Here is a 57671-nt window from a genome sequence, read left to right on the forward strand (position 1 = left end):
GTCAACACCATCAAGCAGGTGCACGCCAACCTGAATCGCGATCTCAAGGTGATCGGCCTGTTGCGCGTGATGTTCGACCCGCGCGTGACGCTGCAGCAGCAGGTATCGGCGCAGCTCGAATCGCATTTCGGCGACAAGGTGTTCAAGACAGTCATTCCGCGCAACGTGCGTCTGGCCGAAGCGCCGTCGTACGGCATGCCGGGCGTGGCATTTGACGTGGCATCGAAAGGTGCGAAGGCCTATCTGGATTTCGGCGCCGAGATGATCGCGCGCGTGCGGCAGATGGCCGACACGCCGGCCTGAGCAGCACGAGGAACAACATGAGCACGATGAAGAAAAAGGGACTGGGCCGAGGCCTCGAAGCGCTGCTCGGCAGTCCGGCCGAGATTGTCGAAGCCGCCAAGCAAGAGGGCGCGCCGACGGTGCTGAAGCTCGAACAGATGCAGCCCGGCAAATATCAGCCGCGCACGCGCATGGACGAAGGCGCGCTGCAGGAGCTTGCCGCGAGCATCCGCGCCCAAGGCCTGATGCAGCCGATTCTGGTGCGCAAGGTCGAGTCCGACGGTGCCAAGCCGAAGTACGAAATCATTGCGGGTGAACGCCGCTTCCGCGCATCACGCCTTGCCGGCCTGACCGAAGTGCCCGTCCTCGTGAAGGACGTGCCGGATGAATCGGCCGCCGCCATGGCGCTGATCGAAAACATCCAGCGCGAAGACCTCAATCCGCTGGAAGAGGCGCAGGGCATCGCGCGCCTGGTGCGTGAATTCCAGTTCACACATGAGCAGGCGGCGGAATCGGTGGGGCGTTCGCGCAGCGCGGTGTCCAACCTGCTGCGTCTGCTCAATCTCGCCCAGCCTGTGCAGACCATGCTGATGGCCGGCGACCTGGATATGGGGCACGCCCGTGCGCTGCTCGCTGTCGATGGTGCCACGCAGATCACCTTGGCCAATCAGATCGTCAACAAGCGCCTGTCGGTCCGCGAGACGGAAAAACTGGTGGCCCTGACGCTAAAGCCATTCGAGCTGAAGTCACTCAAGCAGAAGGGCGGGCATCAGGGTGGCCGTGATGTTGCGCGTCTGGAAGAGGAACTTGCGGACGAACTCGGCTTGGGGGTGCAGATCAAGCTGGCGGCAAAGGGCCGTGGCCAGCTGACCGTGCAATTCAGCAGTCTCGATGAGTTCGATGGCTTGTTGGCGCGTCTGCGTCCTGACGGCGACGAAGAAGCTGCCTGAGTTCCGTCTGCGACAGTTTGACGCACAGGTTGTCGCCAGCGTCTTTGCGCCATTTGGGGGCCGTCAGTTGGCACGGAATTGGTGCGATTACCTCCCGCGTCATCGACGCGGAGCGTTGCCAACACCATCATGAAATCAACGGGGTGCCGCTCCATCAGGCGGATTCGGTACCCCGGCAGCAGCAACGCATTGCGCACGCGGAATGGAACGCAGCCGCACAGAGTGCTGTCGAAGGCGCCCGCACGAGCGTTCGCTTGCGCGTTGACTGGTGAACGCCATGTCCCGTAAAATCGTGCGGTTTTAAATCCGCCTGACCCAAAGCGGTGCGGCATGATGAAAGCACATTCTTCCATGCAGCCAGCCGACCGGCAACGGCCCGATTCTTACGCTTCGTTGAACGCCGCCCGACCTCAGTCGGTGCAGGATCCGAAGCACGATGGTTGGGACGATGAGGAGCAGGCGGAGCCGCCGGTGCATGTGCTTTCACATGACGAAGCGGTCGCCCTGTTCGGCGAGCAGGCTCTGCAGGCCTCGCGCATCACGCCTTTTTCCATCGTGCTCGGCCAGGTGGCCATCACACTGTTGTGTGCGCTCGGTTGGTATGTCGGCAGTTGGTTCGCGGGCACGGGCGCTGCGTCAGCGGGCGAGGCCGCGCTTTCTGCTCTGCTGGGCGGTGGCGTGTGCGTGGTGCCTTCGGCATGGTTCGCGATGCGGCTGTCGACGGCCAAGGGGTTCGAATCCATCGCCCGTCTGGTGGTGGGCGAAGCGATCAAGGTGCTCGGCACGGTCGCGCTGCTGGTGATCGTGGTGGTTGTCTTCAAGGGCCTGCATTGGCCGCCCTTGCTGATCACCCTGATCCTGGCGCTCAAGATGTATTGGGTCGGTCTCGCGCTGCGATAGCGCGTTGAGTCGGCTCCAGCCCACCGCGACATGGCGGGCACACTGGACGTGTTGGCACGTGGCAGGAACCTGTGAGGCAGGAGAAGCCCCCGGTTCATTGCGCTGACACTCCGAAAGAATAAGGTGGCGCGTTCCAGCCGCGTGCAGTCCGCGATCCCCGGGGGAAACCTGGCTGAATCGGGCGCAAGTCGGAATGGGTCACGAAGAATGTTTCGCAATATTGGACTGAATCATCATGGCAACTGAAGTCGCAGAAGCCGCCGGCCACGCCGCCGAGCACGCTCTCACGCCTTCCGCGTATATCGCGGAGCATTTGCAGAATTTCAATAGCATCGGCGGCAAGCAGGCCTCTGTTGTCGACTTCTCCGTCATCAACTGGGACACGATGTTCTGGTCCGTGTTGATGGGTCTGATCGGCATCATCTTCCTGGGCATTGCCGCACGTCGCGTCACCTCCGGCGTTCCGGGCCGCTTCCAGGCCTTCGTTGAACTCGTCGTCGAGATGGTCGATGACCAGGCCAAGGGCATCATCCACGGCGATCGTTCCTGGATTGCTCCGCTGGCGCTGATGGTCTTCGTGTGGGTCACGCTGATGAACGCGGTCGACTTGATCCCGGTGGACTGGGTCACGGGCGTCAACCACCTCCTCGGTACGTTTGGCGTGCACGTGCCGCACCACCGCGCAGTGGCCACGGCTGACCTGAACGGCACGTTCGGCATGTCGTTCGCTGTGCTGATCCTGATGATCTACTACAGCTTCAAGATCAAGGGCGCTGGCGGCTTCGCGCACGAGCTGCTGTCGGCACCGTTCGGCGCCAAGTGGTACCTCGCGCCGTTCAACCTGATCCTCAACATCATCGAATTCCTCGCCAAGGCTGTGTCGCTGGGCATGCGGTTGTTCGGCAACATGTACGCGGGCGAGCTGGTGTTCCTGCTGATCGCGCTGCTTGGCTCGGTCTGGACGTTCGGTGCCGACGCGTCGGCGCTGGGTTTCGTGGGTCACGTGGTGGCTGGCGCAGTGTGGGCGATCTTCCACATCCTGATCGTGCTGCTGCAAGCCTTCATCTTCATGATGCTGACGCTGGTGTATATCGGCCAGGCACATGAACACCACTAAGTAGTTGCGGTTCAGGTTCTCCGGTTCCGTTTGATTTTTCCAAGTTCTCAAGTTCTTAGTCTTTCACGTAAAAGGGAGTCATCATGCAAGCATTTCTCGCCAACATCCAAGGTCTGACCGCCATCGGTATCGGCATCATCATTGGCCTGGGTGCTATCGGCGCCTGCCTGGGCATCGCACTGATGGGCGGCAAGTACATCGAAGCCTGCGCACGTCAGCCTGAACTGATGAACCCGCTGCAAACCAAGATGTTCCTGCTGGCTGGCCTGATCGACGCGGCATTCCTGATCGGCGTTGGTGTGGCCATGCTGTTCGCGTTTGCCAACCCGCTGCTGTCGGTCATCAAGTAATTCTTTTCGGTCTGCATGATGCCGGAGGCGGCCTGGGTGAACGCAGCGCGTGACCCTCGCCGCTTCGTGCATTGATCCGTAGTCTCAATACCGAAAGGAACACACCATGAACCTGAACGCCACACTCGTCGCGCAGATGGTCGTGTTCTTCATCCTGTGGTGGGTTGTTGCCAAATTCATTTGGCCGCCCCTGGTGAAGGCGCTCGACGAACGCGCGAAGAAAATCGCCGATGGCCTGGCCGCTGCCGATAAGGGCAAGGCCGAGCTGGAGCTGGCCAACAAGCGGGTCGACCAGGCACTGACCGAAGCGCGCAATGAAGGCGCGCAACGCATCGCGGACGCTGAAAAGCGCGCCCAGATGAGCGCCGATGAGATCAAGCAAAACGCCCAGGCCGAAGCCGCGCGCATCATCGCGCAAGCCAAGGCAGAAGCCGAGCAGCAAACCGTGCGCGCGCGTGAATCGCTGCGTGACCAGGTTGCTGTGCTGGCCGTCAAGGGTGCCGAGCAGATCCTCAAGCGTGAAGTCAATGCGCAGGTCCACGCCGATCTGCTCAATCAACTCAAGGCTGAGCTGTAATCATGGCAGAACTCGCAACCGTTGCCCGTCCGTACGCAGAGGCGCTGTTCCGCGTGGCGAAGGCCGGCAATCTGGGTGCATGGTCTGAGCTCGTGTCGGAAATGGGGCAAATTGCCGCCGTGCCCGACATGAAGGCAGTCGCCGATGATCCGAAGCTCTCCAAAGCCGATGTGGCGGGGATCTTCCTGTCGGCGCTGAAATCTCCGGTATCGCATGAAGCAAAGGAACTGGTTGGCCTGCTGGTGGCCAACAAGCGCCTGTCGTTGCTGCCGGAAATTGCCGCGCAATTCCATGTGCTGCGGAATGCCAGCGAAGGCGCCGCCGACGTCGAGATCACCAGTGCGTTCCCGCTTGAGGGCGCGCCCCTGACCGAACTGGTCGCCACGCTCGAACGCAAGTTCGGCAAGAAGCTGCAGGCTCACGTGAGCGTCGATCCTTCGTTGATCGGCGGCGTGCGTGTGCAGATTGGCGACGAAGTGCTCGACACCTCGGTGCGCGCGCGCCTGACGCAGATGCAGTCTGCGCTGACCGCCGCGTAATGCTGTTTTGCGAGGCGCCGATGCCATCGACGATATCGCGCCCGCAGACAGATTGAAGAATTAGGAGCATTCGATGCAACTGAACCCCTCCGAGATCAGCGACCTGATCAAGACCCGTATCGAGGGCTTGAAGGCTGGCGCTGACGCAAAGAACACCGGCACGGTCATTTCCGTGACGGACGGTATCTGCCGCATTCATGGCCTGTCGGGCGTGATGCAAGGCGAAATGCTGGAATTCCCGGGCAACACGTTCGGCCTCGCGCTGAACCTCGAGCGCGACTCTGTCGGCGCTGTGGTGCTGGGTGAGTACGAGCACATTTCCGAAGGCGACGAAGTCAAGTGCACGGGCCGCATTCTGGAAGTGCCGGTTGGTCCGGAACTGCTGGGCCGCGTGGTCAACGCACTGGGCCAGCCGATCGACGGCAAGGGCCCGATCAACGCCAAGAAGACGGACGTGATCGAAAAGGTCGCTCCGGGCGTGATCGCACGTCAATCGGTGAGCCAGCCGGTGCAGACCGGTCTGAAGTCGATCGACGCAATGGTGCCGATCGGCCGTGGCCAGCGTGAGCTGATCATTGGCGACCGTCAGACCGGCAAGACCGCTGTGGCCGTCGACGCCATCATCAACCAAAAGGGCAAGGGCATCTTCTGCGTGTACGTGGCAATCGGCCAGAAGGCTTCGACGATCGCCAACGTGGTGCGCAAGCTCGAAGAGCACGGCGCGCTGGACTACACGATCGTGGTGGCGGCTGCCGCTTCCGACTCGGCTGCCATGCAGTACCTGTCGGCCTACGCCGGCTGCACGATGGGCGAATACTTCCGCGACCGTGGCGAAGACGCCCTCATCGTGTATGACGATCTGACCAAGCAAGCTTGGGCGTACCGTCAGGTTTCGCTGCTGCTGCGCCGTCCGCCTGGCCGAGAAGCGTACCCCGGCGACGTGTTCTATCTGCACTCGCGTCTGCTGGAGCGTGCTGCACGTGTGAACGCCGAGCACATCGAGAAGATCACCAACGGTGAAGTCAAGGGCAAGACCGGTTCGCTGACGGCACTCCCCGTGATCGAAACGCAGGCCGGTGACGTGTCCGCGTTCGTTCCGACCAACGTGATCTCGATCACCGACGGTCAGATCTTCCTGGAAACCGACCTGTTCAACGCAGGTGTGCGTCCCGCAATCAACGCCGGTATTTCGGTGTCGCGTGTGGGCGGTGCTGCTCAGACCAAGGTCATCAAGAAGCTGTCCGGCGGTATCCGTACCGACTTGGCTCAGTATCGTGAACTGGCTGCGTTCGCGCAGTTTGCTTCCGACCTGGACGAAGCGACCCGCAAGCAGCTCGAGCGCGGCCGCCGCGTGACCGAACTGCTCAAGCAGCCGCAATACCAGCCGCTGCAAGTGTGGCAGCTGGCCGCGTCGCTGTACGCAGCCAACAACGGCTTCCTCGACAACGTGGACGTGAAGGACATCCTGGCTTTTGAAAAGGGCCTGCACGACACGCTGAAGACGAAGTACGCCGATCTCATCAACCGCATCGAAGATACGAAGGATCTTTCGAAGGACGATGAGGCCGCCCTGCGTGCCGCGATCGAGGATTTCAAGAAGTCCGCCGCGTTCTAACCGCGTCATTCCCGAAACTGGTCGCGCGTAGCCAGCGTGACCAGGTTTGAACGGAGAGGAAGAAATGGCCGGAACAAAAGAAATCCGCACCAAGATCAAGAGCGTGCAAAACACGCGCAAGATCACCAAGGCGATGGAAATGGTCGCCGCATCCAAGATGCGCAAGGCGCAGGAACGGATGCGTGCTGCCCGCCCGTATGCCGAGAAGATCCGCAACGTGGCTGCGCACATGGCACTGGCCAATCCGGAGTACAAGCACCCGTTCATGGTTGCGCGCGACATCAAGCGTGCCGGCCTGATCGTGGTGACGACGGACAAGGGCCTGTGCGGTGGCTTGAACACCAACGTGCTGCGTGCCGTCACCACCCAACTGCGCGATCTGCAGAACAAGGGCGTTGAGACGCAAACCACTGCCATCGGTACCAAGGGCATGCAGTTCCTGGGCCGCGTCGGTGCGAAGGTGGTCTCGAACGTCGTGCATCTGGGCGACACGCCGCATCTGGAAAAGCTGATCGGCGCAATCAAGGTGCAACTGGACGCGTTCAACGCTGGGCAGATCGATGCTGTGTACCTCGCGTACACCCGCTTCATCAACACGATGAAGCAGGAGCCGGTGGTCGAGCAGCTGCTGCCGCTGACCGCCGACAAGCTCGCGCAGAGCGACGCCGAGAAGCAGGCCTACTCGTGGGATTACATCTACGAGCCGGACGCACAGACGGTGGTCGACGAGCTGCTGATCCGCTACGTCGAGGCGCTGGTGTACCAGGCGGTGGCCGAGAACATGGCGTCCGAGCAATCGGCCCGAATGGTGGCGATGAAGGCGGCTTCGGACAACGCAAAGAACGTGATCGGCGAACTGCAACTGGTCTACAACAAGACCCGTCAGGCAGCGATCACGAAGGAACTGTCCGAGATCGTCAGCGGCGCAGCGGCAGTCTGATAGCCACGGCAAAGAATCAAGTTATTGGAGATACAAATGAGTATCGCAAACGGAAATATCGTGCAGTGCATCGGCGCCGTGGTGGACATTCAGTTCCCGCGCGACGCGATGCCGAAGGTCTACGACGCGCTGGTGCTGGATGACAGCAACGACGCTTCGTTCGCCGAGAAGGGCCTGACCTTCGAAGTGCAACAACAGCTGGGCGACGGCGTGGTGCGTACCATTGCGCTGGGTTCGTCCGACGGTCTGCGTCGCGGCATGCGCGTGGCGACCACCGGCGCGCCGATCTCGGTGCCGGTTGGTCACGGCACGCTGGGCCGCATCATGGACGTGCTGGGTCGCCCGATTGACGAAGCCGGCCCGATCGCCTGCGACGAAAAGCGCGCGATTCACCAGAAGGCCCCGAAGTTCGACGAGCTGTCGCCGTCAGTGGACCTGCTGGAAACCGGCATCAAGGTGATCGACCTGGTCTGCCCGTTCGCCAAGGGCGGTAAGGTGGGTCTGTTCGGTGGCGCCGGCGTCGGCAAGACCGTGAACATGATGGAGCTGATCAACAACATCGCCAAGCAGCACTCGGGCTTGTCGGTGTTTGCTGGCGTGGGCGAGCGTACCCGTGAGGGCAACGACTTCTACCACGAAATGAAGGACTCCAACGTGCTCGACAAGGTGGCCATGGTGTTCGGCCAGATGAACGAGCCGCCGGGCAACCGTCTGCGCGTGGCGCTGACCGGCCTGACGATGGCCGAGCGCTTCCGTGACGAAGGCCGTGACATCCTGTTCTTCGTCGACAACATCTACCGCTACACGCTGGCCGGTACCGAAGTGTCGGCACTGCTGGGCCGTATGCCTTCCGCCGTGGGCTATCAGCCGACGCTGGCTGAAGAAATGGGCAAGCTGCAGGAACGTATCACGTCGACCAAGACCGGCTCGATCACGTCGATCCAGGCCGTGTACGTGCCTGCCGATGACTTGACCGACCCGTCGCCGGCAACGACCTTCCTGCACCTTGACTCGACCGTCGTGCTCTCGCGTGACATCGCTGCACTGGGTATCTACCCCGCAGTGGATCCGCTCGACTCGACGTCGCGCCAGCTCGACCCGCAAGTGGTTGGCCAGGAGCACTACGAAGTCGCCGACCGCGTGAAGAAGACGCTGCAGCGCTACAAGGAACTGCGCGACATCATCGCGATTCTGGGCATGGACGAACTGTCGCCGGAAGACAAGCTGGCTGTGGGCCGTGCCCGTAAGATCCAGCGTTTCCTGTCGCAGCCGTTCCACGTTGCAGAAGTGTTCACGGGTTCGCCGGGCAAGTACGTGCCGCTGAAGGAAACCATCCGCGGCTTCAAGATGCTGGTGGACGGCGAGTGCGATCACCTGCCGGAACAGGCGTTCTACATGGTCGGCTCGATCGACGAAGCCTTCGAGAAGGCCAAGAAGCTCCAGTAAGAGCAACGTCTGGCACCGCGCGTAAGCCGGGGCCAGTACTGGCTTCCTGAAGCCCATTCAGGAAGCCGCTTTTCTGAGCAAAGGAATCGAGATGGCAACCATTCATGTAGACGTCGTCAGCGCTGAGCACGAGATCTTCTCCGGCAATGCCAAGTTTGTGGCACTGCCCGGCGAAGCCGGCGAGCTGGGCATTCTGCCCGGTCACACGCCGCTGATCACGCGCATCAAGCCGGGCGCCGTGCGCATCGAGAAGGAAGACGGCGGCGAAGAGTTCGTGTTCGTTGCTGGTGGCATTCTCGAAGTGCAGCCGAAGAAGGTGACCGTGCTGGCCGATACCGCAATCCGCGGTCACGACCTGGACGAAGCCAAGGCGAACGAAGCCAAGCGTGCGGCCGAAGAGGCGCTGCAGAATCAAAGCAGTGACCTGGATCTGGCCCGTGCGCAAAGTGAACTGGCCGTGGCCGCTGCGCAGCTTGCAGCGATCGCCCGCCTGCGTCGCAAGCGCTAAGGCATTGTGTACCGGCCGGTGTCATCGGTCGGCGCAGACGAAAAAGCAGCCCCGAAGGGCTGCTTTTTTTTTGCCTGCGAACTGGCGCGGCACCTGCGCTCAGCGGTGCTCGCCTTCGCGCTTTTCATCACCGCGATTGCCTTGCGGATGCGGTTGGGCTTGTTGGTGTTCCTGCCGAGGCGGTTGAGCCTGCGGCGGACGGGCTTCGGGCGGACGCGGTTGGGCCTGCGGTTGCTGCTGACGCATCCCAACATGCGGTTGCGGTGCGGGGCGCGGGGCTTCCATGTGCGGTTCCGGCCGGCGCTGTTCAGGCTCCGGGCGTGTGCGCATCTGCGGCGGCTCGTTGTGCGGACGCTCCTGCATGGCCGGGGCAGGATTGCCATTGAAGCGATTCGGCTCCTGGCCACCGCGCTGTGGTTGCGGTTGAAGATGCGGCGCTTGAGGGCCGGTCTGCGGCAGTTGCGGACGCGGCTCGAAGGCGCGGCGCTCGTCGCGCGGTGTGCCGGGTGCGCCGTCGCGCTGCGGCGGACGTGTCGTCATGCCGGCCGGGCCTTGCGGCGCAGGCGCAGCCTGCGGTTGCCCCGGCCGCTCTTGCGGCGTGGCGGCACCCGGCAAGGGACGTGGGCGGTTGATCGAGTCCGGGGCCATGAGGGCCCGCGGCGCCGGTCCCGGCTGGGCGCCATGCGGCATCGGCGTGCCCTGCGGGTTCGGGGAGCCCATCAATCCTTGCGGACCATTCGGACCGCGTTGTTCCACCGGTCGGCCGGGCTCGGCGTGTGCAGACCCGTTCGGTGCGGCGCGACTCAACCGTAGACCCGCTGCCTGCGCAGCCGCTGGCGCGGTCGGCATCTCCAAATTGGCGTGACCCCGCACCGGCGCAACGCGGGTGCCCGCGTTGCCACCTGTCCACGCAGGGCCAGCGCCCGAGAGCGCTCCGCCTTGAGAGCGGAAGCGTTCTGCCAACGCATCGTGTCCGCCTGCCGGCGTGGCGGGAGCGTGCACTGCAATCGCCTGACGTGCGAACGCCTGCGGCGGCGGCAACTGATGCGGCCCGCCGTTGGCCGCCGCGCCTACCAGGCTGGCACGCACGGGTGCCAGCGCCGGCGTCGACACAAACTGCGCGTGCGCCATCTGCGCGCGCAGCTGTTCAGGCCGCAGATGCGTCATGGCGGGGCCGACCGGTTGGCCGTTCACGAACGTCTTGGCCGGCACTGCCGTCAGGGCGGCGGGGTTGTTTGCGTTGACATATGTGACCCGGTTCACGTTTCGAACGTTGGTCACGTTGGTGGTGTTGTTGATAATGGTCTTGTTGACCGTGACATTGTTCACCACCACGGTGCGGTTGATGTTCGTCACGTACGTCGGGCTGGCCGCATACACGGGGCGATATGCCTCGCCCGGCGCTAGCGGGAACCACGCCACACCCGGCGAGCCGATCGAGATGTTGATCCCCCAGCTCACCCCGCCTCCGCCACCGCCGCCCACGAAACCGACGAGTGCCGGCGCATAGACCGGACGCGGCACCACCGGCCCGGGCACCCAGCACCAGGTGGAGCCGACATACGCCCAACGGCCATAGTGGAAAGGTGCGAAGCCCCACGGCGCGTCATCGACCCACGTCCAGCCCCAGGGCGCCACCCACGCCCAATGGCCCGTGCGATACGGGGCCCAGCCGACCGGCACCGCGCGCGGTACCCACACGGCGCCATAGCCGTCTTCTTCACGCCATGTGCCGTTGTCGTCGAGGGCTTCATAGCCGGTCATTTCACGACCGACGTAGCGGGCAGACACAGATGCGTCTTCGCGGGCATCGCGCGATTCCGCCCAGCGGTCGAAGGCGTCGCGCCCGGGGTTGTCGGTGCCGCCGGCCTCGGCGAGGTCGGTGCCGCCAAAGCGGATTTGCTGGCCCGCGCCCAGCGGAGTAGAGCGGTCATCGCCGTAGGCCGTGCCCTGACCGTGCCAGACGGTGACGGTCGTGCTGGAGCCATCGGGTGCGACGTCGAGACGGTATTCGCCCGGTGCTTGCGGCGTGAACGCGAGGTTGGGCGTATCGATCTCGATGGTCTGGTCGGCGGGCAGCGAACGCACGCGAACCGACAGGGCGCCTTGGGTGAGTTTCACCTGTGTGTTCCGGTCGTCCAGGTCGACGAGCGTGGCGCCGGTGTTTTGCCCGAGCCGCAGCGCCGTGGACCCGACGTGCAGCTCGCTGTGGCTGCCCTGGTCCGACCACAGGCGGTCGCCCGTGGTGAGCGGGCGGTTGAGCGAGGCCCCGGCCCAGTCATCGGAGCCGGCGGGTGCGAAGCTCACCGTGCCTGAAAAGTCCGACAGGCGCGCCACCCGCGAAGCCGGATCGGCGGCCATTGCAGCCTGCGCACCGCAGACAAGCAATACGGCGGCAACACCCACCGCGCGCAGCACATGCGGCAGCCGGACACCGGAGAGAGGAGAACGACGGGAAACATTGGACATGGTGAGCCCTCGTTTTTATGGCGGCCTGTGCCGCGTGGATGTCTCCATTTAACGCGGCAGGCGTCGAGGGGCCGACTTGGCTTTGTAAGAGCGTGTTTCCTAGCGCGGGAAGCCGATAGACGGATCTGCCGTATCCAGGGCGCTCGGGAAAGCCGGGAAGCTGGCGGGCAGGCGCGCGAATTGCGCGCACAAAAAAAAAAGCGCGCGGGCCGGGGAGCACCGCGCGGACGGGAAATCCCTTCGAGGGGTCAATTCGAAAGGAGGGGGTAACCTTGCACCGTGGACTGTGTCGTCGCCATCGAGTCGGAGGAATGACCGTCCGGGGCCCGATATGGCGCACAACAATTGGACACAAACGCTGAGGTGCGAAGGCATTGTGGGTGACGGGGTGGCCCTGAGGCGTAACAAAGTGTGTCGGATTGCAATCGAATGCAAGCGCTGTAAAAGTCGCTTGGAGTGCATGCAAAAGCGCCTGGAGGGCCTGCTCAGGGAACGCCTGCTGCACCCGCACAGTCCCAGCACTTTGCCGCTTAGGCAGACGGGGCTTGGCAAAAGGCGAACCAGCGGGGTGTGTCCGAGTCTGGGGTGTGGGTTTCATAGGAGGGAGGCATGCACAGGCATGCGATGCACCATGTGTTGCAGAAGTCGGTGGGCGTGGGCGTTTTTGTTACCTTGATGGGGGCACTAGGCGCGGCAGCGGGCGCACAGGCTGGCCCCGAAGCGGCCTCAGCTCCGCCTGCAACGCCGGCGAGTGCGCCGCCCGCCTCCGCACCTGTTGCTTCTGCGCCAACTGTCCCTCTTGCAAAAACGAAAGAGCAGTCCGAGAGTCTGGCCGGCAGTTTCTGGCAGGGCGCGGTGGGAAAGGGCGCCGACAGCCCCGGCTGGAACGTGTGGTTGAACGTGTACGACCCCCCACCCAAAGCGCAGGACAAAGACAAGGATCCGGTGGCCGACACACTAACCGGCGAAGCCTACGATGACCGCCCCCAGGGCCGCGCCTTCTGGACCATCGAAGGCCGTAATGCGCCCGAGCACCGCTTCGTGTGGCGCGAACGTGCAGAAGCGCTCGATGCGGCCGGCCAGTCCGTCGTGCGCGAGGGCGGCACGCTCTCCGGTGCGTTTTCCGCCGACGGCGCCACCGCTACTGGCACCTGGAGCGACGGTGGCCGCAGCCAGCCCTTCACGCTGAAGCGCGTGGCGCGCTATCAGGAGGCTACGGGCACCTCCGGCCAGGCCAAGCTGATCGAGCGCTACCCGGTGACGGGCGATGCCGCCATCGATGCGCTGATCCAATCACTGCGCGTGCGCAAGTGCGACCAATACGACACCGAATGCGTCATCCGCATCAGCGCCGTCGGCCTCGGCGACACCGTCAGCCTCTTGCGCATGGTGTGGGCCTACAGCGGCGGCGCGCATGGCAACTACAGCTTCACAGCCGGCAACTGGCGCCGCGGTGCGCAGGGCTTTCAGCCAATTGCCTTGGCCGATGTGCTGAACCCCACATCCACGTGCCTGCAGAACCTCAATACGCAGATCGTCGATGCGCTCAAGCGCGAAGGGGCGCCCGAGGCGCCGCGCGGTGCGCTCAAGGAGCGCGATCTGCGTAACGCCGCGTTTCCGTTTACGCTGCAAGGAGACCGCATCGTCGTGCACTACGGGCCGTATGAGGTCGGCCCGTATTCGTCGGGCGCCTTCCGAGCCGCCGTGCGCTTCGATGACCTGGGCGCCGCATGCAAGCGGCCCACAACCTGATTGCCTCTGCATCGCCAACCATGTCCGCCAATCCTTCCTACGCCGACGAGCAAGACACCATGCGCCGGCTGCTGTCCGGCAAGACCATCGCCGTGGTCGGCCTGTCGCCACGCCCCACGCGGCCTAGCTACGACGTGGCGCGCTATCTGCAGCAGGCCGGCTATCGCATCGTGCCCGTCAACCCCCAGCACGCGGGCGAAGACGTGCTCGGTGAGCCCTGCTATGCCTCGCTCACCGAAGCGGCGACAACCCTTGCCGCCGCCGGCCAGCGCATCGATCTGGTCGATATTTTCCGTCGCTCGGAACAAGTCCTGCCTGTCGTGCAGGAAGCCGTGACCCTGGGCGTGGGCGGCATCTGGGTGCAGCTTGGGATCGTGAATGACGAGGCAATGGCCGTCGCGCGCAACGCAGGCATTCCGGCCGTGCAAGACCGCTGCACGAAGATCGAGCACTGGCGACTCGGTGTCGCCGAGCAAAAATAAGCGCTGGCCCCCCGGCCTTTTGACCGATGCGGCGGCGCACCGGACTGACGCTTCCCCACCGCTCGCGTGGGTTGGGTCCGGGCCCATCTGAAGGTTCAAGCCGACCCGGCGCGCTACACTCTGGCGGTCATCGCATCCTGCTTACATCATGGCCGTCGATCCGCAAATCCTGCAGTTCTATCAACGCCTTGCCGAACAGTTCGGCGCCTTGCCTCCGCCTGAAGACGCCGCCGCGCAACGCGCGCGCTTCGAGGCGATTGCTGCGGTATCCGACCGCCCCGATCCTGATGGCGTTGACGTTTCGGACCTCAGCCTGCCGCTTGCGGGGCGCACGCTCGACGCCATCGTCTTTCGTCCAAAAGGCGTGACAACGCCCCGCCTGCTGGTGTGGTTCCACGGTGGTGGCTGGGTGGTTGGCGCGCCGCGCACAACGCATCGCATGCTGGCCGCGTTGGTCGCGCAAGACACCGGCTGCGCCGTGGTGAGTGTCGATTACCGCCTCGCGCCCGAGCATGCGTTTCCCACGCCGGCGGACGATGCACGCGACGCGCTCGCGTACTTGGCCGAGCAGCGCGCGGACCTCGACCTTGATCCGGACTTCCTGGCCGTGGGCGGCGACAGCGCGGGCGGCCATCTTGCGGTGCAGGCCGCGCAGGGCATGCGCCCCGGCCTCGTGAATGCGCAGCTGCTGCTGTACCCCGTCACCACGCCGGCCTTCGGCAGCGAAAGCTACAACGCGTTTGCACAGGGCCCCGGCCTCACGCGCGATGAAATGCGCTGGTACTGGGAGAAATACATCGGTGCCGAAGCACTCGCCAAGCCCCTCGCCGAGCACGACCCCCGCATTTTCCTGATGGCGCGCGCGCCGGCCTATACGCCGCCCGACACCGTTGTCATCGTGGCCGCGCACGACGTGCTGCGCGACGACGGCCTGCAATACGCCGACTACCTCGTGCAGCACGGCGCGCAGGTCATCACCATCGAAGCCTCCGGCATGACGCACGCCTTTGCGCGCATCCAGTTCGAGGCCGAGCGCGCACGCGAATGGATGCGCCGCGCAGCGCACGCATTCGTCGGAATGATCAGCGAGGAATAGCGAGGAATAAGCAGGGCCGGGCTAACGCGTCGGCGTGCGGCGCGGGCGGAATGCGGCAAGCACCCGGCGTGTGACAAACAGCGAGAGATAGTCGTGCACGCTGGCGTCGGCCGCCAATGTGCGCATTGTCTGCATGTACTGCTCGCGGACGACATCGGCCGGTACGCCGGTGTCCTGTGCGATCTGGTGGATCTGCTCGTCCTGGTCTGCGATGGCGGTGCCCATGTTTGCTTCCCGTCCTTGCTTTGGCAATGACGCGCGGGGCTGCTTGCGCGGCGAGTGACCACTATAGGAAACGCATCGGAACAATCCAGCCTTGTTGCAAAGCTTTCGGCGGGGTGCCCGTGCGGCATCAAAACGGTGCGGTTGCCGGCACAGACACCGCGCCGGCAAGGATCATTTGCTCCAGTTCGCGGGCATGCTCTGCAGGCCGATGGCGACGCCCGACGCATCCGTCACGCGCGCCAGCTCACGATACGCAATCGCCTGCACGCGCTCGGGCAGCGGCACGAACTTCGCACGCGCGGCCAGCTCGTCGCCGTGGAAGTAACCCCACGTCAGGAACTTCAGCGCGGCCAGCGTGCGCGGGCCCGATGCACTGACCGCCGGCACGACGATGAAGGTGCCCATGGTGATCGGCCATGTCTCCGCACCCGGCAGGTTGACCAGCGGCGCGGTGAAATCGCCCTTGCGGTTCCACGCGCTCTGCATCACCGCTTCGCGAAAGCCGCTCACCTGCGCGCTGACAAAGCGGCCCGCCAGGTTGCGCAACTGCACGCCGCTCAGGTCGTTGTCGAGGATGTAGTTGTAGTCGACATAGCCGATGGCGCCGGACGTGGCCTGCACCGCCTTGACCACATCGCCGCTGCCCTTTGCGGCGGTGAAGCCTGCCGGCCAGTTGATGGTCGACTTGGTGCCGTAAGTGCGTTTCCAGTCGGCACTGACGGCACTCAGGTAGTCGGTGAAGTGGTACGTCGTGCCTGAGCCATCGGAGCGCACGACGGGATGGATCTTCAGCTTGGGCAGGGTCACGCCCGGGTTCAGCGCACGCAGTTCAGGCGCATCCCAGCTCTCGACCTTGCCGAGGAAGATCTGCGCCAGCAGTTCACCCGTCAGTTTGAGTTGTCCGCGCGGCACACCTGGCACGTTCACGAACGGCACCGCACCCGTCACCACCGAAGGCACGCAGACGAGGCCGGCCTTGGCAGCCTCTGCGCTGGAGAGCGGCACGTCAGACGCACCGAAATCCACCGCGCCCGCGCGGATGCGCTTCAGGCCTTCACCTGAGCCCACCGCGTCATAGCTGAGCGTCACGCCCGACGATGCGGCATACCCCTCCGACCAGACGCGATAGACCGGCGCAGCGGCGGTCGAACCTGCACCGCGCACATCTGCGCGAGCGAGGAGGGGCAAGCCGGCAGCCGCAACGGCCACGGCGAGAACAATGTGCTTGAACATGGGAGAGCTGCGGACTGCAGAAGACGCAAAGCGTGCGATTGTAGCGACGCACCTGTGACAGCACGGCGTGCAGCCCGGATAGAGCCCATCTACAACATGGAGATGTGTTGTAAGACGTTCCGCAAACGTTAGGCGGAGTAGGGGGTGGGATCGGCGGTTTTGTTTAGGACCGCCGATCCGGGCGATCGGTCAGGCGACGGCGCTGGCCTTGACCAGGCCCTCGGCCGTCAAGGCTTCAACCACCTGCGGCCGGGCACCCACCCGCGCCATATACGCCTGCACGTTCGGATACGCGCCCATCGGAAGCGAGAGGAAGTTCGCCCAGTTCAGCACCGCAAAGGCATAGGCGTCGGCCACGCTGTAGGTGTCGGCCAGGTACGGCTGCGTGGCAAGGCGGGCGTCGAGTTCGGCAAAGCGCTTGGCCAGCTTGTCCTTGGCGCCCTGACGGGTGGCTTCCGGCGTTTCCTTGTACCAGAGCGGGCCGAAGCCTTTGTGCAGCTCGGTGCTGACAAACGTGAGCCATTCGATCACGGCCAGGCGGTGCGCACTGCCCGGCTTGCCGATCAGTGCTTGCGCCGGGTCGAGGTCGGCCACGTATTGCAGCAGCGCCGCGGCTTCGGTGTGGCGCGAGCCATCGGCCAGCTCCAGCAGCGGCACGTAACCGCGCGGCGAGATCGTGTAGAAATCTGTGCCGTCGGCGGTGAGGTGCTTGGCAAGGTCGACAGCGGTGAGGTCAAACTTCGCGCCCACTTCGCGCAGGGCGATATGCACGGCCAGCGAGCAGGCGCCGGCGGAGTAATAGAGCTTCATGGTCTTGGTCTCGTGAACGGTTGGGAAAGCCGCCAACGGCGGCGGTGACGACACTGTAGGATTGCGCCGTTGCCAATGAAATAGGCGGAACAGCAAATCATGCTTGCGCAGACGCAATACCGGCTGAGCGCAGCCGACCTTGAGATCGTGCTGGCGATGGTGCGCACGGGCACGCTGGCGGCAGCCGGCGAACGGCTTGGCGTGGATGCGTCCACCGTGTTCCGTTCGTTGCAGCGCATCGAGCGCGGCCTGGGCGCCACGCTATTTGCGCGCTCCCGCACGGGCTATCTGGCGGGCGACCTGGCGCACGCGCTGGCGGAACAAGCCGAGCAGGTGGAGTCGGCGCTCGAGGTTGCGCGATCGGCGGTGCATGCGGTGCCGGATCAGGTATCCGGCACCGTGCGCATCACCACCACGGACACGATCCTGGTCGGCATGGTCGCGCCCGCGTTAAAGGCGCTGCAAGCCGAACATCCGAACCTGAGCTACGACCTTCGTGTGAGCAACGAGCTGGCCAGCCTGACCCGGCGCGATGCCGACATTGCCGTGCGGGCCACGCGGCGCCCGCCGCAGCATCTGGTGGGCAAACACATCGGGTCGATTCGCGTGGGGCTATACGCCGGGCGCGCAAGCGGCATCACCTACGCCGATGTCGAAGCGGGCCGCACGCCGTGGCTCGCCATTGACGATGCAATTCCGGATCACCCGTCAGTCAGTTGGCGCAAACGGCATTTCCCCAAGGTCATACCCACGTACTTCGTCAACAGCCTGCAGATTGCGGCCGAGATGGTCGGCATGGGCATGGGCGTCGGGATTCTGCCCGTGGTGATGGCGCAGGAGCGCAGCGATCTGGTCGCGCTGCGCGATCTGCAAGACGCCAATCAGTCGGAGCTGTGGCTGCTGACGCATCCGGAATCGCGCCACCTGCGGCGGATTGCCGTGGTGTATGGGCACCTGGCGCAGACGTTGCGTTTGCCCTGATTCAGTTGGCTGCAACGGCCGGGGCGATTGGCTGCTCTTCGGGAATGAGCGCGGCGCGGCGGCGCAAATCCTCCGTCGTGTCGCCATTGCCATCGGGCCGCCAGCCCGGTGGGCGGAACAGGTAGCCCAGCACTTCGCTGGCCGAGCGTGCGGTCTTCAGGTCTTGCCAGAGCGCGCGCCAATGTGCGAATTCGATCACCAGCAGGTTGTATGTGCGCATCGGGTGCACGAGGCCGTAGCGGCAGGGCACGTCCTTGCGCTCGGGGATGTAGGTGCCGAACAGCCGGTCGAACACGATCAGCACGCCGCCGTAGTTGCCGTCGAGGTATTCGAGGTTGGACGCGTGATGCACGCGATGTGCCGAGGGCGTGTTCAGCACCCATTCCAGGGGCCCCAGGCGGGGGATCCACGTGGCGTGAATCCAGAACTGGTACAGCAGATTGAGCGACAGCAGCATCAGCACGATGCGCGGCGGCATGCCCAGCAGCGGTGCCAGCGCAAAGAAGGCGAGCGTGCCGGTCAACCGTCCTGTCCAGCCGAAGCGGTAGGCCGCCGACAGGTTCAGGTCATTGGGCGAATGGTGGATGGCATGCGTACACCAGAACCAGCGCACGCGGTGCGCGGCACGGTGGTACCAGTAGTAGCAGAACTCCTGGCCAAGAAAGCACGCAACCCAGCCCGTCCAGTGGTCCATCGGCAGCGTCCAGAGACGATGCTGGTAGACCCATTCCAGACCTTGCATCCAGAACGCCAGCGGCAGCAGCCAGCGCAGTGGGTACTCGCGTACCAGGAAATCCACCACCGACAGGCCAGCGGCCTTCCAGTCGTAGTTGGCCCAGCCTTTTCTCAATGACAGCACGACGGCCTCGGCCAGTGACGACACCAGCACGAGCACGACGGCAATCTTCAGGATGGTGAACAGCACGGCCATGGCGCAGGGCTCCCGGCTCCGTAGGAATGCCAGCGACGGTACTGCAAACGATACCGGAGCGGCAATTGGGGCCGACGCCGGGGCGTCTTACAACATATTCAACGCGCCCAGGTGTTGTTGCGGTTGTGCAGAAAGATGTGCACGCCGCCGCTCTTGTCTTGCGCCACGCCGGCACTGCCCCAGGAGTAGCGGGTCAGGCCACCCGGGTCTTGGCCGAGTTTGCCGGCAATCCAGCGGCGGTGGCGTTGTTCCACCACGTCGATGTCGTCGTACGAGACCGGCTGCGCCAGCTCGACGAATACGCTGACGAGCGCATCGGCTTCAAACCGCAGGCTGACGGTCACGGGCGTGGCGTCGTCCAGCGCAGCCACTGTCGCGAATTGGCAGGGGACGTCTCTGCCTTCGACGCTCACGGACCGTACAGGCCCGACTGTAAAGCGCGCGGGCAGGGCATCCGCTTTTGTCTGCGGTGTGATGCGGATGTCGGCAAGCCGGATGTCACCGGTGGCGGGGTCGATGTGGACGGCGTCGTGCATGGGCTTCAGTTTGAGGGGAGTGAATTGCCTGGGCAATCATGCGGGGCGCTTCCTTTTATAGCAGTCATCCCTTCGTGGGGGAGGGTTTCGCCGCCTCAAGTTCGCTTGCGCGGTGCCGTAGCAGCTTGAAGTGGCCCCCGACAGCCGGCAGTCGGATCTGGAGGGCGCTGCGGCAAATACCGTACGCAGTCAGATTCATGGAAAACGTTTGGCCTAGAAGAAACATGATCTCCTCTCTCCGCACCCGAATTCTCCTCATCTCATCGGCCACCGTGGTCGGTGCCCTGGCGCTGTCCGGCGCCGCCACGTATTCCATCGTGCGTTCGAACACGATGGAATCGATCGATCAGAATCTTGCCGCCATCACCAGCGCCAACACGCTCGTCATCGACAAATGGGTGGCGGCCAAAGCGCGTGCTGTAAAGACGACGGCGGACGTCGTCGAACATGGCGATCCGCGCGGCCTGGTCAAGCACATGGGCGATGCGGACGGCTTTCCCATCACCACCATTGGTTGGACCGACAAATCGTTCCTGTCCACCAGCAGCACCACCCCCAAGGACTACGACCCCACCGTCCGCCCTTGGTACAAGGAAGCCATTGCCGCTGGCAAGCTGCTCGTCACGAAGCCCTACGGTGATGTGTCTACGGGCGTGAAGTACGTCTCGTTCTCTGCCCCGCTGATGCGCAATGGCGAAGCCACCGGCGCTGTGAGCGGCGCCGTGCCGCTGGACCGTGTACGCGACGTGGTGGCCGCCGTGCACCCGACCCCGTCGAGCCTGGCGTTTGTCGTGGCCAAGGACGGGCAAGTCATCGCCCACCCCGACGCCAAGCTGATGCTCAAGCCGGTGTCAGATGTGTCGGCGGCGCTCAATGCCGATGTGCTGGCATCGCTTGCCAAAGCCAATGCTCCGCTGGAAGTGGAGCTTGCAGGCGCGCCGAAGCTGCTGAAGGCCCAGGCCGTGCAGGGCACCGACTGGAGCCTGGTGATCGCGCTGGACAAAGCCGAGGCCACCGCGGGTTTGCGCAGTGTCGTACGTGCCCTGGCCGTCGCCATCGTGCTGCTGACGCTGGCGGCGCTGGGCATTGCCGCATTCTTCACGTCGCAGTCGTTCCGCCGCCTGTCGCAGGTGCGTGATGCGATGGACACCATCGGCTCCGGCGGCGGCGACCTGACGCACCGTCTGCCTGTGGTCGGTAACGATGAAGTCGCGCAGATCAGCGCGTCGTTCAACACGTTCATCGACAAGATCGGCGAAGTGCTGCTGGACGTGCGCGCCAGCGTCGACAGCATGAAATCCGCCACCGGCGAGATCGAAGCGGGCAACCGTGATCTGTCCAACCGCACCGAGGTCTCCGCCAGCAACCTGCAGGAAACCTCTGCCGCGTTGACCGAACTGACGACCAGCGTGAAGAACTCCGCCGATGCGGCCGTGCAGGCCACGCGGCTGGCCAGCGATGCAAGCGATGCCGCCACGCGCGGCGGCGAGGTGGTCTCCAGCGCCGTCAGCACGATGGACGAGATCGCCAAGTCGTCGGCGCGTATCACCGAGATCATCGGCGTGATCGACAGCATCGCGTTCCAGACCAACATCCTCGCGCTGAACGCCGCAGTGGAAGCCGCTCGGGCCGGCGAGAACGGCCGCGGCTTTGCCGTGGTGGCCGGCGAGGTGCGCACGCTGGCGCAACGCAGCGCCACGGCCGCCCGCGAGATCAAAGACCTGATCCAGGCATCGGAAGCCAGCGTGAAGACCGGCGCGCAACGCGTGCAGGCCGCCGGCGCCACGATGCAGGAGATCGTGCAGGGCATCGAGCGTGTCGCGCGCATCATCGGCGAGATCGACGGCGCGATGCACGAGCAGAGCACCGGTATCAGCCAGATCGATCGCAGCGTGGCCGAGATGGACCAGGCCACGCAGCAGAACGCCGCACTGGTGGAGCAGTCGACGGCCGCATCGTCGATGCTTAACGAGCAAGCGCAGGGGCTGGCACGCACAGTGGGCCTGTTCAAGCTGCGCGGCGTCTGACGCACCGTACCCCTCTTCAACGCGCCCGGGCCGGGTGCCCCTTTGCCTAGAATGGAGCCCCGGCAACTTCCCCGCGCCCCTCGCTTTCGGCGGACGTTGCCTGACCTCAACGCTCCGCCTGCATGCCCAATGTGCTGATCCTTGGTGGCCGCGCGCCGGTGGCGCTCGACCACGCCCGCCGCTTTGCCCACCAGGGGTGGACGGTCTGCATTGCCGACAGCATTCCGTGCCAGATCAGCGGCGCTTCCAAGGCGGTTTCGGCCAGCTTTCGCATTGCATCGCCGCGCCATGCGCCCGCGCAGTTTGCGGCCGACCTCGCACGCATCGTGCACGAACGTTCCATCGATCTGCTGGTGCCGACGTGCGAAGAAGTGTTCTTCGTATCGCGCTACCGGCATCACTTGCCGACCCACGTGCGGGTGCTGGCCGAAGACTTCGACAAGCTGCGCGCGGTGCACAGCAAATGGACGTTCCTTGAACTCGCGCAGGATTGCGGGGCCGATGTACCGGTCTCCGCGCGGGTGCGTACGTTGGACGAAGCGCGCGCCTGGGCAGCCGGCCGCGCGGTTGTGCTCAAGCCCGAGTTCTCGCGCTTTGGCGTGCATGTGCGCCTGTACCGCGACGGCATCCCCGATGATGCGCCGCCGCTGGCCGACCTCGGCGCCTGGGTGGTGCAGACGTTGGTGGCGGGCCAGGAGTTCTGCTCGTATAGCGTGGCCGATCGCGGTCGGCTCGTGGCTCATGCGCTGTATCGCCCCGACTGGCGCATGTCGACCAGCGCGAGCTTCTACTTCGCGCCCGCACGCATCGACGCGGTGCGCCACTTCGTTGCCAACTTCGCGCGCAAGCTCGACTTCACAGGGCAGCTCTCGTTTGACTGGATCCAGCAGGCCGATGGCCGTGTGAGCCCGCTCGAATGCAATCCGCGCGCGACCAGCGGCTGCCACCTGTTCGGCCTGGACGATGCGTTGCCCGCCGTGCTGGCCGGCACGCTCGACGGCTGCGTCGAACCGTCGCTGGGTGTGCCGCGCATGGCGGCTGCGGTGATGGCATCGGCAGGGCTGTTCGATGCGTTGCGCCACGGCACGCTGCGCCAATGGCGCCACGACTGGCGCGCCGCCACCGACGTCATCGCCACGCCGGGCGATCGCGGCCCGCTGTGGGGCGGCGTGTGCGATCTCGCCGCTTATGCGCGCATGGCCATCGCCCAGCGTTGCAACATGCGCGAAGCCGCCACGCAAGACATCGAGTGGGACGGTCAGGAGTTGCCCGAGGTATGAATGCGCCCGGCGCCGTGCCCCATGCGTGCTTTGCCGACAAGGCCGGCGCGTTCCTGAACGTGCATCGCGGGCAGGCGTCGGTGCCGTTCGTTGCCAATCTGGTGACGCAGGTCGATGTGGTCGAGGCTGGTGGTCTGCCGCTGCCCGTGACCATTAACGGCAGTGAGGATCGCGCCGGCCATGGCGAGAACGCCTGGGTCTGCTCGCCCATCACGACGTACGGCCGCTATGCGGCGGAAGAATCCGAGCGTCTGATGCCGCGCATGGTGCGGCCGCTGCTGCGTGGCGCCATCGGCTTGGCCGATGCGTGGATGCGGCATGCGCAGCTCGATCGCGCGGTGGCCGTCAACAACTGGCTCGTCAGTACGAACCTGTATCCATCGGCAGCGGGCTTCGATCTGGATGCGCTGGCGCGCACGTGCCGCGAGCGTTGGCCGGACCGCGCGATCTGGCTGCGTTCACTCAATACGATCCAGCACGCCGATTGGCTACGCGCTGCCACCGCTGCCGGCTTCGATTTGATCCCCACGCGGCAGGTCTATCTGTTTCGGCACCTGCAGCGCGCTTCGCGCACGTCGGAGCTGCGTCGCGATCTGCGGCGGGATCTCAAGCTGCTCGACGCGACCCCGCTGACGTTCGTGCCGCACGACGGCTTTACCGATGCCGATTTCGCCCAGGGCGAGCGGCTGTATGCGCAGCTCTATCTCGACAAGTATTCCGCGCTGAACCCACGCTATACGGCAGCGTTTCTTCGCGCGTGGCATGCCGCGGGGCTGCTCGAATGCGCGGGCTTTCGCGATGCGCACGGCGTGCTGCGCGCGGTGGTTGGCGTGTTTGGGCAAGGGCCGTTGCTGACTGCACCCATCGTCGGCTACGACACGACGTGGCCCCAGCAAGCAGGGCTGTATCGCCTGCTGATGGCGCACGTGCTGCGGTTGACCATCACACGCGATGCCGAGCTGAACCTGAGCGCCGGCGCCGCGCACTTCAAGCGCCTGCGCGGCGGCGTGCCGGCCATTGAAATGAGCGCCGTCTATTGCAGGCACCTGCCAACCGCCACGCGCCGTGCCATCGCCGTGCTGCGTGCTCTCACCACCCGGATCGGCGTGCCGATCATGCAACGCTTTCAGTTATGACCGCCTGGAACGCCACGCTGCTGCGCGGTTGGCACCCCGTCGCCGAGGCGCATCGCCTGCGCGACAGGCCGATGCGCGTGACCATATTCGGCCGCGCAGTGGTGCTTGCGCGTTTGCCCTCGGGCGGACTGCTTGCGCTCGATGACCGCTGCCCGCATCGGCATGTGCCGTTGTCCGACGGCCAGCTCGTTGGCGAAACACTGCAGTGCAAGTACCACGGCTGGACGTTCGGCGCCGATGGCCGTTGCACGGCCATGCCGGGCATGTGCCCAGGCGCCGCCGTGCCCGCCGTGCAAGTGAATGCCTGGCAGGCGTTCGAGCACGACGGGCTGATCTGGATGAGCGCGCGGGCGCCGAGTGAGGCTGCGCCTGCTGCCTTGCCCGTATTCCTGAATCGGTTACCGGCGGGGAGCCGCCGCTTTCTTTGGAGCACGCTGTGGCAGGCGCGCCCGGCCGATGCGCTGGAGAATTTTCTTGATCCGCTGCACACGCATCTCGTGCATCCGGGCCTCGTGCGCAACCACGGCGCGCGCCAGCCGATAACGGTGACCGTCACTCAATCGGCAGATGGCCTGCAGGTCGACTACGCCGGCCAGGCGCAGCAAAGCGGCTTGCTGTACCGCCTGTTCGAATCGCCGCGCACGATGGAGCGTGCACATTTCGCTATCGCCGCCCCGGCGACCGCCCAGCTCGAATACCGCTACGCCAACGGCAGTGCGCTGTATTTCACGCTGCACTTCACGCCCGAAGACGAGATGCGCACGCGCCTGTTCGCCACGCTGCATGTGGAAAACCGCTGGGCGCCGGCCTGGGCCGTGCGCTGGTTCGTCTGGCCGTTCCTGTATCGCGTGGCGGAGCAGGACCGTCGCATTGTTGAAGCGCAGGCTGCCAACAGCGTGCGCTTTGGCCGGCAGGACGGCATTTCCACCGAACTCGATCTCGTGCGGCCGATGCTGGATGCGGTGTGGATGCCGGGCGGCAACCCCGTCGAGGCGGGCGAGCGGGTGATACAGATGTGGCTGTAGCGCACGGCGCCGCTACATCGACCGCCCGTCAAACTGGGTGACCGGCACGCTGGCCAGATCGATGTCTTCCAGACAGCGCACGTTGATGGCAATCATCGGCGTGCCGTCGGGCATGACGCCCTCGGCATACGGATGGATGCCGCAGGTCGGGCAGAAGCGGTGTTTGATCACGTGCTTGCGAAAGAGATAGGTGCTTGCGTTGTCTTCGGGCGTCAGCAGCCGAACCTTGTCGCGCGCCACGAACCACAGCAGCGAGCCCTTGCGCTGGCAGATCGAGCAGTTGCATGCCATCGCGCTTTCCGGATGGCCTTCGACTTCGAACGCGACGTTGCCGCAGTGGCAGCTTCCTTTGTGTGTCATGCCGGTCTCCTGTGATGTGCGTTTTGTGGCGGGCTTGGCGCCGTCCACTATAGGCGAGCCGGTTTGGGGCCGGCGCCCCGGATTCTCGGGAATCGCCCTAGGTCTACGCCTGCGCGTGCCGATGCGACAATCGCCGCGAGCGCGCCAAACGAATGAGCCAACCAGCGCGCCGCTGACCGCCGCGCCTTGACGGCGACCGCGTCATGAGGAGCCCAACCATGCATCGCCATCGTCCTGTTGCTGTGATCCGGGCGGTTTCTGCCGCCGCCATCTTTGCCTGCTGCGCCGGCGCGTTTGCGCAAGCGTCCCAACCGGCTGCGGCAGCGGCTCCAGCCTCGGCGCCGACGCTTACGGCGCAGATCGTCAACATGGGCAGCATGACCCCGGACGAGATCGGCCCCGTCATCGCCGAGATGGGCACGCTGCGCACGAAAACACTGGTGACGGCGGCCAACGGCACGGTGGGCATCCAGGTGGGGACCGTGGCCAGGCACACGCATACGTACTCCGACGAGATCCAGTACGTGATGTCCGGCACGGCCACCGTCTGGCTCGACAGCGCGCCGCGCGAGGTCCGGGCGGGCGATCTGATCGTGATTCCGCGTGGTGTGGTGCACGGAACGCTGACCACCAGCACGGATTTCAAGGCGATGGCGATCAAGCTGCCGCCACAGCGCGCGGGCGATACGCACAAGGTGCCGTGATATCTGCGCCCGTGACCTGCGACATGTTGGCCTGGGTCAGGGCGGGATAAAAACACCATCCCTTACAATGGCGCCCTCCTCAAGAGTCCATCGCCATGTCCGCCCCGCTCGCCAACGACACCTTCCTGCGCGCCCTGCGCCGCCAGCCGACCGACTACACGCCGCTGTGGCTGATGCGCCAGGCGGGCCGCTATCTGCCCGAGTACAACGCCACGCGTGCGCGCGCCGGCAGCTTTCTCGGCCTGGCCAAGTCGCCGGCGTATGCGACGGAAGTGACGCTGCAGCCGCTGGATCGCTACCCGCTAGACGCGGCGATTCTGTTCTCCGACATCCTGACCGTGCCCGACGCCATGGGCCTGGGCCTGTCGTTCGCGCAGGGCGAGGGCCCGCGCTTTGCCAAGCCGGTGCGCACGGAAGCCGACGTGGCGGCGCTGTCGGTGCCCGACATGTCGTCGCTGCAATACGTGTTCGATGCCGTGGCAGAAATCCGCCGTGCGCTCGTGCAGGACGGCCGCCAGCGCGTGCCGCTCATCGGCTTCTCGGGCAGCCCGTGGACGCTCGCCTGCTACATGGTGGAAGGCGGCGGTTCGGACGACTTCCGCACCGTCAAGTCGATGCTCTATGCGCGTCCGGACCTGATGCACCGCATCCTGGAGATCAACGCGCAAGCCGTGATCGACTATCTGAACGCCCAGATCGAGGCGGGTGCCCAGGCTGTGCAGGTGTTCGATACCTGGGGCGGGGCGCTTGCCGATGGCATCTACCAGGAGTTTTCGCTGGCCTACATGGCACGCGTGGTGAAAGGCATCCGCCCCGGGGCCGACGGCCAGCGCGTGCCGGTCATCCTGTTCACCAAGGGCGGTGGCCTGTGGCTTGAAGCCATGGCCGAGACCGGTGCCGACGCGCTGGGCGTGGACTGGACCGTCAACCTGCAGCTCGCCCGCCAGCGAACGGCAGGGCGCGTCGCCCTGCAGGGCAACCTGGACCCGACGGTGCTGTTTGCCGAACCCGACGCCATTCGCGCCCAAGTGCGCCGCGTGCTGGAAGACTACGCCGCCAGCGGCGACAGCGACGGCCACATCTTCAACCTCGGCCACGGCATCTCGCAGTTCACGCCACCCGAGGCCGTGACGGTGCTGGTGGACGAAGTGCACAGCTTCAGCCGCGCGCTTCGCACGAAAGCGAAATAACACGATTGAGATCAATGTTGCGGTGCGATAGCGTTTGAATTGGGCCGCAGTTGTGCGTGAAGCCAGGGGCACGGGTGGAATCTTCGCCGCTTTGGTGCAGTCGGGGTGAGTGACTACTCGCGTGCTGGTGGCCCCATCTGGCCCGGAAGGGGTGTCAAGCGATTTATTTCGCGTTTTCTGGTGCGTAAGCCGGCTGTCAAGACTTGACTTATGCACAAAGCTGTCGCGGCTGGTTCTTTCCGCGGCGCAACAGGGCGGTCTGTGTGCATCCAACGCATAAGTGTTTGATTTTTATAAAAGAAAGCCGCGTGCGCGTAAATCGTGCAAGCTAGAAAAACGGTGAATCCATTGGCCTTCACGGGCGCGGCAGGCGACTTTTCAACAAAGTTATCCACAGGTCGTGTGGATAGCCGGGAAAACGGTCGCCGATCAGGGCGCCAAGGCACAAACCTCAAGTAATACTTGAACATTGAGCCGACCATGGCAATGGCTGTGAAGGCAAGGTGAGATGGGCAAGACGCATTTCCCAGGTGCAGGATCCGCCGCTGCATCGCAACAATCCCTTTGCAATTCAACCGTTTGCGCTTTGCATGACCACCACCCAAGTCGACGCTGCGTTTTCTGATGCCAAGGCGTCGGCCGCCATCGTGCGGGTGGTGATCGATACGCCACTGGATGCCGTGTTCGACTACCGGTGTGCGCGGCCTGTCCTGCCGGGGCAGTTGGTTGTGGTGCCCTTTGGCAACCGGCGCGTGGTGGCGTTGGTGGTCGACACTGCCGCGACCACCGATGTGCCCCAAGAGAAGCTGCGCGATGTCGAGCGCGTGCTCGACTGGGTACCGCCGCTCGATAGTGAATGGCGTGCCTTGGCCGAATTTGCTGCCGGCTACTACCACCGTGCACTGGGCGAGGTGACGTTGCCGGCGCTGCCGCCGTTGTGGCGCACGCCCGGAAGCTGGGTCAATCTTGCCCGACAGGCCAACGAAACCGTCTATGTGATGTTCGAACCGGCCCGGGCCGCGTTGCTGGACAGCATTCCGAAACGTGCGTCCGGCGCCATGCGCCTGGCCGAAGCGCTCACCGGCGATGGTGAGTTGAGCACCAGCGCGGCGGTCGAGCTGCACGGGCAAGCCGTTGCCAAGCTGCGGGATTGGGCGACGGTCGGATGGCTGCGCGCAGAACTGCGGCCGAAGGCGCTGTTGCCGCAACCGCTCGAATTGCCTGCGCCTTCGGTCGCACCCGCCCTGAACGACGAACAGGCTGCCGCCGTGGCCGCCATTGCCCAAGCTGGCGCGGCTGGCACATTCAGCCCGTTCCTTCTGTACGGCGTCACCGGCAGCGGCAAGACCGAGGTCTACCTGCACGCCATCGCCGATGCCCTGGCGCGCGACCCGGCCGCACAGGTTCTGATGCTGGTGCCCGAGATCAACCTGACGCCGCAACTGGAAGCGCGCATCGCCGCACGTTTTCCCGGCGTGCCGATGGCGGCGCTGCACAGCGGCCTGGCCGAGCAGCCGCGTGCGCTGAACTGGCTGGCCGCGCATCGCGGCGAGGCCCGCATCGTGCTCGGTACGCGGCTGGCGATGCTGGCGTCGCTGCCCAACCTCGCGCTTATCCTCGTCGACGAAGAACACGACACGTCGTACAAGCAGCAGGAGGGCCTGCGCTATTCCGCACGCGACCTGGCGCTATGGCGTGCCAAGCAGCGGAACATCCCCGTGGTGCTGGGCTCCGCCACGCCGTCGCTGGAAACCTGGTGGCGCGCCGAGCAGACCGCCACCACGCGTCTGACGCTCTCGCAACGCGCGCAGGCTGAAGCCGTGCTGCCGCGCGTGTCGCTCATCGATTTGAACCTCGAGCGCCGCGCCGGGCGCCAGATTCGCGATGGGCTGTCCAAACCGCTTGTGGATGCGATTGCCGATCGTCTGGCGCGTGGCGAACAAAGCCTGCTGTTCCTCAACCGCCGCGGCTACGCGCCCGTGCTGTCCTGCGACGCATGCGGCTGGCTCTCGGGCTGCCCGCGTTGCTCCGCGTACCTGGTGCTGCACAAGCCGGAGCGGCGCCTGCGCTGTCACCACTGCGGGTATGAATCGCGCATTCCGCATCACTGCCCCGACTGCGGCAACGTTGATATCGCCCCGCTCGGGCGCGGCACCCAGCGCATCGAAGAGACGCTTGGCGAACTGTTTCCGCAAGCCCGCGTCGCCCGCATCGATGCCGATTCCACCCGCCGCAAGGGCAGCGCCGAAGCGCTGTTCGACACCGTGCACGAAGGCAGCGTCGATATCCTGATCGGCACGCAGATGGTCGCCAAGGGGCATGACTTTCAGCGCGTGACGTTGGTGGGCGTGGTGGCGCCGGACCCCTCCCTCTTCAGCCATGACTTTCGCGCCGGCGAGCACCTATTTGCCTCGCTGATGCAGGTGGCGGGCCGTGCCGGCCGTGCAGGGCTGGCCGGCGAGGTGCTGATCCAGACGCGGTATCCGGATGCGCCGGCGCTGCAGGCGCTGGTCCGGCACGACTATGCCGGGTTCGCGCGCCAGCTTCTGCGTGAGCGCAAGCAGGCCGGGCTGCCGCCGTTTGCGTATCAGGCGTTGCTGACGGCTGAACACAAAGAGGTCGCGCGGGCGTTGGAATTTCTCGGCGCCGCGCGGGAGGCTGGCGAAGCGCTGGCGGCCGAGCTGGGGGCGCCCGTTTTCCTGCATGACGCGGTGCCGATGACCATGGTGCGGCTGGCCAACCGGGAGCGCGCGCAACTGTTGGTGGAAAGTGCCTCGCGCGCGGCCCTGCAAAAGCTGCTATCCGCCTGGACGGACGGGTTTGCCGGCATCAGCAAGACCGTGAAAGGCGTGCGCTGGCAGTTGGAGATCGATCCACTGCGGATCTGATCCCGGGGTCGGAACACGGGCGGTGGACCCCACACCGCGAAACGCGAGGGTCAAACCGCGATGCTCCATTGTCCGAGCTCTAAAATCTCGACCTAAAACTGTGGCACGTCAGCTTTCAAGCGTGGAGCGCGACCCTGAAACCGCGGAGCGCGACGGTCCGAGGCCTGCGCATGGGCCGAAAACCATGAACTCAACGAATCTCCGAGGCTGGGGCGCGACCCGAAAAGACTGAAGCGCCACGGTCCAGGGTCGGAACATGAGCCTCGGACCGTGGCGATCGACCATCCAAGCCTCGAACGCCACGATAAAACCCTGGAGCGCGACCGTCCGAGCATCATGCATGAGCCTGAAACGGTGAAATGCGAGGCTCAGACCGTGGAACGCCACAAGAAAACGCTCGAGCACGAGGCTCGGAGGCTGAACGGTCAGCGTTCAACCGTGGCGCGCCTGGGTCTCCTTCACTTTCCCCCCGAAGGTGCGCATTTCCCCACCTTGGCCCATGTGCGGTTGCACCAAATCTAGCCCTTTTGAAGCAAGGGGTTCTACTAGGTTGCACCTTCCGAGTTGCCGGGCGTATGATCCGCTCCGATTTGCCGGCCACAAGCTTTGGCAATGGCAGCTAAGGATAGGAACCCACATGGCTACAACCACCCTCGGGGTCAAGCTGGACGATGCTTCGCGTGAACGCCTCAAGCGCGTTGCGCAGTCCATTGACCGCACGCCGCACTGGCTGATCAAGCAGGCGATCTTCACGTATCTGGACCAAGTGGAGCGGGGGCAGCTGCCAACTGATGCAAACGGCCCGGTGGCGGATGGCCTCCCGTCCGCCGCCGCAGCCGTCTCGGACATGCACGAGGGTGATGAACCTGCGGTGCAACCGTTCCTCGAATTCGCACAGAGCGTGCAACCGCAGTCGGTCTTGCGCGCTGCCATCACGGCCGCCTACCGCCGGCCCGAAACCGAAGCCATTCCGATGCTGCTGGAGCAGGCTCGCCTGCCGGGCGCGCTCGCCTCGGAAGCCAAGCAGCTCGCCCGCGATCTGGCCGGCAAGCTGCGCACGCAAAAGGTCGGCACCGGCCGCGAAGGCCTGGTGCAGGGCCTGATCCAAGAATTTTCCTTGTCGAGCCAGGAAGGCGTGGCGCTGATGTGCCTGGCCGAGGCACTGCTGCGCATTCCCGACAAGGCCACGCGCGACGCGCTCATCCGCGACAAGATCAGCAACGGCAACTGGTATTCGCATGTCGGCCAGAGCCCGTCGCTGTTCGTGAACGCTGCCACCTGGGGCCTGCTGCTCACGGGCAAGCTGGTTGCCACGCACAACGAAGCAGGGCTGTCGAAGGCGCTCACGCGCATCATCGGGAAGAGCGGTGAGCCGCTCATCCGCAAGGGCGTGGACATGGCGATGCGCCTGATGGGCGAGCAGTTCGTCACCGGCGAAACCATTTCCGAAGCGCTGGCCAACGCGCGCAAGTTCGAGGCCGAAGGCTTCCGCTATTCCTACGACATGCTCGGCGAGGCCGCGATGACGGAGGAAGACGCCCAGCGCTATCTCGCGTCGTACGAGCAGGCCATCCGCGCGATCGGGCAGGCTTCGGGCGGGCGCGGCATCTACGAAGGGCCGGGCATCTCGATCAAGCTGTCGGCGCTGCATCCGCGCTACAGCCGCGCGCAGTACGACCGCACGATCAACGAGCTGTATCCGCGCGTGAAGGCGCTGGCGATGCTGGCGCGTGAATACGACATCGGCATTAACATCGATGCGGAAGAAGCCGACCGCCTGGAGCTGTCGCTCGACCTGCTGGAGCGCCTGTGCTTTGCGCCTGAGCTTGCCGGCTGGAACGGCATCGGCTTCGTGGTGCAGGGCTACCAGAAGCGCTGCCCGTTCGTGCTGGACTACATCATCGATCTGGCCCGCCGCAGCAAGCACCGCCTGATGATCCGTCTCGTGAAGGGCGCGTACTGGGACAGCGAGGTCAAGCGCGCCCAGGTCGACGGCCTGGAGGGCTATCCGGTCTACACGCGCAAGGTCTACACCGACGTGTCGTACCTGGCCTGCGCCCGCAAGCTGCTGGCCGCGCCGGAAGCGATCTTCCCGCAGTTCGCCACGCACAATGCACACACACTGGCGGCCATTTATCACATGGCCGGCCAGAACTATTACCCCGGCCAGTACGAATTCCAGTGCCTGCACGGCATGGGTGAACCGCTGTACGAGCAAGTGGTCGGCAACAAGCCGGGCAAGCTGAACCGCCCGTGCCGCATCTACGCGCCGGTCGGTACGCACGAAACGCTGCTGGCCTACCTCGTGCGCCGCCTGCTGGAAAACGGCGCCAATACCTCGTTCGTGAACCGCATTGCGGACGAGTCGATTCCGCTGGATGAACTCGTCGCCGACCCTGTGGCGGTGGTGGAAAAGATGCACGCCGATGAAGGGACGCTCGGCCTGCCGCATCCGAAGATTCCGCTGCCGCGCCACCTCTACGGTGACGTGCGCGCCAACTCGTCGGGCATCGACCTGGCGAACGAGCAGCGCCTGGCGTCGTTGTCGTCCGCGCTTCTTGCGGGCACGAGCACGGTCTGGAACGCCGAGCCGACCATTGGCGATGCGCCGTACGTGGGCGGCACGGCACAGCCGGTACGCAATCCGTCCGACCTGCGCGATATCGTCGGCCATGTGACGGAAGCCACCGAAGCCGACGTGGATGCCGCCCTGTCGGCCGCCGCCGCCGCCGCCCCGATCTGGCAAGCCACGCCGCCGGAAGCGCGCGCCGCGTTGCTCGATCGCGCCGCCGACCTGATGGAAGGCGAGATGCAGCACCTGATGGGGCTGATCATCCGCGAGGCGGGCAAGACGCTGTCCAACGCCATCGCCGAGGTGCGCGAGGCCGTCGACTTCCTGCGCTACTACGCGGCGCAGGTGCGCGGCGGGTTCTCCAACGACACGCACCGTCCGCTGGGCCCGGTGGTCTGCATCAGCCCGTGGAACTTCCCGCTGGCGATCTTTACCGGCCAGGTCAGCGCCGCGCTGGCCGCCGGCAACCCGGTGTTGGCCAAGCCCGCTGAACAGACACCGCTGATTGCCGCGCAGGCCGTGCGCATCCTGCGCGAAGCCGGCGTGCCGGCCGGTGCCGTGCAACTGCTGCCGGGCCGCGGCGAGACCGTCGGCGCGGCGCTGGTGAAGGACACGCGCACCAAGGGCGTGATGTTCACCGGCTCGACCGAAGTCGCGCGCATTCTGCAGCGCACGCTGGCCGGCCGCCTGGATGCCAACGGCGCGCCGATCCCCCTGATTGCCGAGACTGGCGGTCAGAACGCGATGATTGTCGATTCGTCCGCGCTGGCCGAGCAGGTGGTGGCGGATGTGCTGTCGTCTGCGTTTGATTCGGCAGGGCAGCGTTGCTCGGCGCTGCGCGTGCTGTGCCTGCAGGATGACGTTGCCGACCGCGTGCTCGCGATGCTCAAGGGCGGCATGGCCGAGCTGGCGATGGGCAATCCGGATCGACTCGCCACGGACGTTGGCCCGGTGATCGACGCCGAAGCCCGCGACAACATCGTCGGCCACATCGAAGCGATGCGTGCCAAGGGCCGCCGCGTGCATCAGGCGCCTGTGCCGGCTGCGTGCGCACACGGCACCTTCGTGCCGCCAACGGTGATCGAACTCGACGGCCTGTCGGACCTGACGCGCGAGATCTTCGGCCCCGTGCTGCACGTGGTGCGCTGGAAGCGCTCGGGTGACAACGCGGGCCTCACCAAGCTGATCGAGCAGATCAACGGCACGGGCTACGGCCTGACGCTGGGCATCCACACGCGAATCGACGAGACCATCGCGCACGTGGTCGACCGCGCGCACGTCGGCAACCTGTATGTGAACCGCAATATCGTCGGCGCGGTGGTGGGCGTGCAGCCGTTCGGCGGCGAAGGGCTGTCGGGCACGGGCCCGAAGGCTGGCGGCCCGCTGTATCTGCTGCGTTTGCTCTCGACGTGCCCGCAGGACGGCATGCGCACCGCGCTGCAACTGACCGCAGGTGCCGGTACGGACATCGATACCGATGCGCGCCGCGCGCTGCTGGCGCCGTTCGATGCACTGACGGACTGGGCGCGCAAGCAGGCGCCTGAGCTGGCATCGCTGTGCGAACGCCTGGCTGCGGCGTCTGCCACGGGCGCCACGGCCACGCTGCCGGGCCCGACGGGCGAGCGCAACACCTACACGCTGCTGCCGCGCGAAGCGGTGCTGTGCGTGGCGGCCGATCCGGCGGACTGGCTGCGCCAGTTGGCGGCGATTCTGGCCGTTGGCAGCGTGGCCGTTGTGCAGGAAAACCCTGCCATCGAAGCGGTACTTCGGGGCTTGCCGGCGGCAGTACAATCGCGCGTCCGCGTGGTCGGGTCGACCGACGAAGCGGCGTTTGATGCGGTGCTGCACCACGGCGATTCGGACCATCTGCGCGCCATTTGCGAAGGACTGGCACGACGTGCCGGCCCCATCGTGGGCGTGCAAGGCCTGCCGCATGGCGGGGAGGGGCTGGCGCTGGAGCGCCTGCTGATCGAGCGTTCGCTGTCGGTCAATACGGCCGCGGCGGGTGGCAACGCCAGCCTGATGACCATCGGCTGACGGGGAGCACGAGCAGGATTCGCAGCGCCATCCGCACGACGGGTGCGGATGGAGCGCGAAGCGGGAGGAGGGCGACGGTGATCCCGTCGCGCTATTGATCCAAATTGCGTTTGAACTAGGAGACGCACAAATGAAATTGAAGCAACTGTGTCTGGCCGCCGCCCTGTGCGCGCTGGCGGGTGGGGCATCGGCCCAGGAAGTCATCAAGCTGGGCTACGCCGGCCCGATGACCGGTCCTCAAGCCCAGTACGGCAAGGACATGCAGAACGGCCTGACGCTGGCGGTCGAGGAGTTCAACGCCACGCATCCGAAGATCGCCGGCAAGGAAGTCAAGTTCCAGCTGATCTCGGAAGACGACCAAGCTGACCCGAAGACCGGCACCACCGTCGCACAGAAGCTTGTGGACAGCGGCATCAAGGGCATGCTGGGCCACTTCAACTCGGGTACGACCATCCCGGCCTCGCGCATTTACAACAATGCGGGCATCGCAGAAATCGCGATGGCAACGGCACCGGAATACACCAAGCAAGGCTACAAGACGACGTTCCGCATGATGACCTCCGACACCCAGCAGGGTTCGGTGGTCGGCACGTACGCCGTCAAGAAGCTGGGCTACAAGAACATCGCCATCGTTGATGACCGCACGGCTTACGGCCAAGGTCTGGCAGACGAATTCGAGAAGGCCGCCAAGGCTGCCGGCGCCACCATCGTGCGTCGCGAGTTCACCAACGACAAGGCCAGCGACTTCAAGTCGATCCTCACGCAGATCAAGTCCAAGAAGCCTGACGCCGTGTTCTACGGCGGCGCGGAAGGCCAATCGGCTCCGCTGGTCAAGCAGATGCGCGAACTGGGCATGAAGTCGACGCTGATGTCGGGCGAAATGTCCAAGACCGACGACTTCATCAAGCTGGCTGGCGCGCAATCGGCCGAAGGCGTGGTGTGCTCGCTGGCTGGTCTGCCGCTGGAGCAGATGCCGGGCGGCGCCGCCTACAAGGCCCGCTATGAGAAGCGCTTCGGCACGCCGGTGCAGACGTACTCGCCGTACGCCTACGACGGCGCAATGGCCCTGATGCAAGCCATGGTCAAGGCCGGCTCGTCGGATCCGAGCAAGTACCTGCCGATCCTGGCCGCGACCAACATGCAAGGCGTGACCGCCAAGCACTACGCCTATGACGAGAAGGGCGACCTGAAGGACGGCGGCATCACCGTCTACAAGGTCACCGGTGGCAAGTGGACGCCGCTGGAGAGCGTGGGCGGCAAGTAATCCGACCGGCTCTCAGCCATTCGCAGTATGAAAACCGCCCTCCGGGGCGGTTTTTCTTTGCCGGTAGCGAATGACTCCAAACGCAGAGTTGTCGCTTTCTGCGCCGAAAATCATCTATCCATTGTTAAATAGCGCGTAACACGGGTCTAACGCGTGTCAGTGCTTGGCTGACTTTTCCGATCGGGTGCTTCGGGTACCATGTCGGCCATGACAGGACTTCACGATCTCTTCCCTTCGTGGCCGCCCGCACCTGGCGGTCTCTTCTGGATCGGGCTGGCGCTGGTCGGCGCGGCGTTGTGCGGCGAGTTCGCGCGCGCCGCGCTCAAGCTGCCCCGCATCGTCGGCTATGCGGCGGCGGGGCTGGTGGCCGGCGTGCTCGGCCGCCCGCTCATCGACGCCGACATGCTCGACCAGACCCACATCCTGATCGAGATGGCGCTGGCGTTGGCGCTGTTCGAACTGGGGCACCGGCTGTCATTCGAGTGGCTGCGTGCCAATCGTTGGCTCTTGCTCACCAGCGGCTTCGAGAGCCTGCTGACCTGGGGCCTCGTCACCTGGGTGCTGCAGTTGTTTGGCGTGGCGGCGCCGGTGGCGGTAGCTGCGGGCGCCATCGCGGTGGCCACGTCCCCCACGGTGCTGCTGCAACTCAAGAACGAACTGCGCGCCGAAGGCCAGGTGACGGAGCGGTTGCTCTCGTTGGGCGCGCTCAACAGCATCTACGCAAGCGTGCTGGCGCCGCTCACGGCCGGGTGGCTGCACAGCGAATACGGCCATTGGGCGGCGGCGCTGTTCCATCCCCTGTATCTGCTGGCAGGCTCCGTGCTTCTAGCCTGGGTGGTCGGCAAGGTAGGCCACGCGCTGTATCACCGCATGGCAGGTGACGATCACTACGCGTTCCTGGTGCTGGTGGGTCTGGTGCTGTTTGCGCTGGCGATGGCCAAGCTGCTCAAGCTGTCGGTGCCGCTCACGCTGCTGCTGGCAGGCGTGGTGTTCAAGCACCAGGACGATCATCCGCGTGTGTGGCCGTCGCATTTCGGCAGCGCGGGCAGCATCCTGATTGTGGTGATGATCGTGTCGCTCGGTCTGCCGCTCAAGGCGTCGGACTGGGCGATCGGCGGTGTGGCGGCGGTGGCGTTGGTGCTCTCGCGCTTCATCGCCAAACTGGCGGCCACGACGGCGCTGGGCTCGTTCTCGGGGCTGTCGATGCGGCAGAGCATTGCGCTCGGCCTGGCGCTCGGCCCCATGTCGGGATTGTCATGGTTGCTGATGCACGATACGGCGGCACTGTATCCACAAACCGGCGGACCGCTGGCGGCCATCATCCTGTGCACGCTGGCGATCCAACAGATTGCCGCGCCGATCCTGACCGCGCGTTCGCTGCGCTGGGCAGGTGAGGTGCGACAAGAAGAAGGGAGGCACTGAGCCCCATGTCCCTCGAACCGTTCTCGAAATCCGAAGCCCTGACGTTTGGCGTCGAGCTGGAATTGCAGCTCGTCAATCGCCATGACTACGACCTCGCTTCGGCGTCGCCCGACCTGCTGCGCATGCTCAAGGGCAAGGAATACCCCGGCGACATCAAGCCGGAGATCACCGATTCGATGATCGAGATCTCCACCGGCATCTGCCACAGCCACGATGAAGCGCTCTGGCAGTTGCGCGAGATGCGCGACCGCATGGCCGAAGCCGCCACGGCGCTGAACATCGGCATCTGCGGCGGCGGCACGCATCCGTTCCAGCAGTGGAGCCAGCGCCAGATTTCGCAATCGCCGCGCTATCAGTACATCTCGGATCTATACGGTTACCTCGCCAAGCAGTTCACGGTATTCGGCCAGCACGTGCACATTGGCTGCCCGAATCCCGACGATGCGCTGTACCTGCTGCACGCCATGTCGCGCTACGTGCCGCACTTCATTGCGCTGGCGGCGTCGTCGCCGTTCGTGCAGGGCGTGGATACGGGCTTTGCCTCCGCTCGCATGAATTCGGTCAGCGCCTTCCCGATGTCGGGCCGCGCGCCGTTCGTGCTTACGTGGGATGCCTTCATCGCGTACTTCGACAAGATGCATGCCACCGGCGTGATCGAAAGCATGAAGGACTTCTACTGGGACATCCGCCCCAAGCCCGAATTCGGCACGATCGAAGTCCGCGTGATGGACACCCCGCTGACCGTCGAACGCGCCGCCGCCATCGCCGCCTACATTCAGGCGCTGGGCCGCTGGCTGCTGCTCGACCGCCCGTTCATGCCCGTGGAAGACGATTACCTCGTCTACACCTTCAACCGCTTCCAGGCGTGCCGCTTCGGGCTGGCAGGCGAATACGTCGACCCGGCCACGGGCAACCGTGGGGCGCTGGCCGATCACATCCTGGAGACGAGCAAGGTGCTGTCGGCACACGCCGAAGCGCTGTCGTCCGAAGGCGCGCTCGACATGGTGCGGGAGGTGGTGGAGGCGCGCGATGCGGATGCCGAGTGGATCCGCGCGGCGCAACGTGAAACCCGCAACCTGCACGAGACCGTGCGACGCGGTTGCGGGCGCTGGACGCAGGCGGCAACGCAGCCCGCCTGATGCATCCCGGAACGGTCAGCCGTTGCGGACCGTTCCGGGCGCTTCCAGCCAGCGCTGCATGAACACGAGGTCGAGCCACTGGCCGTGCTTGATGGCGGCCTCGGGCATGCGGCCCACTTCTTTGAAGCCGAGCTTTTCGTGCAGGCGGATCGAGCCTGCATTGGCACCGTCGATGGCGCCCACCATCAGGTGCTTGCCCAGTGCCGCGGCACGCTCGCAGAGCGCCTCGACCAGCAGGCTGCCCAGTCCCTTGCCGCGCCAGTCGCGGTGAATGTGCACCGAGTGCTCGACGGTGGTGCGAAAGCCCGGGTACGGCCGGAAATCCCCAAACGATGCAACGCCTGCGACTTGCCCGTCATCGTCAGCCACCAGCACCGGATACCCCTGCGTGGCGCGCAAGGCCAGCCATGCGGTGCGGTCTTCCAGCGTGACCGGTGTTTCGGTGTAGATCGCGTTGGAGTTGGCAATCACATCGTTGTAGATGTCGACGATGGCCGGCAGGTCGGCCTGCGTTGCGTCTCGGAGCAGCATGGTGCGTGGCGGGGTCAATGAGTCGGACGCACCGCCAGAACGCGGCGCGCAAACGCCCAGCATACCAAGGCGAAGACGATCAGCCCGAGCCATTGCGCCGTGCCTTCAAACGAGGCGCCCACGATCGCCAGCGGAGCATCCTTGCCGGTGGCCCCGATGACGGCTGCCATCAGCACGCCCACCAGGCTTTCACCCACGATCAGGCCCGACGCCAGCAGCACGCCGTGGCGGTTCGGCACCTCGGCATAGCGCGCGTACGGCACACCGGCCGCCTGCGCGCGCTTGGCGAGAATCTTCTCGATGACCCACGCCAGCACCGCGCCGGTGACCAGGACCGTGCTGATCGTCGGCGGCAGGTAGATGCCGATGCCGACCGCCAGCACCGGCAGCCGCGCAACACCGCCACGCTGTTTGAGCGCCCAGTCGACGGCGATCAGCAGCATGCCGATGACGATGCCGGCAATCACCATGTTCCATTCCAACTGGTGCGTGAAGATGCCGGTGGCAATGGCCGTCATGAGCGTCGCCTGCGGTGCGGACAGCGCTTGCGCCGCGTCCATGCCGGCACGCGGCAGCGCGCCCGGAAAGCCATACGCGTTGTACAGCAGCTCCAGCACCGGCGAGATGACCGCCGCGCCCGCCACGCAGCCGATCAGCAGCGCCACCTGCTGGCGCCACGGCGTGGCTCCGACCAGCCAGCCGGTCTTCAAGTCTTGCAGGTTGTCGTTGGAGATGGTCGCCACGGCCACCACGGCCGACGTTGTGAAAATGGCCAGCGCAATGCCCAGCTTGCTCGCTTCGGGCGAACCGACGATGCCGTTGTCCGCGCCGATAGCCAACAGCAGCAGCGACACCAACGTAATAGCGATGATGCCGATGCCAGAAATCGGGCTCGACGACGAACCGATCAGCCCGGCCATGTAGCCGCACGCCGCCGCCACCAGGAAGCCGAACACCACCGCAAAGATCACCGCGCAGGTGATCAGCGTCCAGCGCGAGCCGGCCGACAGCATGGTCGGCGCCAGGAACGCGGCAAACGTGATCACCAGCACCACGACCATGGCCAGTGTCACCAGCAGAATCCAGCGCGGCGCCATGTCCTGCTCGGTACGCAGCGCGCCATCGGCTTTCGGGCGCAAGCTACCGAACGAGCGCTTCACGCCGTGCACCACCGGGCCGATCAGCGTGCCCAGCGTCCACACGGCCGCCACTGCAATCACGCCGGCACCGATAAAGCGCACCTGCGTGCGCCACACATCCGTGCCGAACGCCGAGAGCGCCTTGCCCGCCGGCATCGGCGTGATGGACGTCAGATACGGCACGGCGATACCCCAGGCGATCACCAGGCCCACCAGCATGGCCAGCCCGGCCACCAGCCCGATCAGGTAGCCCGCGCCCAGCAGTGCCGTTGAAAAGCCCAGCGGCAAGCGCACCACTGCGGCCCCCGCCGCGAACCACCAGCTTGCCCCTTCGCCCAGCAGGCGCAGGCCGCTCGTTGCAAACGCCACGATGGCCGCGACAATGCCGCCCGCGGCCAGGTCGCGCATGCCGGTGGCGGCCGGCACCGCGTCGTCATCGGCCGCGTCTTCACCGTCCGCCGACTGGCCGCTACCTACACGCAGAATTTCTGCTGCCGCCACGCCTTCGGGATAAGGCAGGTCGCTCTGCACCACCATGGCGTGGCGCAGCGGAATCGTGAACACCACGCCCAGCATGCCGCCCGCCATGCACACACCAAACGTTTGCCAAAACGGGAAACCTTGCCAGTGCCCAATCATCACCAGGCCGGGCAGGATGAAGATGATGGAAGACAGCGTCCCGGCCGCGGACGCCTGCGTCTGCACCATGTTGTTCTCAAGGATGTTCGTGCCGCCGAGCATGCGCAGCACCGCCATCGAAATGACCGCTGCCGGAATCGCCGATGAGAACGTCAGGCCGACCTTCAGGCCGAGGTACACGTTTGAAGCGGTAAAAATTACGGTGATGATGGCACCGAGGATCATGCCGCGTAGCGTCAGCTCCGGCAGGGTCGCTGCCGGAATGTGCTTGGGAGGATGGAGGGATTGCATCCTGCGGGTCTCCAAAGAGGGTTCTTGTGGCGCGGATTATAGGAGTGGATGGGGCGGGGGCTTGTGCGTTTTTTTTGGGGTGTCCTCTAGATTTGTTGTTTGTGGTCCATCCCCTTTTCGTACCCTGCCGGGCACGACTCACTTTTCTTTGTCTTGCCAAAGAAAAGTAAGCAAAAGAAAGGCGCGCCCGAGATGGCGACTTCCCCTTGAATTTGTGTGACCGTGCGGGGAAGGAGGCAAACTCGCTGCGCTCAGACAGGCCTCCCTCTTTTTTCCGCCCGCTCACAAAAATTCAAGGCGCCATCAAGGGCTCAACGTCAAAAGCAAAAGGCCAACCCGTCGTGAGGTTGGCCTTGTCGTTTGGGCTGGCGCCCAGAGGGTGTGGCTGTTGTCCTTTGACTTTCCTGCCCTAGATGGCGCCTTGAATTTCTGTTGCAGGGAGGAAAAAGGAAGGGAAACTGTCTGAGCGAAGCGAGTTTTTCCCTTCCCCTCCCTGCGACATAAATTCAAGGAGTCTTTCGCCATCTCGGGCGCGCATTTCTTTGCTTACTTTCTTTGGGCAAGACCAAAGAAAGTGAGTCAGCCCCGGCAGGAGATGAAACAAGGGATGCACCAACAGCCCAAAATCCAAACCAAAAATCAACACTCCACAATATTCACCGCCAACCCACCCCGCGCCGTCTCCTTGTACTTCGTCTTCATATCCGCGCCAGTCTCGCGCATCGTCTTGATGACCGAATCCAGCGAAACATAATGCGTGCCATCCCCACGCAACGCCATACGCGCCGCATTCACCGCCTTCACCGACGCCATCGCATTGCGCTCGATACACGGAATCTGCACCAGCCCGCCAACCGGGTCGCACGTCAGCCCGAGGTTGTGCTCCATGCCAATCTCCGCGGCGTTTTCGACTTGCGCAGGCGTGCCGCCCAGCACAGCAGCCAGCGCGCCCGCCGCCATCGAACACGCCACGCCGACTTCGCCCTGGCACCCGACTTCCGCACCGGAGATCGATGCATTCATCTTGTAAAGCATGCCGATCGCGCCGGCGGTGAGCAGGAAATCCACCACGCCGTTGTCGTTCGCGCCGGGGACGAACCGGTCGTAGTAATGCATCACCGCCGGGATGATCCCCGCTGCGCCGTTGGTCGGTGCCGTGACAACGCGCCCGCCTGCGGCGTTCTCTTCGTTGACGGCAATCGCATACAGATTCACCCAGTCGATGACCGACAGCGGGTCGGACAGCGTGCGTTCGGCCTGCACCGTAAGCCGTGAATACAACTCCGCCGCGCGGCGACGCACGTGGAACGGCCCCGGCAGCTCGCCTTCCGTGCGGCAACCGCGCGCCACGCACGCCTGCATCACGTGCCAGATGTTGAGCAGACCAGCACGCACTTCGGCCTCGGTGCGCCACGTCAGTTCGTTTTCGAGCATCAGCCGGGCAATGGATTTGCCCGTCGATTCGCACATCGCCAGCAGCTCTTTGCCGCTGCGGAACGGATGCGGCAACTGGTCGTGCGCCGCCAGCACCTGCGTGTTGGGTGCACCAGCCGTAACGACAAAGCCACCGCCCACCGACAGGTAGCGCGCCTCGCGTAGCCGTTCTCCGGCCGCATCGAAGGCGTGGAACTTCATGCCGTTCGGATGCTCGGCCATCGCCTCGCGGCGGTAGAAGGCGATGTGTTCCTTTTCGGTAAAGCGCATCGCGTGACGGCCCAGCAGCGACAGCGACTGCGATGCACGCAGCTCCGCCAGCTTGGCATCGATGGTGTCGGGGTCGATGGTGTCCGGCGCCTCGCCCATCAGGCCGAGGATGACGCCGCGGTCCGTGCCGTGGCCTTTGCCGGTGGCACCGAGCGAGCCGTACAGCTCGACACGCACGCTGGCGACTTGCGACATCAGCCCATCGGCTTCGAGGCCGGAGGCGAACATGAGCGCGGCGCGCATCGGCCCGACAGTGTGCGAGCTGGACGGGCCAATGCCGATCTTGAAGAGGTCGAAAACAGAAACAGCCATGGGTGAGGCTCCGGGGGCGTTAAAGGGTGCAAGCGGCTTGTGGCCACTTGCGCCAGGTTGTTGTATGCGCGCTGTCAGCGCGTCGCTTCGCCAGTCAACGGGCTGCGCACAGCGCCAGCCAGTCGGGCGCAGTCGCGGCGAGCCGTTCGGCCAGCGTGCGGTATTTCGGGTTCAGCCGCGCGGCTTGCCAATACAGTGTGGAGGCGCTTTTCGGCTCCCACATGCCGGAGAAACCGGCGAGGCCTGCATCGGCTCGCTTCTTGTCGAAGGCAACGTGCGAGTGGACGTATTCCTCGTGCGTGCGGCTGCCGTCGGCATACGGCACGAGCCAATCGAGGGCGGCAGCGAGCGAGACGCCGTTGGCTGCGCGCTCACGTAGCCACTGCTGGCCGAAAGGCTGCACGGCAATCGCGGCCATCGTCAGCGGCTCGAGGTCATAGACGACGTAGTGAAGCGCGTCGCGGTCTTCAAAATCTTCCACCGACCCGTCCGGGCGCACGTTATTGGCGACCTGTTGCAGGAACAGGCGATGTACATGCGCGAGCAACGCGTGGTCACCCAGCGCGGCAGCCGACATTGCCATCAGCTTGATGCGATGGCTCTGCCAGTTGTTGACCCACGTATGGGACAGCGGCTGGCGGGCGGCATCGGTGCGGGCGATATAGCCTTCGGCCAGCGTACGCAGGAAGCGTTGCGTCTCTTCACGCGTGCTTGGCGTCAGGCCGTCGCGCGCGAGCATGTAGGCCTGAATCAGCGCATCGAACTTCGTCTCGTCGATCGGGTTGAAACTCGGTACATACGTGCCGACCCACGCGTGCAGGAAGGTGTCGACCTGTTCGGCGAAGCGCTTGTCGCCGGTGAGACGCCAGGCCATTGCGGCGTCGCGCATGACTGGGAAGTCCCGCGCGGCAACAACGGATTCGTCGTAGATGCCTTGGTGCGGCAGCGTACCTTCGGTATGCAGACGCGGCAGCGGGTGGGGCGTCTGCCCGAGGTGCTGAGTGGCACGGGCGATCAGCTTGACAGCAGCAGGTTCGCCGGACAGCGCGGGCGAAACGCTGCACCAATCGCGCGCCGGCCCCGCCGTATTGTGCGTGCCGGCGTACACCGATGCCGCAGCCCCCGCCTGTATCGGCGAGCACGCACCGCATACCGCGACAACGGCGGCACAGGCAAGCAAACGGAAGAGTGGGGCAGGCTGAAGCATCGGCATGGCAGGCTCTCGTCGATCGGGTGAACTGTCGTCACCATAAACGGCGAGGAACTCTGAAAACAGCGGCTGTGAGAGCAGGTTACAGGGGTTGCGCCACGTTACATATGACACGGCGGCGGAGCATGCCGCCCCGCCGCCGCGTTCATCTCACTTCGAGGGGCATCAGTCCTGCGCGTACTCGCTCATCGGCACGCAGGCGCAGAACAGGTTGCGATCGCCGTAGACGTTGTCGGCACGGCCGACCGGCGGCCAGTACTTTTGCTTGCGCAGCGATGCCACCGGGTAGGCGGCCTGCTCACGCGTGTACTTGTGCGACCAGTCGTCGGCCATCACCACAGCGGCGGTGTGCGGGGCGTGCTTGAGCGGGTTGTCTTCGCGGTCGAATTCGCCCGAGATCACCTTGTCGACTTCGCCACGGATGGCGATCATCGCGTCGATGAAGCGGTCGAGCTCCACCTTCGGCTCGCTCTCGGTCGGCTCGATCATCAGCGTGCCCGGCACCGGGAAGCTCATCGTCGGCGCGTGGAAGCCGAAGTCCATCAGGCGCTTGGCGATGTCTTCGTTGCTGATGCCCGATTCCTTCTGCAGCGGGCGGATGTCGAGAATGCACTCGTGCGCCACCAGGTCGTGCGCGCCCGTGTACAGCACCGGGTAGTACGGTGCGAGACGCTTGGCCACGTAGTTGGCCGACAGGATGGCCGTCTCGGTGGCGGCGGTCAGGCCCGCGGCGCCCATCATCGCGATGTACATCCACGAGATCGGCAGGATCGACGCCGAGCCGAATGCCGCAGCCGACACGTTGCCGATGTTCTGGCTGGCGTCTTCACCCGAAGCCGCGCGGCCGGGCAGGAACGGCGCGAGGTGCGCGCCTACGGCCACCGGACCCACGCCCGGACCGCCGCCGCCGTGCGGAATGCAGAACGTCTTGTGCAGGTTCAGGTGCGAGACGTCGCCGCCGAAGTGGCCCGGTGCGGCGGTGCCGACCATGGCGTTCATGTTGGCGCCGTCCACGTACACCTGACCGCCGTGGCTGTGCACGATCTCGCAGACGCGCTTCACGCCTTCCTCGAACACGCCGTGCGTGGACGGGTAGGTGATCATGATCGCCGCGAGGTTCTTGCTGTGCTCGGCCGCCTTCTTCTCCAGATCAGCCAGATCGACGTTGCCGCGCTCATCGCACGCCACGACGACGACCTGCATGCCGGCCATCTGCGCCGATGCCGGGTTCGTGCCGTGCGCCGACGACGGGATCAGGCAGACATTCCGGTGCGCCTCGCCACGGCTGGCGTGGTAGGCGTGGATGATCAGCAGGCCAGCGTATTCACCTTGCGAGCCGGCATTCGGCTGCAGGCTCACGGCGGCGTAGCCGGTGGCGGCGCACAGCATCTGTTCGAGCTGATCGATCATCTCGCGGTAGCCGACGGTCTGGTCGGCCGGTGCGAACGGGTGGATGTTCGAGAACTCGGGCCACGTCACCGGCAGCATTTCTGCGGTGGCGTTGAGCTTCATCGTGCAAGAGCCCAGCGGGATCATCGTGCGGTCGAGCGCGAGGTCCTTGTCGGCCAGGCTGCGCAGGTAGCGCAGCATTTCGTGCTCGGAGTGGTGCGCGTTGAACACCGGGTGAGTCAGGTACGCACTCTGGCGCACGAGCGAGGCCGGATATGCGTCCGCAACTGCTGCTTCGGTCTTGTCGAAGTCCGGTGCGGCAGCGTGTGCGGCGTGCGCGAAGACTTCCCACAGCGCAACGACATCGGCGCGCGTGACCGTCTCGTCCAGCGAGATACCCAGGCGCGAATTTTCACCACCCGCGTCGATCTGGCGCAGGTTGATGCCGTGCGCCTGCGCAGCGATGTGCAGGTTGGCGGTGCGCGCGCCGGTGGCGACGGTCAGCGTGTCGAAGAACGCGTCGGCTTCCAGCGTGTAGCCGATCGCGCGCAGGCCGGCGGCCAGCGTGGCGGTCAGGCGGTGCACGCGCTGCGCGATGCGCTTCAGGCCTTGCGGGCCGTGGTAGACGGCGTACATCGATGCCATCACGCCCAGCAGCACCTGCGCGGTACAGATGTTCGAGGTGGCCTTCTCGCGGCGGATGTGCTGCTCGCGCGTCTGCAGGGCGAGGCGGTAGGCCGGGTTGCCTTGCGCATCGATCGTCACGCCGACCAGGCGGCCCGGCATCGAGCGCTTGAACGCATCGCGCACGGCCATGTAACCGGCGTGCGGGCCGCCGAAGCCAAACGGCACGCCAAAGCGCTGCGTGTTGCCGATCACCACGTCAGCGCCCCATTCGCCCGGCGCAGCCAGCAGCGTGAGCGCCAGCAGGTCGGCGGCGGCCACGACCAGACCGCCGGCAGCGTGCACGGCATCGGTCAGCGCCTGGTACGTCGCCAGATCGCCCAGGAGCCCACCGTTGGCGCCCGGGTATTGCAGCAGCACGCCGAACGCATCGTGCTTGGCAGCGTCGGCCGCCGGGCCGGTCACCACCTGCACGCCGATCGGCTCGGCGCGCGTGCGAATGACTTCCAGCGTTTGCGGCAGCACGTCGTCGGCCACGAAGAACACGGTCGACTTCGACTTGCCGATGCGCTGCAGCAGCGTCATGGCTTCAGCAGCGGCGGTCGCTTCGTCCAGCATCGACGCATTGGCGATGTCCATGGCCGTCAGGTCGATCACCATCTGCTGGAAATTCAGCATCGCTTCCAAGCGGCCCTGCGAGATTTCCGGCTGATACGGCGTGTAGGCCGTGTACCAAGCCGGGTTCTCGAGGATGTTGCGCAGGATGACGCCCGGCGTATGCGTGCCGTAGTAGCCCTGGCCGATTAGGCTCTTGACCACGCGGTTCTGCCCCGCGATGCCGCGCAGCTTGGCCAGCGCCGCTTCTTCGGTCAGCGGCTGCGTGAATTCACCCAGCGGCATGCCGTCCTGGCGGCGGATGGCGGGCGGGATCACGGCGTCGATCAGCTTGGCGCGGCTATCAAAACCAAGTGCAGCAAGCATCTGCGCTTGCTCTTCCGGCGACGGGCCGATGTGGCGGTGCGCGAAGGCGTCGCACGCCTCCAGGGCGGCGAGGGTGGGGCGTTCGGCAGCAAGCGCCGAGGAAGCGGGGTGCGGAGCGTTCATGGCAAGGGCTCGAAATTCAGGCAAAGCGCCGATGTGCGGGTCAGGCACATCGGCTTCGGTGACCGGCTTAGCCGATCTTGGCGGCGTACTGCTCGGCCGACATCAGCGCGTTCACATCGTCGGCGTTGGTCGGCTTGATCTTGAACAGCCAGGCCTCGTAGGCGCCGGCGTTGACCGACTCGGGCGCACCCGCGGCGTCGGCGTTGTTGGCGATGATCTCGCCCGAGACGGGGGCGTAGATGTCGGAGGCGGCCTTGACCGATTCGACCACGGCAATCGCCTCGTCCTTGGCGACTGCGCGACCAGCGTCCGGCAGTTCCAGGAAGACGATGTCGCCCAGCGCGTCCTGCGCGAAGTCGGTGATGCCGATGGTCAGCGTGCCGTCGGCTTCAACGCGGATCCACTCGTCGTGTTCGGTGTACTTCAGATCGGCGGGGACGTTGCTCATGAAAGGTTTCTCCGGAAGATGGGTATTGGGGAATGCAGATTCGGTGTTCAGCTGACCAGCGCCTTGCCATTGCGCACGAACGGCAGTTTAACCACAGTCGCGGTCAACTTGCGGTCGCGAATTTCGACCTGCACGTCAGTGCCGATGGCCACGTCCTTTGGCAGGCGCGCCAGTGCGATGGAGAGCGACAGGCTCGGGCTGAACGTGCCGCTGGTGATCTCGCCGTCACCGGCAGCGGTGATGACCTTCTGGTGGGCGCGCAGCACGCCGCCCTTGTCGCGCAGGATCAGGCCGACGAACTGTTCGCGCTGGCCGCCGGCTTGCAGCGCGGCCTTGCCGGTGAAGTCGCGTTCGCTTTGCAGGTCGACCGTCCAGGCGAGGCCGGCGTCGAGCGGCGACACGTGCTCGTCCATGTCCTGGCCGTAGAGGTTCATGCCGGCTTCCAGGCGCAGCGTGTCGCGCGCGCCCAGGCCCGCCGGGCGCACGCCGGCCTGCAGCAGGCGCTCCCAGACGCCGGCGATCTGCGAGGCCGGGACGACGAGTTCGAAACCGTCTTCACCGGTGTAGCCGGTGCGGGCCACCATGATCTCGCCCACGTTTTCCACGGTGACGAAGCCCGCGTTGAACGGCTTGAGCGCATCGCCCACGGCCTGCGTGCCGCGCAGCGCAGCGTAGGTCTTGGCACGCGCGTTCGGGCCCTGCACGGCCAGGATGCCCAGCGGCTCGGCGCCAGCGTTGTTGTCGGAGCGGCGCGGCGTGATGGTCACGTCGGTGCCGGCGGCCGCGTTCTGCGCGACGATCCATTCCAGATCCGTCGGAGCAGTGCCGGCGTTGACCACCAGGCGGAACCAGTCTTCGCGGAAGAAGTAGACGATCAGGTCGTCGATCACGCCGCCCTTGGGGTTCAGCATGCAGCTGTAGAGCGCCTTGCCGGGCGTCTGCAGCTTGTCGACGTTGTTGGCGAGCAGCCCACGCAGGAAGTCGCGCACGCGCGCGCCGGTGAGGTCGACCACGCACATGTGCGAGACGTCGAAGATGCCGGCGTCTTGGCGCACGGCGTGGTGCTCTTCGATCTGGGAGCCGTAGTTGACGGGCATGTCCCAGCCGCCAAAGTCGACCATGCGGGCGCCCAGCGAGCGGTGGATGGCATTGAGCGGCGTGTGTTGGAGCGTCATGGAATCTCTCGGCTGAGCGCGCCGCCGTGGCTTGGGCGCGGCGCATGGATCGGGAACCAGAAAAGCAAAAAGGCCACCCGCGCAGCCTGATCCCTCATGGTGACGCCATGAAGATCAACAAGCTGCGCAGATGGCCCCTCTGTCCTTGGTACCTGAGAGATTGCGAAGCGGGGCGCATAGCGGTGCGCGCCGTTCGTGAGCCCCTTCGGTGGGCGCCCGCAGTGGTCGTGCGGCGCCAGCTCTCCAGAGTGCGGTCGGACGCATGTCCGCCGATCCGCCCGGTCCTGGATGCCTGAGAGTTTTCGGGTGCTACCCCTTCGGCGGCGCCTTGCCGTATACGGCGGGCACGCTCTCCCGGATGGATGGCGCGAATGTACGGAAGGGGGATGGGATTGTCAATTGGGGGGGATTCGGCGGTTTTTGCCGAAAGAGTTTGTTTTCGTTTTTTGGTGCATCCCTTGTTTCATCCCCCGCCGGGGCTGACTCACTTTTCTTTCTCTTGCGCCAAAGACAACAGCCACACCCTCGGGGCGCTGGCGGGGTCGCCAAGCTCCAAGGGTGTGGCCGGAGTGCGGGTGTTGGCGGTCGTGCTCTGGCTTACTTGCCGATCTGGCGGCTGACCTGGTTTTCCTGCTGGTTCAGCGTCCGCTGCTCCTGCTTGGTGATGCCGCCGCCATTCTGAGCCGCCATGTCGCGCTCTTCCTGGCGAATCTGGTGGTCTTCCCGGTGCAGCTGGCGCGCCTGGCCCTTGGTGATCTCGCCTTCCTTCACTTCGTTGTGGATGCGCCTGTTCTGGTTGGCAAGGCGGTGGTTGACCTCGGCGCGGCGCGGGTGGTCTTTTTGCCACTGCGTTTGGGCGAAGGCGCCGGTGGTGGCAGACAGGGCGACGGCGGTAACGGCCAGGGCTTTAACAATGCGGTGCATGGTGGTTTCTCCGGTGGGCGGCCGACCGATTCAGCCGCTGTCCCGTCCATAACGGCGTGCCGCGCCCGGCCGCTTACGGGGTTCGTGTAACGGCGCGTAAGCGGTGTAACGCCGGTGCGAAAAGCGGGGGGGCGCAAACGCATTCGGTGCAGTGTCGAGCACGTCCGTGGGGCCCCACGCGGGTGGCGCGGCACCGGCCCGATCGATGCAAAGACGCCGTGCTACCATCGCCCTCCGCTGTCGTTCCCGCCTGCTTTTTCTTCTGCCTGTTCCCCATGTCTTCCGGTCTCGCCCACGGGCTCAATGCTGCCCAATCCGAAGGTGTGCATTACCTCGACGGCCCCTGCCTGGTGCTTGCCGGGGCAGGCTCGGGCAAGACGCGCGTGATCACGCAGAAGATCGCGCACCTGATCCTGGACAAGGGCTTCGAGCCCAAGCACATCGCCGCCGTTACGTTTACCAACAAGGCGGCCAAGGAAATGCAGGAGCGTGTGGCCAAGCTGATGGACGGCAAGACACGCGAAGACGGCAAGCGCATTCCCATCAAGCAGTTGACGGTCTGTACCTTCCACTCGCTGGGCGTGCAGATCTTGCGGGCTGAGGCCGAGCATGTGGGCCTCAAGCCGCGTTTCTCGATCATGGATTCGGACGATTGCTTCGGGATGATCCAGGAGCAACTGGCGACGACCGACAAGCAGTTGATCCGCCGCGTGCAGAGCACGATCTCGCTGTGGAAGAACGGTCTCGTCGACCCGGACACTGCGATTGCCGAGGCGCTCGCCAACAACAACGTCGATGACCACCAGGCGGCGCTCGTCTACCGCAATTACGTTGCGACGCTGCACGCGTATCAGGCGGTGGACTTTGACGACCTGATCCGCATTCCTGCCGAGCTGTTCGCCCGCAATGAAGAGGTGCGGCTGAAGTGGCAGAACCGCCTGCGCTACTTCCTCGTCGATGAATATCAGGACACCAACGCCTGCCAGTACCAGCTGCTGAAGCTGCTGGCGGGTGGTTCGCACCTGCGGGCGCCGGCCTTCACGGCGGTGGGCGACGACGATCAGGCCATCTACGGTTGGCGCGGCGCCACGCTCGACAACCTCAAGCTGCTGCAGACGGATTTCCCGAACCTGAAGGTCATCAAGCTGGAGCAGAACTACCGCTCCACGGTGCGCATCCTGAACGCGGCCAACGCCGTGATCGCGCAGAACCCGAAGCTGTTCGAGAAGACGCTGTGGAGCGAGCACGGCATGGGCGACGCCATCAACGTGACGAGCGCCAATGACGAAGAGCACGAAGCCGAGAGCGTGGTCTTCAAACTCTCTGCCCACAAGTTCGAGCGTCGCGCGCAGTTTCGCGATTACGCGATCCTGTATCGCGGCAACTTCCAGGCGCGCCTGTTCGAGCAGATCCTGCGCCGCGAGCGCATTCCGTATGTGCTCTCGGGCGGTCAGAGCTTTTTTGACAAGGCGGAGATCAAGGACCTGTGCGCCTACCTGCGACTGATTGCCAATGCGGATGATGATCCTGCGTTCATTCGCGCCATCACCACGCCCAAGCGCGGCGTGGGCAATGCGACGCTGGAAGTGCTGGGCGCATTCGCGGGGCAGGCCAAGGTGTCGCTGTTCGAGGCCGCGATGATGGGCGGTATCGAGGCACAGCTCGCGCCGCGCCAGCTCGAGCCGCTGCGGGTGTTTTGCGAGTTCATCGTGCGGCTGTCGGACCGGGCCGCCAAGGAGCCCGCCGCCACGCTGCTCGACGAGATGATGGAAGGCATCCATTACGAGGCCTACCTGTACGACACCTACGACGAGCGCCAGGCCCAGAACAAGTGGACCAACGTGCTGGAGTTCCTCGACTGGCTCAAGCGCAAGGGCACCACGCCCGAGAAGGACGATGACGAAGAGGCCACCGGTTTCGATAACGCCGATGGCCTGATGGACACTGGCAAGAACCTGCTGGAACTCACGCAGACCATCGCGCTGATCAGCATGCTCGAAGGCAAGGAAGAGGACCCGGATGCGGTGCGCCTGTCCACGCTGCATGCGAGCAAGGGGCTGGAGTATCCGCACGTGTTCCTGGTGGGCGTGGAGGAAGGCATCCTCCCGCATTGCCGCGAAGACGACGACCTGACCGACGAGAAGATCGAAGAAGAGCGGCGGCTGATGTATGTGGGCATTACGCGGGCACAGCGCAGCCTGCATATCAGCTGGTGCAAGAAGCGCAAGCGTGCGCGCGAGACGGTGGTGTGTGAGCCGTCGCGCTATATCGCCGAGATGAAGCTTGGGGAGGATGCTGGGCCGACGCCGGAGGACACGATGCCAGCGATGTCGCCGAAGGACCGGCTGGGGGCGTTGAAGGGGTTGTTGGCGGCTAAGAAGCCGGTGGTTTCGTGATTGGGTTTTTGGTTTTTGCGTTGGTGGTCCATCTGTGTTTCGTTCCCTGCCGGGACCGACTCACTTTTCTTTGTCTTGCCAAAGAAAAGTAAGCAAAAGAAAGGCGCGCCCGAGATGGCGACTTCCCCTTGAATTTGTGTGACCGTGCGGGGAAGGAGGCAAACTCGCTGCGCTCAGACAGGCCTCCCTCCTTTTTTCCGCCCGCTCACAAAAATTCAAGGCGCCATCAAGGGCTCAACGTCAAAAGCAAAAGGCCAACCCGTCGTGAGGTTGGCCTTTGTCGTTCTGGCAGGTGCCCAGACGGTTTGGCTTTTGTCCTTTGACTTTTCCTGCCCTAGATGGCGCCTTGAATTTCTGTTGCAGGGAGGAAAAAGGAAGGGAAACTGTCTGAGCGCAGCGAGTTTTTCCCTTCCCCTCCCTGCGACATAAATTCAAGGAATCTTTCGCCATCTCGGGCGCGCATTTCTTTGCTTACTTTCTTTGGCAAGACAAAGAAAAGTGAGTCGGTCCCGGCAGGGGATGAAACAAGGGATGCACCGACAACCCAAAACCCTGAAAACACCGTCGAAGGCCAGCGCTGTTGTGCCATCGTGACGGCCCGCGTGCAGCACGCAACGCTTTGGGACAGGCATCGACCGACGTTGACACACATCAACGCGGCGCGCACATCGCAGTTTTAGGATGAGCCATCGCCCCCACAAGAACCGCCCCATGTTTCCGTTCGCCAAGCCGGCCGACGATCCGTCCGCCGCAAATGACACCGCCTTCCGCTGGTCGGCGCCGCAGGTGCGCGCGCTGGCCCAGCGCTTTGATACGCACGGCCCGCGCTACACCTCGTACCCGACCGCCGACCGCTTTCACAACAAGTTTGGTAACGCCGATTACCTCGACGCCTTGCACCGTCGCGCGGCGATTGCACCCGCACTGCATGCCCCGCTGTCGCTGTACATGCACCTGCCGTTCTGCGCGAACCTTTGCTACTACTGCGGCTGCAACAAAGTCATCACAAAGGATCGCTCGCGCAGCGCACGCTACGTTGAAACCCTTGCCCGCGAGATGGCGATGGTGGCCAACCAGATTGGCCCACTGCGCCGCGTGACGCAATTGCATTGGGGCGGCGGCACGCCTACGTTCCTAGCGCACGATGAGATGCGCGCCGTGATGGCCGCCACACGGCAGCATTTCGACCTGGCCAACGATGGCGAGATCTCCGTCGAACTCGACCCGCGCCACGCCGACGACGCAACACTTGAAGTGCTGGCCGAGATCGGCTTCAACCGCGCAAGCCTCGGCATCCAGGACTTCGACCCCGACGTCCAGCGCGCGGTCCACCGCATCCAAAGCGTGGAAGAGACACGTCGCGTGGTCGACACCGCGCGGCGGCTGGGCTTCGAATCGATCAGCTTCGACCTGATCTACGGCTTGCCGTATCAGCGCACCGAAACGTTCAACGCAACGCTCGACCGCGTGCTGGAGATGGCGCCTGATCGGCTGTCCGTCTACAGCTATGCGCACCTGCCGCACCTGTTCAAGGCGCAGCGCCGCATCGACATGCTTACGCTGCCCACCGCCGACGAAAAACTCGATCTGTTGGCAATGACGGTGGAGCGCCTCGTTGCCGAGGGCTACGTCTACATCGGCATGGATCACTTCGCGCGGCCTGACGATGCGCTCGCCATCGCGCAGCGTGAAGGCCGGCTGCAACGCAATTTCCAGGGCTACTCCACGCACGCCGATTGCGACATGCTGGCGTTTGGCGTGTCCGCCATCAGCCGCGTGGGCGATGTGTATGCGCAGAACGAGAAGGATCTCGACGCGTACTACGCCCGCATCGATGCGGGCAAGTTTGCCGTGCTGCGCGGCATGTCGCTCACGCCGGACGACCACGTGCGCCGCGCGCTGATTGGCGAGTTGATGTGCGGGTTCGAATTGAACATGCGCGCATTCGGAGCGCGCCACGGGCTGGACTTCAAGCGCAGCTTTGCGAACGAGTTGCAGGCGCTGGCGCCGCTGGAGGAAGCCGGGCTGGTGAGGGTGGGCGACGAGCGTATCGTCATCACGCCGCAAGGGCGGCTCCTGGTGCGCCGCATCGCGATGGTGTTCGATGCGCACCTGCGCGAGGCAGGCACGGAGCGCGCGGTGGAAGCCGAGGGCAAGCCCGTCACCTTCGTCCCGCGCTACTCCAAAGTGGTCTGATCGACCTACCGACCCGTAGTCAGGTCAGACCGTGGCCGGCTCGGGCTGCAGCGCAGCGTCTTGCGTCTGCGCAGTCACGAGCGTCTGCGGCCAGATCTCCGCCAGGCGCAGCAGGTTGGTCGAACCGGCCTGGCCGAACGGCATGCCCGCCGTGATGGCGATCTGGTCGCCCGATACGGCAAAGCCTTCACGCGCGGCGGCGCGGCACGCCGCATCCACCATCTCGTCGACGTTGCTCACATCGGGGCTGACCGTGCTGTGCACCCCCCACGTGATTGCCAGACGGCGCGCCGTATCCAGGCGCGGCGTGATGCTCACGATAGGCGCCAGCGGCCGCTCGCGTGCGGCGCGCAGACTCGTCTTGCCGCTGGACGTATACGTGACGGTGGCCACTGCGCCCAGGATGTGCGTCACGTCGCGCAGGGCCGCGCAGATGGCGTCCTGGCGCGTCGGCAGCGGCGGCTGATGCTGCGCGTCGATCAGGTTGCGGTACAGCGGGTCGCGCTCCGTCTCGGCAATGATGCGGTTCATGATGCTGACCGCCGCCACCGGATGCTTGCCGCTGGCCGACTCGGCCGACAGCATCACGGCATCGGTGCCGTCGTACACGGCGCTGGCCACGTCTGACGCTTCGGCGCGCGTCGGTACTGGCGCCTCGATCATCGATTCCAGCATCTGCGTGGCCACGACCACCGGCTTGCCGTGGTGGCGCGCCATGCGCAGGATGCGCTTCTGCACGCCGGGCACGCGCTCGGGCGGCAGCTCCACGCCCAAGTCGCCGCGCGCCACCATCAGCGCATCGGACGCCTGCACGATGTCTTCCAGATGCAGTAGCGCTGCGGGCTTTTCGATCTTGGAGAGCAGCCCAGCCCGGTCGCCGATGATCTCGCGTGCGGCGATCACATCTTCGGCGCGCTGCACGAATGACAGCGCAATCCAGTCCACGCCCAGCGACAGCGCGAAGTCTAAGTCGCGCAGGTCTTTCTCGGTGAGCGCAGGAATGGGGATCACGGCATCCGGCACGTTCACGCCCTTGCGGTCAGACAGCGGGCCGCCATCGACCACGCGCGTGACGATGGCCGTCGGGTCGGCGGCTTCCACGGCCAGGCGGATCTTGCCGTCATCGAGCAACAGCGATTGCCCCGGCGCGGCAGCCGCGTACAGCTCCGGATGCGGCAGATGCACACGCGTGACATCCCCCGGCGTCGGATCGCGGTCGAGCACAAAGCGATCGCCGTTCTTGAGCACGACACGGCCGTCGGCAAACGTGCCGATGCGCAGCTTCGGGCCTTGCATATCAGCGAGGATGCCGATCGGGCGACCGGTCTCGGCCTCCACTGCGCGCACGGTGTCGTAGCGCTTGCGGTGGTCTTCGTGCGAGCCGTGGCTGAAGTTCAGGCGGAAGACGTCCGCGCCGGCGTCGAAGAGGGCGCGGATGGTGTCTTTGTCGCTGCTGGCGGGGCCGAGGGTGGCGAGGATTTTGGTGTTGCGGAAGCGGCGCATCGTTGATGGCTCCGGTGGGCTGACTATTGCTTGCTGCGTTTGCGGACCTTGGTGGTCCATCTCCCTTTCACCCCCTGCCGGGGGCGACTCACTTTCTTTGTCTTGCCAAAGAAAGTAAGCAAAGAAAGGCGCGCCCGAGATGGCGACCCCTTCCTTGAATTTGTGTAACCGGGCGGAGACGGGGAAAACTCGCTGCGCTCAAACAGTTCCCCGTCTTTGTTCCGCCCGCTTACACAAATTCAAGGCGCCATCTAGGGCAGGGTACGGCCACACAATCTGTGTGCTGTCCTAGTTGGCTCCGTTTGTTGCTGTGTTGCTCGCCTTGCTTCGCGTTGTGCTGTTGGTTCCTACTGCACTCGTGATCGACGGTTTGGCCCTTGACGTTCCTGCCCTAGATGGCGCCTTGAATTTCTGTTGCAGGGAGGAAAAAGGAAGGGAAACTGTCTGAGCGAAGCGAGTTTTTCCCTTCCCCTCCCTGCGACATAAATTCAAGGAGTCTTTCGCTATCTCGGGTGCGCATTTCTTTGCTTACTTTCTTTGGGCAAGACCAAAGAAAGTGAGTCAGCCCCGGCAGGGGATGAAACAGGGATGCACCAAAAACATCATTCCATCCCCGCATCCAGATCCACTCAGCCAGTAATCAAAACCGCCCGAAAATCATTCACATTCGTCCGCGTAGGCCCAGTCACAATCAAATCGCCCAACGCATCAAAAAACCCATACCCATCGTTGTTGTCGAGCAACTGCTTCGGCTTCAACCCAAGCGCTTCAGCACGCGCCAAACTATCCGGCGTCAACATCGCACCAGCGTTGTCTTCCGAGCCATCAATGCCATCGGTATCGCAGGCAATTGCGTACACACCGGGCAGGCCATCCAACGCCACACCCAGGGCTAACAGGAACTCGGCATTGCGCCCACCGCGGCCGTTACCGCGCACCGTCACCGTGGTTTCACCACCCGACAGAATCACGCACGGCTTGGTGAACGGCTGGTTGCGCGCCACGATCTGCCGCACGATGCCGGCGTGCACTTCGGCCACATCGCGCGCTTCGCCTTCAATGCTGTCCGACAGGATGTGCGCCTCGTAACCGAGCGCGCGTGCCTGCGCCGCCGCGGCTTCCAGTGCGTGCTGAGCCGTCGCAATGACATGGCTGCGATGGCCTTCGAAACGTGCATCGCCGGGCTTGGGTGTTTCGCCCGCGCCGGTTTCCAGATGACGGCGCACCGCTTCGGGCACGTCGATGCCGTATTTGTCGATCACGGCCAGGGCATCCGCGCAGGTGGTCGCGTCGGGCAGCGTCG

Annotated in this window: 47 protein-coding genes and 2 riboswitches (2 of these 49 only partly in view); of the genes, 29 read left to right on the forward strand and 18 right to left on the reverse strand. The window is 64.9% G+C overall.

What is annotated here, in order from left to right:
- From ACU8YE_RS20255 to ACU8YE_RS20305, 11 genes are all read left to right on the forward strand, one after another.
- A protein-coding gene (locus ACU8YE_RS20255; RefSeq protein WP_004628617.1) for a ParA family protein crosses the window boundary here: on the forward strand, positions 1 to 303 show its end. 483 nt of this gene lie to the left of the window's left edge; only the last 303 of its 786 coding nucleotides appear in the window; the start codon falls outside the window, past its left edge; its stop codon occupies positions 301 to 303.
- A 17-nt stretch (positions 304 to 320) separates the two neighbouring features.
- Positions 321 to 1232: a ParB/RepB/Spo0J family partition protein gene (locus tag ACU8YE_RS20260; protein WP_260803576.1), complete on the forward strand. Its 912-nt coding sequence runs from the start codon at positions 321 to 323 to the stop codon at positions 1230 to 1232.
- Positions 1233 to 1583: 351 nt separating this feature from the next.
- Complete coding sequence (locus ACU8YE_RS20265; protein ID WP_446929443.1) at positions 1584 to 2132, forward strand: ATP synthase subunit I; 549 nt, start codon at positions 1584 to 1586, stop codon at positions 2130 to 2132.
- A gap of 235 nt (positions 2133 to 2367) precedes the next feature.
- On the forward strand, positions 2368 to 3249 hold the full coding sequence (gene atpB, locus ACU8YE_RS20270; protein ID WP_045205301.1) for a F0F1 ATP synthase subunit A: 882 nt from the start codon (positions 2368 to 2370) through the stop codon (positions 3247 to 3249).
- Positions 3250 to 3332: 83 nt separating this feature from the next.
- Complete coding sequence (gene atpE, locus ACU8YE_RS20275) at positions 3333 to 3599, forward strand: F0F1 ATP synthase subunit C (RefSeq protein ID WP_003262709.1); 267 nt, start codon at positions 3333 to 3335, stop codon at positions 3597 to 3599.
- 106 nt (positions 3600 to 3705) lie between these two features.
- The gene (locus tag ACU8YE_RS20280; protein WP_045205302.1) at positions 3706 to 4176 is read left to right on the forward strand and encodes a F0F1 ATP synthase subunit B; all 471 of its coding nucleotides are present in this window, start codon (positions 3706 to 3708) and stop codon (positions 4174 to 4176) included.
- Positions 4177 to 4178: 2 nt separating this feature from the next.
- Positions 4179 to 4715, forward strand: coding sequence for a F0F1 ATP synthase subunit delta (locus tag ACU8YE_RS20285; protein WP_009239555.1), 537 nt, complete (start codon positions 4179 to 4181; stop codon positions 4713 to 4715).
- A 73-nt stretch (positions 4716 to 4788) separates the two neighbouring features.
- Positions 4789 to 6330, forward strand: coding sequence for a F0F1 ATP synthase subunit alpha (atpA, locus tag ACU8YE_RS20290; RefSeq protein ID WP_252692291.1), 1542 nt, complete (start codon positions 4789 to 4791; stop codon positions 6328 to 6330).
- A 64-nt stretch (positions 6331 to 6394) separates the two neighbouring features.
- Positions 6395 to 7270: a F0F1 ATP synthase subunit gamma gene (gene atpG / locus ACU8YE_RS20295; protein WP_004628636.1), complete on the forward strand. Its 876-nt coding sequence runs from the start codon at positions 6395 to 6397 to the stop codon at positions 7268 to 7270.
- A gap of 42 nt (positions 7271 to 7312) precedes the next feature.
- Positions 7313 to 8716 (forward strand): F0F1 ATP synthase subunit beta, encoded by a 1404-nt coding sequence (gene atpD, locus ACU8YE_RS20300; RefSeq protein ID WP_024542535.1) that lies wholly within the window; start codon positions 7313 to 7315, stop codon positions 8714 to 8716.
- 91 nt (positions 8717 to 8807) lie between these two features.
- Positions 8808 to 9224 (forward strand): F0F1 ATP synthase subunit epsilon, encoded by a 417-nt coding sequence (locus ACU8YE_RS20305; protein ID WP_027678849.1) that lies wholly within the window; start codon positions 8808 to 8810, stop codon positions 9222 to 9224.
- 99 nt (positions 9225 to 9323) lie between these two features.
- On the opposite strand, the gene ACU8YE_RS20310 is transcribed toward ACU8YE_RS20305, so the two are convergent.
- Entirely contained in the window at positions 9324 to 11693 is a 2370-nt protein-coding gene (locus ACU8YE_RS20310; RefSeq protein ID WP_446929444.1) for a DUF6600 domain-containing protein, read from the reverse strand.
- A gap of 609 nt (positions 11694 to 12302) precedes the next feature.
- Here ACU8YE_RS20310 and ACU8YE_RS20315 point away from each other — a divergent pair.
- The 3 genes from ACU8YE_RS20315 to ACU8YE_RS20325 all read left to right on the forward strand — a co-directional run bounded on the left by ACU8YE_RS20315 (position 12303) and on the right by ACU8YE_RS20325 (position 15023).
- Complete coding sequence (locus ACU8YE_RS20315; protein WP_446929445.1) at positions 12303 to 13445, forward strand: RsiV family protein; 1143 nt, start codon at positions 12303 to 12305, stop codon at positions 13443 to 13445.
- A 20-nt stretch (positions 13446 to 13465) separates the two neighbouring features.
- Complete coding sequence (locus ACU8YE_RS20320) at positions 13466 to 13927, forward strand: CoA-binding protein (RefSeq protein ID WP_322016925.1); 462 nt, start codon at positions 13466 to 13468, stop codon at positions 13925 to 13927.
- Between the two features lie 148 nt (positions 13928 to 14075).
- Positions 14076 to 15023, forward strand: coding sequence for an alpha/beta hydrolase (locus tag ACU8YE_RS20325; RefSeq protein WP_232041387.1), 948 nt, complete (start codon positions 14076 to 14078; stop codon positions 15021 to 15023).
- Between the two features lie 21 nt (positions 15024 to 15044).
- On the opposite strand, the gene ACU8YE_RS20330 is transcribed toward ACU8YE_RS20325, so the two are convergent.
- From ACU8YE_RS20330 to gstA, 3 genes are all read right to left on the reverse strand, one after another.
- Entirely contained in the window at positions 15045 to 15248 is a 204-nt protein-coding gene (locus ACU8YE_RS20330) for a DUF3562 domain-containing protein (RefSeq protein WP_232041386.1), read from the reverse strand.
- 171 nt (positions 15249 to 15419) lie between these two features.
- Complete coding sequence (pstS, locus tag ACU8YE_RS20335) at positions 15420 to 16481, reverse strand: phosphate ABC transporter substrate-binding protein PstS (RefSeq protein ID WP_433865718.1); 1062 nt, start codon at positions 16479 to 16481, stop codon at positions 15420 to 15422.
- Positions 16482 to 16670: 189 nt separating this feature from the next.
- A complete protein-coding gene (gene gstA, locus ACU8YE_RS20340) occupies positions 16671 to 17291 on the reverse strand; it encodes a glutathione transferase GstA (RefSeq protein ID WP_446929446.1) in 621 nt (206 codons plus the stop codon).
- Positions 17292 to 17390: 99 nt separating this feature from the next.
- On the opposite strand from gstA, the gene ACU8YE_RS20345 reads away from it, so the two are divergent.
- Complete coding sequence (locus ACU8YE_RS20345) at positions 17391 to 18272, forward strand: LysR family transcriptional regulator (protein WP_446929447.1); 882 nt, start codon at positions 17391 to 17393, stop codon at positions 18270 to 18272.
- A gap of 1 nt (position 18273) precedes the next feature.
- Here the strand turns inward: ACU8YE_RS20345 and ACU8YE_RS20350 are convergent, their stop codons facing one another.
- Together ACU8YE_RS20350 and ACU8YE_RS20355 are read right to left on the reverse strand one after the other, a co-directional pair.
- Entirely contained in the window at positions 18274 to 19203 is a 930-nt protein-coding gene (locus ACU8YE_RS20350; protein WP_446929448.1) for a sterol desaturase family protein, read from the reverse strand.
- Between the two features lie 98 nt (positions 19204 to 19301).
- Positions 19302 to 19739 (reverse strand): hypothetical protein, encoded by a 438-nt coding sequence (locus tag ACU8YE_RS20355; protein WP_260803567.1) that lies wholly within the window; start codon positions 19737 to 19739, stop codon positions 19302 to 19304.
- Positions 19740 to 19963: 224 nt separating this feature from the next.
- Here ACU8YE_RS20355 and ACU8YE_RS20360 point away from each other — a divergent pair, with 224 nt between their 5' ends.
- The 4 genes from ACU8YE_RS20360 (at position 19964) to ACU8YE_RS20375 (ending at position 25207) form a co-directional block, all read left to right on the forward strand.
- A complete protein-coding gene (locus tag ACU8YE_RS20360; RefSeq protein ID WP_232041380.1) occupies positions 19964 to 21766 on the forward strand; it encodes a methyl-accepting chemotaxis protein in 1803 nt (600 codons plus the stop codon).
- Between the two features lie 122 nt (positions 21767 to 21888).
- Positions 21889 to 23046 (forward strand): ATP-grasp domain-containing protein, encoded by a 1158-nt coding sequence (locus tag ACU8YE_RS20365; RefSeq protein ID WP_446929449.1) that lies wholly within the window; start codon positions 21889 to 21891, stop codon positions 23044 to 23046.
- Positions 23043 to 24182, forward strand: a complete 1140-nt coding sequence (locus ACU8YE_RS20370) for a hypothetical protein (protein ID WP_446929450.1) — start codon at positions 23043 to 23045, stop codon at positions 24180 to 24182. The genes ACU8YE_RS20365 and ACU8YE_RS20370 overlap by 4 nt, the downstream gene beginning before the upstream one ends.
- Positions 24179 to 25207, forward strand: a complete 1029-nt coding sequence (locus tag ACU8YE_RS20375) for a Rieske 2Fe-2S domain-containing protein (RefSeq protein WP_446929451.1) — start codon at positions 24179 to 24181, stop codon at positions 25205 to 25207. Before ACU8YE_RS20370 ends, ACU8YE_RS20375 begins: the two co-directional genes overlap by 4 nt.
- Before the next feature lie 12 nt (positions 25208 to 25219).
- Here ACU8YE_RS20375 and ACU8YE_RS20380 read toward each other — a convergent pair whose 3' ends face one another.
- A complete protein-coding gene (locus tag ACU8YE_RS20380; protein WP_232041376.1) occupies positions 25220 to 25567 on the reverse strand; it encodes a GFA family protein in 348 nt (115 codons plus the stop codon).
- Between the two features lie 218 nt (positions 25568 to 25785).
- Between ACU8YE_RS20380 and ACU8YE_RS20385 the strand changes: the two genes are divergently transcribed.
- The 8 genes from ACU8YE_RS20385 (at position 25786) to ACU8YE_RS20420 (ending at position 38783) form a co-directional block, all read left to right on the forward strand.
- The gene (locus ACU8YE_RS20385) at positions 25786 to 26271 is read left to right on the forward strand and encodes a cupin domain-containing protein (RefSeq protein ID WP_316880606.1); all 486 of its coding nucleotides are present in this window, start codon (positions 25786 to 25788) and stop codon (positions 26269 to 26271) included.
- Between the two features lie 95 nt (positions 26272 to 26366).
- Positions 26367 to 27461 (forward strand): uroporphyrinogen decarboxylase, encoded by a 1095-nt coding sequence (gene hemE / locus ACU8YE_RS20390; RefSeq protein ID WP_232041374.1) that lies wholly within the window; start codon positions 26367 to 26369, stop codon positions 27459 to 27461.
- Positions 27462 to 28051: 590 nt separating this feature from the next.
- Entirely contained in the window at positions 28052 to 30349 is a 2298-nt protein-coding gene (locus tag ACU8YE_RS20395; RefSeq protein ID WP_446929452.1) for a primosomal protein N', read from the forward strand.
- A gap of 270 nt (positions 30350 to 30619) precedes the next feature.
- Positions 30620 to 30871 carry a hypothetical protein gene (locus ACU8YE_RS20400; RefSeq protein WP_446929453.1) on the forward strand — a complete coding sequence of 84 codons (252 nt, stop codon included), beginning with the start codon at positions 30620 to 30622 and terminating at the stop codon, positions 30869 to 30871.
- Between the two features lie 115 nt (positions 30872 to 30986).
- Positions 30987 to 34958: a trifunctional transcriptional regulator/proline dehydrogenase/L-glutamate gamma-semialdehyde dehydrogenase gene (putA, locus tag ACU8YE_RS20405; RefSeq protein WP_446929454.1), complete on the forward strand. Its 3972-nt coding sequence runs from the start codon at positions 30987 to 30989 to the stop codon at positions 34956 to 34958.
- Positions 34959 to 35088: 130 nt separating this feature from the next.
- Entirely contained in the window at positions 35089 to 36222 is a 1134-nt protein-coding gene (locus tag ACU8YE_RS20410) for a branched-chain amino acid ABC transporter substrate-binding protein (protein WP_232041371.1), read from the forward strand.
- Between the two features lie 198 nt (positions 36223 to 36420).
- Positions 36421 to 37644, forward strand: coding sequence for a cation:proton antiporter (locus ACU8YE_RS20415; protein ID WP_260804353.1), 1224 nt, complete (start codon positions 36421 to 36423; stop codon positions 37642 to 37644).
- A 5-nt stretch (positions 37645 to 37649) separates the two neighbouring features.
- Entirely contained in the window at positions 37650 to 38783 is a 1134-nt protein-coding gene (locus ACU8YE_RS20420) for a YbdK family carboxylate-amine ligase (RefSeq protein ID WP_232041369.1), read from the forward strand.
- A gap of 15 nt (positions 38784 to 38798) precedes the next feature.
- Here ACU8YE_RS20420 and ACU8YE_RS20425 read toward each other — a convergent pair whose 3' ends face one another.
- The 8 genes from ACU8YE_RS20425 to ACU8YE_RS20460 all read right to left on the reverse strand — a co-directional run bounded on the left by ACU8YE_RS20425 (position 38799) and on the right by ACU8YE_RS20460 (position 50273).
- On the reverse strand, positions 38799 to 39314 hold the full coding sequence (locus ACU8YE_RS20425; RefSeq protein WP_440076393.1) for a GNAT family N-acetyltransferase: 516 nt from the start codon (positions 39312 to 39314) through the stop codon (positions 38799 to 38801).
- 14 nt (positions 39315 to 39328) lie between these two features.
- Positions 39329 to 41383, reverse strand: coding sequence for an OPT family oligopeptide transporter (locus ACU8YE_RS20430; protein ID WP_446929455.1), 2055 nt, complete (start codon positions 41381 to 41383; stop codon positions 39329 to 39331).
- Between the two features lie 639 nt (positions 41384 to 42022).
- A complete protein-coding gene (locus tag ACU8YE_RS20435; RefSeq protein ID WP_232041366.1) occupies positions 42023 to 43399 on the reverse strand; it encodes an L-serine ammonia-lyase in 1377 nt (458 codons plus the stop codon).
- 94 nt (positions 43400 to 43493) lie between these two features.
- Positions 43494 to 44612 (reverse strand): alginate lyase family protein, encoded by a 1119-nt coding sequence (locus ACU8YE_RS20440; RefSeq protein ID WP_446929456.1) that lies wholly within the window; start codon positions 44610 to 44612, stop codon positions 43494 to 43496.
- 162 nt (positions 44613 to 44774) lie between these two features.
- Entirely contained in the window at positions 44775 to 47726 is a 2952-nt protein-coding gene (gene gcvP / locus ACU8YE_RS20445) for an aminomethyl-transferring glycine dehydrogenase (protein ID WP_446929457.1), read from the reverse strand.
- Between the two features lie 67 nt (positions 47727 to 47793).
- Positions 47794 to 48174 carry a glycine cleavage system protein GcvH gene (gcvH, locus tag ACU8YE_RS20450; RefSeq protein ID WP_045206806.1) on the reverse strand — a complete coding sequence of 127 codons (381 nt, stop codon included), beginning with the start codon at positions 48172 to 48174 and terminating at the stop codon, positions 47794 to 47796.
- Positions 48175 to 48221: 47 nt separating this feature from the next.
- Positions 48222 to 49349, reverse strand: coding sequence for a glycine cleavage system aminomethyltransferase GcvT (gene gcvT, locus ACU8YE_RS20455; protein ID WP_440840144.1), 1128 nt, complete (start codon positions 49347 to 49349; stop codon positions 48222 to 48224).
- A gap of 129 nt (positions 49350 to 49478) precedes the next feature.
- Positions 49479 to 49606: riboswitch (glycine riboswitch) on the reverse strand.
- Positions 49607 to 49618: 12 nt separating this feature from the next.
- A riboswitch (glycine riboswitch) is annotated at positions 49619 to 49716 on the reverse strand.
- Between the two features lie 230 nt (positions 49717 to 49946).
- Positions 49947 to 50273 carry a hypothetical protein gene (locus tag ACU8YE_RS20460; RefSeq protein WP_232041362.1) on the reverse strand — a complete coding sequence of 109 codons (327 nt, stop codon included), beginning with the start codon at positions 50271 to 50273 and terminating at the stop codon, positions 49947 to 49949.
- A 275-nt stretch (positions 50274 to 50548) separates the two neighbouring features.
- On the opposite strand from ACU8YE_RS20460, the gene ACU8YE_RS20465 reads away from it, so the two are divergent.
- The gene (locus ACU8YE_RS20465) at positions 50549 to 52669 is read left to right on the forward strand and encodes a UvrD-helicase domain-containing protein (protein WP_446929458.1); all 2121 of its coding nucleotides are present in this window, start codon (positions 50549 to 50551) and stop codon (positions 52667 to 52669) included.
- 334 nt (positions 52670 to 53003) lie between these two features.
- On the opposite strand, the gene ACU8YE_RS20470 is transcribed toward ACU8YE_RS20465, so the two are convergent.
- Positions 53004 to 53258 (reverse strand): hypothetical protein, encoded by a 255-nt coding sequence (locus ACU8YE_RS20470; RefSeq protein ID WP_446929459.1) that lies wholly within the window; start codon positions 53256 to 53258, stop codon positions 53004 to 53006.
- Positions 53259 to 53380: 122 nt separating this feature from the next.
- Between ACU8YE_RS20470 and hemN the strand changes: the two genes are divergently transcribed.
- A complete protein-coding gene (gene hemN / locus ACU8YE_RS20475) occupies positions 53381 to 54865 on the forward strand; it encodes an oxygen-independent coproporphyrinogen III oxidase (protein ID WP_440475505.1) in 1485 nt (494 codons plus the stop codon).
- Between the two features lie 24 nt (positions 54866 to 54889).
- Here the strand turns inward: hemN and pyk are convergent, their stop codons facing one another.
- Positions 54890 to 56368 carry a pyruvate kinase gene (pyk, locus tag ACU8YE_RS20480; RefSeq protein WP_232041360.1) on the reverse strand — a complete coding sequence of 493 codons (1479 nt, stop codon included), beginning with the start codon at positions 56366 to 56368 and terminating at the stop codon, positions 54890 to 54892.
- A gap of 629 nt (positions 56369 to 56997) precedes the next feature.
- Positions 56998 to 57671 carry the 3' portion of a glycerate kinase type-2 family protein gene (locus tag ACU8YE_RS20485; RefSeq protein ID WP_316870547.1) on the reverse strand. It continues 646 nt past the right edge of the window, so 674 of the gene's 1320 nt are visible here — the last part of the coding sequence; its start codon lies off the right edge, out of view; its stop codon occupies positions 56998 to 57000.

The sequence above is a fragment of the Ralstonia sp. VS2407 genome (assembly GCF_052950655.1).

Bases quoted from the DNA above. Each gene is read 5' to 3' on its own strand.
- ACU8YE_RS20260 (WP_260803576.1), top strand. From the start codon at position 321: ATGAGCACGATGAAGAAAAAGGGACTGGGCCGAGGCCTCGAAGCGCTG.
- ACU8YE_RS20265 (WP_446929443.1), top strand. From the start codon at position 1,584: ATGCAGCCAGCCGACCGGCAACGGCCCGATTCTTACGCTTCGTTGAAC.
- atpB (WP_045205301.1), top strand. From the start codon at position 2,368: ATGGCAACTGAAGTCGCAGAAGCCGCCGGCCACGCCGCCGAGCACGCT.
- atpE (WP_003262709.1), top strand. From the start codon at position 3,333: ATGCAAGCATTTCTCGCCAACATCCAAGGTCTGACCGCCATCGGTATC.
- ACU8YE_RS20280 (WP_045205302.1), top strand. From the start codon at position 3,706: ATGAACCTGAACGCCACACTCGTCGCGCAGATGGTCGTGTTCTTCATC.
- ACU8YE_RS20285 (WP_009239555.1), top strand. From the start codon at position 4,179: ATGGCAGAACTCGCAACCGTTGCCCGTCCGTACGCAGAGGCGCTGTTC.
- atpA (WP_252692291.1), top strand. From the start codon at position 4,789: ATGCAACTGAACCCCTCCGAGATCAGCGACCTGATCAAGACCCGTATC.
- atpG (WP_004628636.1), top strand. From the start codon at position 6,395: ATGGCCGGAACAAAAGAAATCCGCACCAAGATCAAGAGCGTGCAAAAC.
- ACU8YE_RS20305 (WP_027678849.1), top strand. From the start codon at position 8,808: ATGGCAACCATTCATGTAGACGTCGTCAGCGCTGAGCACGAGATCTTC.
- ACU8YE_RS20310 (WP_446929444.1), bottom strand. From the start codon at position 11,693: ATGTCCAATGTTTCCCGTCGTTCTCCTCTCTCCGGTGTCCGGCTGCCG.
- ACU8YE_RS20315 (WP_446929445.1), top strand. From the start codon at position 12,303: ATGCACAGGCATGCGATGCACCATGTGTTGCAGAAGTCGGTGGGCGTG.
- ACU8YE_RS20320 (WP_322016925.1), top strand. From the start codon at position 13,466: ATGTCCGCCAATCCTTCCTACGCCGACGAGCAAGACACCATGCGCCGG.
- ACU8YE_RS20325 (WP_232041387.1), top strand. From the start codon at position 14,076: ATGGCCGTCGATCCGCAAATCCTGCAGTTCTATCAACGCCTTGCCGAA.
- ACU8YE_RS20330 (WP_232041386.1), bottom strand. From the start codon at position 15,248: ATGGGCACCGCCATCGCAGACCAGGACGAGCAGATCCACCAGATCGCA.
- pstS (WP_433865718.1), bottom strand. From the start codon at position 16,481: ATGTTCAAGCACATTGTTCTCGCCGTGGCCGTTGCGGCTGCCGGCTTG.
- gstA (WP_446929446.1), bottom strand. From the start codon at position 17,291: ATGAAGCTCTATTACTCCGCCGGCGCCTGCTCGCTGGCCGTGCATATC.
- ACU8YE_RS20345 (WP_446929447.1), top strand. From the start codon at position 17,391: ATGCTTGCGCAGACGCAATACCGGCTGAGCGCAGCCGACCTTGAGATC.
- ACU8YE_RS20350 (WP_446929448.1), bottom strand. From the start codon at position 19,203: ATGGCCGTGCTGTTCACCATCCTGAAGATTGCCGTCGTGCTCGTGCTG.
- ACU8YE_RS20355 (WP_260803567.1), bottom strand. From the start codon at position 19,739: ATGCACGACGCCGTCCACATCGACCCCGCCACCGGTGACATCCGGCTT.
- ACU8YE_RS20360 (WP_232041380.1), top strand. From the start codon at position 19,964: ATGATCTCCTCTCTCCGCACCCGAATTCTCCTCATCTCATCGGCCACC.
- ACU8YE_RS20365 (WP_446929449.1), top strand. From the start codon at position 21,889: ATGCCCAATGTGCTGATCCTTGGTGGCCGCGCGCCGGTGGCGCTCGAC.
- ACU8YE_RS20370 (WP_446929450.1), top strand. From the start codon at position 23,043: ATGAATGCGCCCGGCGCCGTGCCCCATGCGTGCTTTGCCGACAAGGCC.
- ACU8YE_RS20375 (WP_446929451.1), top strand. From the start codon at position 24,179: ATGACCGCCTGGAACGCCACGCTGCTGCGCGGTTGGCACCCCGTCGCC.
- ACU8YE_RS20380 (WP_232041376.1), bottom strand. From the start codon at position 25,567: ATGACACACAAAGGAAGCTGCCACTGCGGCAACGTCGCGTTCGAAGTC.
- ACU8YE_RS20385 (WP_316880606.1), top strand. From the start codon at position 25,786: ATGCATCGCCATCGTCCTGTTGCTGTGATCCGGGCGGTTTCTGCCGCC.
- hemE (WP_232041374.1), top strand. From the start codon at position 26,367: ATGTCCGCCCCGCTCGCCAACGACACCTTCCTGCGCGCCCTGCGCCGC.
- ACU8YE_RS20395 (WP_446929452.1), top strand. From the start codon at position 28,052: ATGACCACCACCCAAGTCGACGCTGCGTTTTCTGATGCCAAGGCGTCG.
- putA (WP_446929454.1), top strand. From the start codon at position 30,987: ATGGCTACAACCACCCTCGGGGTCAAGCTGGACGATGCTTCGCGTGAA.
- ACU8YE_RS20410 (WP_232041371.1), top strand. From the start codon at position 35,089: ATGAAATTGAAGCAACTGTGTCTGGCCGCCGCCCTGTGCGCGCTGGCG.
- ACU8YE_RS20415 (WP_260804353.1), top strand. From the start codon at position 36,421: ATGTCGGCCATGACAGGACTTCACGATCTCTTCCCTTCGTGGCCGCCC.
- ACU8YE_RS20420 (WP_232041369.1), top strand. From the start codon at position 37,650: ATGTCCCTCGAACCGTTCTCGAAATCCGAAGCCCTGACGTTTGGCGTC.
- ACU8YE_RS20425 (WP_440076393.1), bottom strand. From the start codon at position 39,314: ATGCTGCTCCGAGACGCAACGCAGGCCGACCTGCCGGCCATCGTCGAC.
- ACU8YE_RS20430 (WP_446929455.1), bottom strand. From the start codon at position 41,383: ATGCAATCCCTCCATCCTCCCAAGCACATTCCGGCAGCGACCCTGCCG.
- ACU8YE_RS20435 (WP_232041366.1), bottom strand. From the start codon at position 43,399: ATGGCTGTTTCTGTTTTCGACCTCTTCAAGATCGGCATTGGCCCGTCC.
- ACU8YE_RS20440 (WP_446929456.1), bottom strand. From the start codon at position 44,612: ATGCCGATGCTTCAGCCTGCCCCACTCTTCCGTTTGCTTGCCTGTGCC.
- gcvP (WP_446929457.1), bottom strand. From the start codon at position 47,726: ATGAACGCTCCGCACCCCGCTTCCTCGGCGCTTGCTGCCGAACGCCCC.
- gcvH (WP_045206806.1), bottom strand. From the start codon at position 48,174: ATGAGCAACGTCCCCGCCGATCTGAAGTACACCGAACACGACGAGTGG.
- gcvT (WP_440840144.1), bottom strand. From the start codon at position 49,349: ATGACGCTCCAACACACGCCGCTCAATGCCATCCACCGCTCGCTGGGC.
- ACU8YE_RS20460 (WP_232041362.1), bottom strand. From the start codon at position 50,273: ATGCACCGCATTGTTAAAGCCCTGGCCGTTACCGCCGTCGCCCTGTCT.
- ACU8YE_RS20465 (WP_446929458.1), top strand. From the start codon at position 50,549: ATGTCTTCCGGTCTCGCCCACGGGCTCAATGCTGCCCAATCCGAAGGT.
- ACU8YE_RS20470 (WP_446929459.1), bottom strand. From the start codon at position 53,258: ATGGCACAACAGCGCTGGCCTTCGACGGTGTTTTCAGGGTTTTGGGTT.
- hemN (WP_440475505.1), top strand. From the start codon at position 53,381: ATGTTTCCGTTCGCCAAGCCGGCCGACGATCCGTCCGCCGCAAATGAC.
- pyk (WP_232041360.1), bottom strand. From the start codon at position 56,368: ATGCGCCGCTTCCGCAACACCAAAATCCTCGCCACCCTCGGCCCCGCC.